The organism is Desulfosporosinus nitroreducens (assembly GCF_023897015.1).
Lineage (GTDB): Bacteria > Bacillota > Desulfitobacteriia > Desulfitobacteriales > Desulfitobacteriaceae > Desulfosporosinus > Desulfosporosinus nitroreducens.
In genome coordinates, this window is sequence record NZ_JAMHFY010000005.1 from 1 (window position 1) to 57,671 (window position 57,671).

The following is a 57,671-nucleotide window of genomic DNA, read 5'->3' on the forward strand; positions in this document are numbered from 1 at the left end:
GTGGTCATGAACGCTTTCTTAGCAGCCTCGCGTGCCGACACTTTAAAGAACCAAAAACCAATCAGCAAGTAGGAACAGAGTCCCACTAATTCCCAGAAAATAAAGAGCTGTAAGAGGTTCGTAGCGAGTACCATACCGAGCATGGACGAGGCAAATAAGGATTGGTACGCATAATAACGCGAAAAGCCCTCGTCTCCGTGCATATATCCTAACGAATAGATCTGTACCATCGAAGCTACTAACGTAACAACAAACAACATCATGGCACTTAAGGGATCAACAATCGTCCCAAAATTGATCTTTAACCCCACAATATTAAGCCAATTCACATTTACGATCGCAGGATGTTCCACAATTTCCGCACCCGCCTGAATAACGCCTAGGCCTATAGCTATAGCCAAGCTTAATGAGGTGAGAATAGCGAGAATTGACACTGTGGAAGACAGTCTTTTGGATCGTTTCGTGACAAAGGCGATGATTAGGAACGACAAGAAGGGCAAAGCAGGAATTAACCACGCCCACTGAAAGAGATCATGCATTTCCTTGAACACCTACCTTCTCCATAGTCTCTCTTACCACTTCAACCAAGTTAATTCGTCGACATTGGTGGATTGACGATTACGATAAATTGTAATAATCAAGGCCAAACCGACAGCCACTTCGGCCGCCGCGACGACAATGACGAAAAGCGCTGCTACATGCCCTGTAAGCACATAGTGAATGTCGATCTTTTCGTTCCAAATAAACCGGTTGAACGCCACAAAATTAATATTTACCGCATTAAGCATCAGCTCAATGGACATTAGAACAGCGATAATATTTCTCTTGGCAAAAACTCCGTATAGTCCAATACAAAAGAGCATTGCTCCCACCAAGAGATACGTCGAAAGCCCCACACTAAAATTTGCTAAACTCATTTGCTCTCGTTCACTCCCTTCGCCAAGATCACGGCACCCACTAAGGCTACGGTGAGCAATACTGCAGCTGCTTCAAAGGGAATCATAAAGCGAGAGAGCAAGAGCAGGGAAAGATCCTCCGCTGATCCGCCGCTCGTCCACGGTTCGGCCAAAACCCGCCAGTCCGGATTCGTGAGAATCACTAGCGCTATGATGACAAAGACCGATCCCGAAACAAGGGCTCCCGCTAACCAACTTCGGTTTTCAGTATTGCTCTCACAGATATCTCCACGCAAGGTCAGCATCACCGCAAAGACGACCATGAGGGATACTGCTGCAGTGTAGATCAATAACTGAACCGCTGCCAAAAAATCTGCATTCATGAGAATATACAGCACAGCAACTCCAGAGAAAGACAGAGCCAGATAGAGCGCACTGTGCACAATGTTCTTAGAGGTCACAACACTCCAAGCTGCTGCAATCGACAGAATCGCAAAAATAAAGAAAACGATTGTGCTCACGCTCACTCCACCTTCCCTTTTCGCTCGGCGCGTTTAATCATATCCCATTGCATGTCTTCCGGCTCATAAATCGCGTTTTCAAATTCTTGAGTAACTTTCAAAGCCTTTGTAGGACAAACCTCAGCACACATACCACAGAACAGACAGCGACCTACATCCATATGATACGTTTTTAGAACTTTTTTATTGGCTTCATTCTTTTCACTGGTCAATTTGATAACTGAGTTAGGGCAGGCCATAGCGCACATATTGCATGATATGCACTTATCCCGTTCGAGCCCCATGGAACTACGCACCCTAGTCGGAAGGTTAGGTTTTTCCTCAGGGTAAAACTCAGTGATATTCGGACCGACCATGCGTTTGAATGTGATGCCTAAACCTTGTAGTAGACCTTTACCAAACACTGTGTCACCCTCCCATCACGAATCGGTAAATGTAAATTCCCAGACCCGTTAACAAAATGTTCACTATTGAAAGCGGTAACAAGACCTTCCACGCCAAGTGCATTAAATGGTCAATTCGAATCCTTGGGAAGGTCCACCGAACCCACATCATCATGAAAATCATAACCCCAACTTTCATGAAGAACCAAACATAACCCGGCAGGAAAGCAGGACCCTGCCAACCGCCTAAAAATACCGTAGCAGCAAGTGCAGACATTGCCGTCATGTTTCCGTACTCTCCAAGGAAAAATAATCCCCAGCGAAGTCCAGTATACTCTGTAAACGGCCCTGCAACCACTTCCTGATCCGCTTCAACCAGGTCGAACGGTGCTCGGTTAAGTTCTGCCAAGCCCGCAATCATAAAAATTACAAACGCCAGAGGTTGAAGAACAATAAAAGGAATAGTGCCTTGAGCTTCTACGATAACCCCTAAGTTAAACGACTGAGTGATCATAACGACCCCGAGTAAGGAGAAGAGCAAGGGGATTTCGTAACTGATCATTTGAGCTACTGCCCTCATCCCCCCAAGTAAGGAGTATTTATTATTGGATCCCCATCCAGCCATTAAGAAACACAGGGTTGAAATTGAGGAGATAGCTACAAAGTATAAGATACCTAAATCAATATTTATCGGTGCCATATCCTTCCCATAAGGTATGACAGCCAAGGTCATCATTGGGAGACAGAAGATAATCATTGGTGCAATTTTAAAAATAAGCTTATCTGCACCGGCCGGGGTAACATCTTCTTTACCCATGAGTTTTAATGCATCAGCTATAGTCTGAAACCATCCGCGCGGACCGAGACGATTGGGCCCTGGCCTTTGTGAAGTCCAACCTGCTACTTTGCGTTCAAGTAAGATCAAAATCAAAGCAGCCAGGACAACAATGATAACCACGATGATAAAATTAATGACATTCATGGTTAAATTAGCCCAAACTGATTGGGGATCCGCAAAAAGACCACGGATGGCATCCGCAATAATCAAAAACAGATTATTTAGAGTCTCCAACAGGTAATTTAGAGTCTCCATCTTATTCTCCCCTCATCGCAATTTACTACTTATCAACTTCACCCAATACAGCATCTAAGGTGGCGAAAATAGCTACAACATCTTGAATTTTCCAGCCTTTGGCTACTATCGGGAGCATTTGTAAGTTTATGAATGTAGCTGGTCTGATACGGAGCCGTGTCGGCTTAGTTGTTCCGTCACTGACAATATAAAATCCTAGTTCCCCTTTGGGGTTCTCAACACGGTGATATACTTCCCCCACAGGAGGCTTAATAACTTTAGGCACCTTAGCCATAATCGGACCGCCAGGAATATCACGTACTGCTTGCTTGATGATTTTGATACTTTCCACGATCTCATCCATCCGAATTATAGTACGATCATAGCTATCGCAACCCGTTCGAACAGGCACATCAAAATCAAATCGGTCGTAGATACTGTAAGGTTCCGCTTTACGCACGTCATAATCGACACCGGACGCTCGTAAGACGGGTCCCGTGATCGACAGGTTTTCCGCCATTTCCTTGGTTAAGATACCCACGTTCTTTAACCGACCCATAGCAATTTCATTTCCAAAAAAGATGCCATAATATTCTTCAAGCATCTCTGGTGTGTCGTCAAGGAACGATTGTAAGGCAGGCCAGAATTCTTCCGGTGGCTCTGCACTCATTCCTCCTATTCTCATAATGTTAACTGTCAAGCGACTTCCTGCGGTCATCTCATACATATCGCAAATCCGTTCACGATCACGGAAAGCATAAGACCAGGCTGACCAGCCCGCCATATCAAGTGCTGTACTGGCAATACAGACCTGATGGCTGGCAATCCGGGCAAGTTCCCCGAAGATAACCCGCAGATACTCAGCGCGTTCTGGAATTTCAACCCCCATGAGCTTCTCAACAGTTTGTACGTAGGCCCAGTTATTATGCGGAGACGCCAAGTAGTCCAACCGATCCGTATAAGGAATGAACTGTGAATAGGTTCGACTTTCGGCTAGTTTTTCCATACCCCGATGTAAATATCCGATTTTAGGCTCAATATTCGTAACTGTTTCTCCTGCTAAATGGACCACCATGCGGAACAAACCGTGCATACTCGGGTGCTGGGGGCCCATGTTTAAGATCAGTTCTTCTGTTTTTTCAATAGACATGACGTTTCCCCCTATTCCCCTTCTATTCGTGTACGCACGACATTTCGAACCTCTATGGGTTCAGTCACATAATCTTTGCGCAACGGATATCCTTCAAAATCATCCCACATGTAAATACGTTTTAAATTGGGATGTCCCTTAAATTTGATGCCAAACATATCATACGCTTCACGCTCAAGATAGTTTGCGCCCTCCCAAATGCGAGTTACGGAGTCAATCACCGGGTTTTCACGGTCCATAGTTGCCTTCACTCTCATGAGCTGCGGTCCATGGAGGCTTGATAATTGATAGACGACTTCAATATGGTCCCCACTGTCTACTCCACATAAATCGTGCAGAAAATCACATGGGACATCGGGAAAGCTTTTGGCTCCCGTTAACGCTTCAATGATGTAGGTCGCTTGAACTTTCAACACGAGTACCCCAAAACTTTCTTCGACTACACCGTTAACACGGGAGGCAAGTTCGTTTACATAGCGGCTCAATACTTTATTTTCCATGTCTCATTAACCTCACCTTAGCGGGATTTGAAACTTTATATTGAAGTTGCAAAAGCCCATAAATTAAGGATTCTGGCCTTGGAGGGCAACCTGGGATGTAAACGTCTACTGGTAAGATTTTATCGACGCCCGCAAGCATGGAGTAGGAATCGACAAAGGGACCTCCTGCATTCGCACAACTACCCATGGCGATCACCCATTTTGGCTCAGGCATTTGGTCATAAATTCTTCTTAACAGGGGAGCCATCTTACGAGTACAAGTCCCCGCAACGATCATGACATCGGCTTGACGAGGTGAGGCACGGAAAACCTCATATCCAAAGCGGGAAATGTCATAACGAGGTCCGCCAGTAGCCATCATTTCAATCGCACAGCAAGCTAAGCCCAAAGTAACCGGCCAAAAGGAATGCCCTCTTGCCCAGTTCAAGGCCTTATCAATCGTAGTAACTAAAACATTTTTTTCTATCAACGTTTCTTCTTCACGAAGACGTTTTTCTGAAGCTACATCCACTCTAGAGCACCTTCTTTCCAAGCATACCAGAAACCAACTAAGAGAATGACAATAAAGATAAACATCTCCACAAAGGCAAATGTCCCCAGTTTTTGGAATGTTAAGGCCCAAGGATACAAGAAAACTGTTTCAACACTAAAAGCTGCAAAAACTAAAGCATACATAAAATAATTGCTCTTGAATCCAAGCCATGTTCTTCCGATGGTCTCGTTACCACATTCATAAGTTGTCAACTTCTCTTTATGCGGTTTGTTGGGCGCTAGCAATTTTGGCATAATCATCATAATGATGGATACTGCCATTGCTCCAACAAGAAACACACCTACACCAGCAAAATTATTATCATACATTCGGATTACCTCCCTTCATAAAAATTTCTGATATCATGCTTCTATTAGCTACTCATATTTTGCCACAACCATAGATTTCGGTCAATTTAATAGTGTTTTCCGTAATTTCTTGCTTTAGCTAATAGATGTCTCTTGCCTCACCGGTGCAAAACTTTTGCGGTGAAGCGGACATGGCCCTAAGCGCTTTAGAACCTGCATGTGTTCACTTGTGCCATACCCTTTGTTCTTAGAAAACGTATATTCCGGATAGAGAGAATGAAGTTGAACCATTAGTCGATCACGGGTCACCTTCGCTAAAATCGAGGCCGCCGCGATTGACGCACTTAAGTGGTCACCCCCTATGAGAGGAAGCTGTGGAAGTTGTACATCTGGAAGATTTAAGGCGTCTATTAGTAAATAATGAGGGCGAATTGTCAAGCCTTCTATGGAGCGCTTCATAGCTAATTTCGTTGCCTGCAAAATATTTAGGGCATCAATCTCTGCCGGTTCAGCACTTCCGATAGCATAATCAATCGCCTGCTTTTGAATTTGTATAAAGAGCTTTTCCCGTTTACTTTCTGTCAGCATCTTGGAATCATTTAGCCCAGGAAGATCAAATTTTGCCGGCAGAATACAGGCTCCAGCGACAACCGGCCCCGCCAGCGGTCCGCGACCTGCTTCATCAACTCCTGCTAACAATAAATAACCTTGCTTCCAAAGCTTGTTTTCTTCAACGAGCAGTTGTTGTATACGAGCTTGTTCCAGCGCTTGTGCCTGCTGGTACTTGACAAGTTGAACTGCTAGTCTGCGAACTCCCTGACGCGAGTCGTTCTGACAAGCACATATCATACGAGGGGAAGGATCTCTATAGAGTGCTTCTTGAACTTCCCGAATATTCATTTGGGATAACGGTTCCACACTTTTCTCCTCTTCTCTCCCTAAAATTCATTTCGACATGCAGAGGCAATTACCTCTTATCTAGCTATCAATCTTCAATATACACGCAATAGTTTCAATATTTAGAAATTTACTAATGTTTTTTTATTTACATAATATTTTTATTTATCAAGATGATCCATAGTTATTGGTCCAAGTTGTCCCATTCGAAGATCCCTAAGAAATATTTGAGCTGCTTTAAGCGTATCGACACGTCCACCATGAATTAAGCATCCCCGTTTACGACCTAAGCTCTCCAGTGTAACCTCAGATTCTTCGATCTTATAGCGGGACAGAGAATTTGGGGAATGTAGATTTAACCAGTCGATAATCCAATTCGACAGTTCCTCAATATCAAAAACATCATCTTTTATGGCCCCAAGTGCTGCTAGTTTTTTTCCGACTTCAACATCATCAAACTTCGGCCATAACATTCCCGGCGTATCTAACAGCTCAACTCGTTCATGAATCCGCACCCATTGATTTCCTCGAGTAACGCCTGGTTTGTTACCCACTTTTGCTTGAGCTCCACCTGTCAATTGGTTAATCAAGGAGGACTTTCCGATATTTGGAATACCTACAATCATTACTTTTATCATTTGTGGGCGAATACCCTTTTCAGCTTGTTTTGCTTGTTTAGCAAGGACCATGCGTTCAAGTTCCGGTACGATCTGTTTAACACCTACCCCTGTAGTTGCACTAACAGCGTAAACAGGACTCAATTCTTTTAAGTGCTTAAGCCACTTCGACGTCCAATTAGAATCCGCTAAATCAGCTTTGTTAAGCAACAGCAACCTCGCCTTATTGCCAAGCAAATTATTCAGCATTGGATTACGACTGCTGACCGGTATCCTCGCATCTGCAAGTTCTAACACAACATCCACCCATTTTAGTTGTTCTAACAGAAGCCGTCTCGTTTTAGCCATATGTCCCGGAAACCATTGAATACTCATGAAAACCTCTCTTCATCCTTCTCAAACTTTTCTTTAGCTCATATATTTAACTTGCTCTCGAAATAAATCTAAACCTCTGAAAAGGGTAATATACTAACCATGCTTTTCCTAACAGATAGTTCTTGGGAAGAAGCCCCCATTCTCTCGAGTCTTCACTCTCACGGCGATTATCTCCTAAGACAAAGACCTTTCCCTCCGGCACCCTTTCCGGACCATAGGGGGGGTAATCACCGGGTTTAACGTAAGGTTCAGGAATAGCATCCCCATTTACAAAAACTTTATTATCACGCAATTCTACAGTTTCGCCTTCAGCCGCAATAACCCGTTTTACAAAGGTTCGCTTTAAATCCTTGGGAAAGGCAAACACTACAACATCTCCTCGAGTTGGAGCCCAGAAGCGGTACGAAAGACGATTAACGAGAATGTGGTCTCCCGGAGCCATGCCAGGTTCCATGGAGGGAGTTGGAATCAAATACGGTTGAAATACTACCCAACGCAATATTCCGCCAGCCAGTATAACTACGCCAATAATACCCAAAAGCCATTTTGTCTTTGTTCTCTTATTTTCCATCGTAACGCTCCCCTCTTGAACTACTCTTTAGTATGAACAAGATTCCTCGGAGCATACGCTAAAGAAGCATAAAAATCTATTATTAATCATTTGGTTGCTCTATTACTGCAAAGTCTGCGATTTTTGACGGTATAAAGAAGCCATGTCTCTGTAAACCCGTGTGTCCGCAGGATATGTAAAGTGTCCCTCTATCCGCATGACTTGAGCAAGAATGTTCGATATAGCGACCACGGATGGCCAGTCGGATTATGCTTCTGACAAGTAAAAAAAAAGAGCCAGATTGCTCCAGCTCAATTATTTCCTAGCCGATACGACGGTCGCGAATCCGTGCCGCCTTACCTGATAGTCCACGTAAATAGTAAAGCTTAGCCCGGCGAACAATACCCCGACGAGCCACCTCAATTTTTTCCAAGCGTGGTGAATGCAAAGGGAAAGTTCGTTCTACCCCGACTCCAGCGAAGACACGTCGAACTGTAAAAGTCTCTCGAATGCCGCCACCTTTCATTGCGATGACAAGCCCTTCAAAAACCTGAATACGTTCACGAGTTCCCTCAACAATGCGCACATGTACACGAACCGTATCACCTGGGCGGAAGTTAGGAAGATCCTTCTTCATTTGTTCTTCTTCAATCATGCGAATATAATCCATTAAAAATCCCCCCTTCCTTGCCTAGATGTTCATACACTGATTCACAGCGAGCGGACCATCTATATCAGACCAATTTATATTATCACAACCTGTTTAGTTATGCAACAAATTTCAAGAGCATCTTCCTTTACCTGTAGATAATCCGTGCTCAATGTCCGCGTAGGCGATCTAAGATTATTGAGACTGCTGAACGTACAGATAAGTGATTATAATCAGTCGGTCCATAGATCGGCTCTAAAATCAGATCCATCTTCTCAACATCTTCTTTGAGCAGTCCCCATCCCGTACCAAACAGTAAAAGAATTGGAGTTTCTATAGTTCTTATATCCTTACGAAGCTGTGCATAAGTAACTGTATTGGCATATTTACGTGCATCTGTCGCCACTTTAATAGGGGCAACTCCGTGTTCAGCTTCAATCTCAGCATAGACTTCCTCCAAATTATTTGCAATTTTAACTCGTGCGAATGCTTCTTGACGATCCGGATTGTATTCAGCCCCGAAACCCTCTTGCCAAAAGCCCATAATACGTTTCGCTAACTGACGTTGGGCTTCCGCGGGATGAACTACAAAATATCGTTTTACCCCATAGGTGGTTGAACACCTAGCAATATCATGCAGATCTAAGTTGGTAATTGAAGTAGCGACTGTCTCCATATTTTTATTGTATACAGGGGAATGGACTAGAGCTAAGTAGATATCTGACATGGAGAAATTCCTCCCAACGCAGTTCCTGAAACCAGAGGCCACCTCTGATTCTATATTTCAGATAATTTTTTCGAAGATCGCCGCCGTCGTTTTGGTGGAGGACAAAGATGTTGCCATTTCCCACGCCATGAGGCAATTTCCTCGTGCTCAAGAATAAGTTCTTCTAAAATGAGATAGTCTTCCGCTCCAAAAGTAATCTCACTGATCAAATCTGGACGTCTTAAAAAAGTCCGTCTTAGAGACTCTTTTCTTCGCCAACGCTTTATCTGTGCGTGATGTCCGGATAACAAAACTTCCGGCACCTTCCGCCCTTCAAATTCAGCTGGACGAGTATACTGAGGGTATTCCAAGAGACCGCCAATACTGTGTGAATCCTCCTCGGCTGAAACCTCTTCTCCGAGAACTCCAGGAATGAGCCTGGCCACGGCATCAATCATAACCATTGCAGCAAGCTCCCCGCCAGTCAAAACGTAGTCTCCTAGGGAGACTTCTTCATCGGCCAACTCTCGAACTCGCTCATCAAATCCTTCATAATGCCCGCATATAAAGACGAGTTCTTTATGAGCAGACCATTGTTTAGCTTTTTCCTGATGAAAAACCTGGCCTTGTGGTGACATGAGAATAAGCCTCCGTTGGTTGCAGGTCTGGGGTAAATCCCTTATTGCTGCAAAAATCGGTTCAGGCTTTAAGAGCATTCCTGCTCCCCCTCCATAGGGAACGTCATCCACATTTTTATGTTTACTAGCAGCATAATCACGGAAATCTACCAAGTTAATCTCCATTAAACCCGCTTCTTGCGCTCGTTTTAAAATACTTTCATGCAAAGGTACGAACATCTCAGGGAATAATGTTAACACCGTAATCTTTATCATATGTAGATCAATCCTCCAACCTAATCGTGGTTCGATATTCGTCGATCGTGGTTCGAACGGCTAATCTCGAAGCCCGGCTGGAAGTATAACATCCATGCGTCGACCAGGGACATCAACGTTTTGAACAACACTTTTAAGGGCCGGAATACATAGTTCCCCATTAGCGCCTTTAACTACATAGACGTCATTCGCCCCAGTTTCCAAAACCTGAGACAGGGTTCCTAATAAGAGATCTCCCTCGTAGACTTGCATCCCTTCTAGCTCGAAATAATACCATCCCTCTTTAAGCGGGAGTACATCCGAACGATCAATTCGCACTTCCCACCCTCGGTATTTTTCTGCCTGATCCGCAGAATCTATCCCCTCAACTTCGAGTAAAACAAATTCCATTTGTAAACGGGCTTTGATAACTTTAAAGTGTTGATTGGTCTCCCCGCGTCGCAAAATGACTTCCTGCAGTTTCAAAAAGCGTTCAGGGTCGTTCGTCAACGGATAAACCCTCAACTCACCGCTAAGTCCATGCGGACGCAACACCTCTCCAATCAGTACTTCATCCATAATCCTTGCCCCTTTCCAAAAGATTAAGTTTAAAACGTTGAGAAGGGCACTTGGCCCTTCTCAACGTTATTGATCAATGTCCATATGAACTCGGCGCCCATCTTTGACGGCAGCCGCTTTAACCAGCGTACGAATAGCGTTCGCGATCTTCCCCTGTTTCCCAATCACTTTCCCCATGTCTTCAGGAGCGACTGTTAACTGCAAATGCACGCTCTTTTCTGTCTCAGACTGGACAACAAGAACTTGGTCAGTTCGATCTACCAACGCTTTCGCGAGGATTTCTACAAGTTCCTTCACAGGAACCACCCCCCAAACTCTACAGTTAGTTCTTGGACTCGTGGAATTTGGTCATGATACCAGCTTGACTCAGCAAAGACTTTGCAGTATTTGAAGGCTGAGCTCCAGTTGATAACCATTTCATAGCCTTTTCCTCATCAATGTTAAGAACTACAGGGCTTTTAGTCGGATCATAATATCCAATTTGCTCAATGAAACGACCATCACGAGGAGCTCTAGCGTCAGCAATTACCATACGATAGAAAGGATTCTTTTTCGCGCCCATGCGGCACAGACGAATTTTGGTAGCCATGTTTTCACCTCCTCCAATTCGAGGTTCGAAGTTCGAAGTTCGAGGCTCGAATGTCATCCATTCAATATCTCACATCGCACATTTTGCCCCTATTTTAGTTCAACTAAACTTTAAGACAGAGTAAAACTCAATTAAAGTAAGTTTATTATATAAACAACGCTATATATTACAGCGTGTGTCCATCAAAATTATTCAGCACATTTCTCTTGGTCTAAGTCCCAAGCGTGTGTCTCGCCAGCGTGGCCCAAACAGCAACCGGCCTAATGAGACTCAAGAACCGTTCCCAACTTGCACTGGAAGGCGCACATGAAATGTGCCTTCTCCCGCAACTTGTAAGACTTGCATCTAATTTCATCAGACGATGCACATTGATGTGCCGTCTCCCAAGCAACGTCCCTCGTCCCCAAGACCCGGGACGCAGTGTCACACAGCGTGACGTCTTTACGTAAGCAGCTAAGCAAACTTCCGTTCAAGCGACCCAAGACCGGGGCAGTGTACAAGGATGTACACTGCCGCCAGTGAGCCGCGGATGGCTCATCTGGCGGGAACCCCGCGCCCCAAAGAAAGGAGCTTGAACGGTTAGTTTGCTCTGCGTCGTAAGCACCGAACGCTGGGTGACACAAGTCCCCCTATACCGTCGGAAAAGGGAACTTAGGTCTCTTACCCTTCTTACCTTTTTTCCCGCCTCCGAGCATTCCCATGCCACCACCCGAGAATTGCTTCATCATTTTTTGCATTTGTTCAAACTGCTTTAGTAAACGCCCTACGTCTTGAACAGAGGTGCCACTGCCTTTAGCAATCCTCTTTTTACGAGAATCTTTTATTAATACTGGCTTCCGACGTTCTTCTGTCGTCATCGACCGGATAATTGCTTCAATATGTGCGGTGTCCTTCTCATCTATCTGTACATCTTTTAACTGTTTCCCTACTCCGGGAATCATTTCCAAAATCGAGGAAAGCGGACCCATTTTTTTCATCTGCTGCATCTGATCTAAGAAATCATCGAATGTAAATTCCTGTTTCCGCAGCTTTTGTTCCATTTCCTTGGCTTTTTTCTCATCAAAAGACTCTTGTGCCTTTTCAATCAGGGTAAGGACATCGCCCATTCCTAAGATTCGTGAAGCCATTCGATCAGGGTGGAAAGATTCAATGGCATCCATTTTTTCCCCGATCCCAACAAACTTTATAGTACACCCAGTCACCGCTTTAATAGAAAGCGCAGCACCCCCGCGCGTATCTCCATCGAGCTTTGTGAGAATGACGCCGTCAAGTCCTAAATCACTGTGAAATGACTCTGCTACATTGACTGCATCCTGCCCTGTCATAGCATCTACAACTAACAAAATTTCATGAGGTTTGACAGAGCTTTTAATATCTCGAAGCTCACCCATTAATTCTTCGTTAATATGCAAACGTCCAGCCGTATCAATAATGACTACATCTTGCCCGTTTTGATTAGCATGCACGATGCTTGCTTTAGCAATATCCCTTGGGTTATCCTGTCCCATAGAAAAGACTGGAACTTTCAGTTGGTCTCCTAAAACCTGTAATTGTTTAATCGCTGCAGGACGGTAAATATCACACGCCACAAGCAAAGGATGTTTCCCCTGTTTTTTTAACATGTTAGCCAATTTGGCCGCATGAGTTGTTTTTCCTGCCCCTTGAAGACCAATTAACATAATCACGGTAGGCGGTTTTGATGCAATTAGGATTTTACCTGTTGCACCACCCATGAGTTCAATCATTTCTTCATGAACAATCTTAATAACATGTTGTGCCGGTGAAAGGGATTCAAGGACCTCCTGTCCGATCGAACGTTCCTTAACTTTGGCCACGAAGTCCTTGACTACCTTAAAGTTAACATCCGCCTCCAGTAAAGCAACACGAACTTCTCGCATGGCCTCACTGACATCTGCTTCCTTTAATTTACCTTTTCCTTTAAGCCGCTTAAATGTTTCTTGGAGTTTTTCGCTTAGTCCTTGAAACATGCCTGTCCCCGCTTTCGATTTGATCCACTTCCCAAAGTCCCACCTCGATAAATGAGAGTTCCGTACTCTTTTGCATTACTGTAAGTAACCACAATAGGGCAAATTCAAACACAGATGCCAAAGTCTGTCTTAGGCTGTAATTACCCACGTATTCTGACCTCTGGCATCTGACTTCCGACCTCTGATTACTGACCTCAGTAAGCCGCGATGTTGGCAAAAACATCTTCAATCATAGTACGTATCTTTTGGTGCCGTTCATAGGCTGCCAGACTAGAAAAATCCAGTTTAGTTAACCCTTGTAATAAAGTCTGAACCTCTATCAACTTCTCACGTTCCGTCCAAAACCTCTGCACAAGTCCTAATTTATCCTCATATTCATCGAGGATCCTTTCTGTGCGTTTGAGCAAATCGTGAATAGCCTGACGGCTGATATGCTCCACTTCAGCGATTTCAGTTAACGAAAGATCTTGTTGATAATGAAGATCCCAAACGTTTCTTTGCTTTTCAGTTAGAAGCGGGCCATAAAAATCAACTAAGAGAGCCCTTTTGGCGAGTTTCTCCATTACAACCCCCTGTAAAGCGTTTTTACTTTACAACGGAATATTAGACTAAATTTTATTGTTTGTCAAGTGTTATTACTTAACATTCAAATCCATTGCAATTCGCTTTGCTCGAGTTTCAGTTTCTTGGCAAACTTTACCTACATCCATTGTCAATAGTCTTCGGTCTTCCATAAGAAACTTACCGTCTACCATCACCGTACGGACGTCTCCAGCATGGGCAGCATAAACCAAATGTGCTGGGATTGAAAAACGAGGATAAAAATGCGGTTGATCCATATCGATCGTGATCAAATCCGCTTTAAACCCTGGAGCCAACACTCCGACATCTTCAAGTCCTAACGTTTGTGCCCCGCCCACTGTTGCCATTTCCAGTACTTCATAGGCGGGAAGTACGGTTGAATTAACTCTAAGTTTTTGTTGGAAGGCTGCTGAGCGCATTTCCCCAAACAGATCAAGATTGTTATTACTTGAGGCACCGTCCGTTCCGAGTCCTACAACAACCCCTTTGGCACGCAACTCAGTAATTGGGGCTGTTCCACTGCTCAGCTTCATATTGCTTTCAGCATTATGTGCGACACAAACGTTCTGACGAGCTAAAATTTCTATATCCTCTGCAGTTAAGTGCACACAGTGAGCCGCCACAACATGCCCACTAAAAAGCCCCAGCTCATCCAACCATTGGACAGGGGTCTTTCCGTACTGTTCTCTCACAATGTTAATCTCATCTTGAGTCTCCGCCACATGAATATGAACTCCTACCTTCAAGCGGTCAGCCTCAACTTTAACCTTTTTAAGATAGTCTGCTGAGCAAGTATAAGGGGCGTGAGGACCAAACATAATACTCAACCGCCCATCACCCGTTCCATGATACCGGCGTACTAATTCAATGTTTTCTTGTAAAGCACGTTCCCCGTTAGGCCCATTCCCAATCAGCCCTCGAGAAAGCACAGCTCGGGTCCCAGCAAGGAGTACCGCACTTGCAACTTGATCCATCGAAGCATACATGTCGAGCATCGTAGTAGTTCCAGAACGGATCATTTCGCAAAGTGCTATGGAGGTTCCCCAATAAATATCCTCATCTGTCAATTTATCTTCGAAAGGCCATATTTTTTCATTAAGCCACGGCATTAGCGGCAGATCATCTGCATAACCCCTGAGAAGCGTCATGGCCGCATGAGTGTGAGTATTAATTAAGCCAGGCATAACCACATCATTAGGTAATTCCAAAATTCGTTCAGGCTCAAAACCGGCCGGCGCAGAGCCCAGCACTCCTACTGAAACAATTTTGTCATCCTCAATACAAATTTCCCCCTGAGGAAAAAACGCATCTGCTCCAGTCATGGGTAAAACCATAGCATGAATTAAAATCTTAGTCATAGTCTTTTGTCTCCTTACAGCCGTCATCAAGATTAAGATTCACGGCTTAGACTAAGGGATTACTCCCTCTAAATCAAGATCGAACCATCAATTTAAGGAGATTAACTGAATAAGGCGCGGACACTATCCCTTTTTCAGTTATTATTCCGGTAATATATTTAGCTGGAGTAACGTCAAACGCCGGGTTAAATACATTAACCTCTTCTGGTGCAATTGCTACCCCAAAGCATTCTCTGATTTCCTTAGCAGGCCGTTCTTCGATCGGAATTTCTTGGCCGCTCGCTACTTTTAAATCAATAGTAGACGTTGGCGCCGCTACATAAAACGGAATGCCGTGAGCGTGCGCCAAGACAGCTACAGAATAAGTTCCGATCTTGTTAGCTGTATCCCCGTTAGCTGCGATTCGGTCCGCTCCTACAATCACAAGGTCGACCTTTCCTTGTTGCATTAAATACCCGGCCATATTGTCCGTTATAAGGGTCACTGGAATCTTGTCTCGCTGAAGTTCCAACGCAGTTAGACGTGCCCCCTGTAATAGTGGACGCGTTTCATCTGCATAGACATGAATCATTTTACCAGCCGTATGAGCAGTTCGAATAACCCCTAGGGCAGTTCCATATTCCACAGTAGCTAAGGCCCCTGCATTACAATGAGTTAGAATATTAGCTTTGTCCGGGACAATCTCATTTCCATGTTCCCCAATAAGACGGTTCATGCGGCGATCATCTTCGGCAATCCGACCCGCTTCTTCAGTCAAGACCCGGCGTACATCCTCTAAATCATCCATATCCCAACATTCACGCAATCGATCTTCCATTCTTCGCAGGGCCCAAAACAAATTGACTGCCGTGGGACGAGTCTCTGCGAGCCTGGCTTGGACCCGTTCCATAAAGTTGGGTAAGCCGTCTCTATCTCCTTCGTACTCTAACGCTCCTAGCACAAATCCATAAGCAACGGCAGCTCCAATAGCCGGTGCACCACGCACTTCCATATTTTCAATAGCTTCTGCTACACCCTCATAAGACACTGCATCCCGATAGACAATCTCTACTGGAAGCTTGCTCTGATCTAATATACGCAAGGCATTCCCTAGCCATTCAATCGATTTCAACGTCCCACCACCTCTCTTAAAATTTACCGACTTCGGCATTTGCCAAGGCACATAGACATTTCTGACTAGGAGTCAATAACTCAAAGGTCGTTTGAATGAGTTGTGCAACGTTTATCTCCAATTCCTTAATGCTCTTCATAACTTCCGCATGGCTTAACGGATGATCAGCAATCCCCGCTGCTTCATTCGTAACCATCCCGATGGAGGCGTAACACATCCCCAGTTCCCGAGCCAACACGACTTCAGGAACACTTGTCATTCCGACAAGGTCAGCCCCAAGGTGCTGAAACATCCGAATCTCTGCAGGAGTTTCAAAACGAGGACCTTCAGTACAAACATAACATGCCCCGTTCTTAACCACAAGTCCCAGATGCTTTGAGGCATCTACAATCAATTGTCGCATTTCGGAACAATAGGGCTCAGTCATGTCCACATGGAGTACCCCTTGTTGCCCACCCTCATAGAATGTCTGTGGACGACTCTTAGTAAAATCCAGAAACTGATCAAGCAACACCAACTCGCCTAAGTGGTAATTCGGGGATAGAGAGCCTACAGCCGCTGTAGCAACGACCTTTCGCACCCCCAGCTCGCGCAACGCCCAAATATTTCCTCGGTAATTGACAAGATGAGGAGGAGTCGCATGGTCTCGACCATGTCGGCTCATAAAAACCAGATCATGCTTACCTAATTTGCTAATAACAGGTTCAACTGTTCCGTAAGGAGTTTCCACAGAGATAACGCGCTGTTCAGTCAGCTCAAAATATTCAAGCCCTGTTCCCCCGATAAGTGCAAAGTTTGTCAGAGCCTACTCCCCCTCATCAAGTTTTTAAGAAAACTTGGCTGGCGCCCGAAGACAATGTCTTCGCACGTGTTAGCTTTCTTGCAGCCACAGGCGCAGGCGGCAGCCTTAGTTGCACTGATGCGCTGGCCATGGATGGCCAAGTGTCCCTGTAGCCATAGATGGCGAGAAGGGACCTTCCAGAAAGTATACAACGAAAGTTATACTTTCTGACTAGTACCAAAGAGTGCAGACGCAAAATCCTCAGGAACGAACGGACGCAGGTCTTCCATTCCTTCACCTATTCCAATCCATTTCACCGGAATATGGGTTTCCCCTTGAATTCCCAGGACAACCCCCCCTTTCGCTGTTCCATCCAACTTCGTCAAAACAATCCCTGTAACTCCCGCAACTTCCTGAAACAACTTTGCTTGTTGCAAAGCATTTTGTCCAGTCGTCGCATCAAGCACCAGCAAAACCTCATGTGGTGCCCCAGGGATTTCTCGATCCATCACCCGTTTAACCTTCCGCAATTCTTCCATTAGATTCACTTTATTATGGAGTCGACCAGCAGTATCCACAATCACAACATCAACATTGCGCGACTTAGCAGCTTGCACCGCATCATAGGCAACCGCTGCCGGGTCAGCCCCTTCTCGTTGCTTGATCACCTCTACACCGGATCGCTCTCCCCAAACTTCCAGTTGGTCTATGGCAGCAGCCCGAAAAGTATCCCCTGCCGCCATTATAACCCTTTTTCCATCCCTTTTTAACCAATTGGCAAGCTTTCCAATCGTCGTAGTTTTACCAACCCCGTTGACCCCAACCACGAGAATAATAGTTGGACCCTGCTTGGCAAAAGTAAGACTTGATTCTTCCCCCAACAACTCTGCAATCAATTCTTGAAGAACCGCTGTAAGCTCATTCGGATCTGAAAGTTTACGCTGTTTAACTTCCTTACGCAACCGTTCAACCAATTCGAAAGAAGTGTTCACACCTACATCTGACCGAATTAACACCTCTTCCAATTCTTCATATAACTCTTCATCAATTTTCTTCCGCCCCGTGAAAACTTCTTCTACTTTTTCAACAAAATTCTGTCGGGTTTTGGTAAGACCTTCTTTAAGCTTTGAAAAAAAACCTGCCATGGTTTAACATCCTCCCTAATCGTGGTTCGTGGTTCGTGGTTCGTGGTTCGTAGTTCGTGGATCGATAAACATGCAACTGATTGCCCTTCGTCTTTTTCGATGCACGAGAACCGATCCCACTCAACAGTCCCCATCTCATCCTGAGGAAGGCGCACATGAAATGTGCCTTCTCCCTAGCAACGTCCCTCTCGTCCCAAGTCCCAGGACGCAGTGTCACACAATCGCGACGTCTTTACATAAGCAGAATAGCAAACTTCCGTTCAAGCGACCCCAGATACGGGGCAGTGTACAGGGTCCCTTCTCGCCGTCCATGGCTACAAGGACACTAGTCCATCCATGGCCGTCGGATGTACACTGCCGTCAGTGAGCCAAGGACGGCTCATCTGACGGGAACCCCGCTCCCCAAAGCCAAGAGCTTGAACGGTTAGTTTGCTCTGCGTCGTATGACCGAGGGCTGCGGCTTAGGCACGACATCTAAGCAATCCCAACCGTCTCCTGCCGCCCATCCAGCTTAACAGAAAGCAACTTGGAAACCCCAGATTCCTCCATGGTTATTCCATATAAAACATCGGCTGATTCCATCGTTCCTTTACGGTGAGACACCACAATAAACTGAGTCGAACCTGATAATCGGTGAATATATTGGGCAAATCGCTGAACATTTGCATCGTCCAGTGAAGCTTCAATCTCATCCAAGATACAAAAAGGACTTGGTTTAACTCTCAAGAGAGCAAACAAAATGGCAATTGCAGTTAAGGCCCGTTCTCCTCCCGATAGAAGGGACAGGAGCTGTGGTCTTTTACCTGGAGGCTGAGCTATAATCTCAACGCCCGTTTCCAGGATAAGTTCTGGGTCGACTAATTGAAGCTCGGCGTGTCCGCCATCAAAAAGTTCTTTAAATACTTCTTGAAAAGCCTTATTCACAGCATTAAAACTTTCAATAAATCGTTCACTCATCGTCTTATCAAGTTCGGATATCAATTGACGCAAAGTCTGGTTAGCTTCCACCAAATCATTTTGCTGGGCTAACATAAATTCTCGTCGTTTAAGGATTTTAGGATATTCTTCAATAGCAGCTTGGTTGATAGGACCTAATTCCTCAATTTGCCGTTTGATATCTTGAACTCTTTTCCACAGAACGGCCCTTTCTTCTTCGGTCTGATAAAGCATCCCCTCTTCCCAGGTCAGGGAGAATTCTTCAGCTAACCGATTTAACCCAGCATCACATTCCGTTTCCCAACGAACAACACGTATTTCATGAGCATGTAGACGCTGTTCAAGTGTATGCGCCCCCTGGCGCAAGGTATTAATCTCCTGCTCGAATTCAACGACGCGGCCAGATAGCCCTTCTCGGGACTGTCTGGATTGCATCAGGTCATACTGCTGCCCTTCTTGGACTTTGGCATGGTCCACAAGCTGTTGGCTCAACGACTCTAATTCCTCTTCAACGTTCCGACGGGTCTGCTCAATACTAACCTTCTTCTGCCTCTTCTCTGTAAGATTTAATTCGCTTTCACGAATTCCTTTACGCTCTTGCACCAGTTGGTCCATGCATTGAGTTAATTCTTGCTCCCACTTAGCAAGCTGGATCTTATCCTGGGTTAGTTTTTCTACGTAAATTTCGATCTCTTCAGCCACAGTTTTAGCTTCAGACTCTCTAAGATTAAACTCCTCACGCAAATGAACCGAGGTCTTTTCCGCGGCTTCCATACGTTCCGTTAAACTAGCTAAACGGATAAGCAGTTCGTTCTTTTGCTCTGCAGTTTCCCCATGCCGCAAACTTAAACCCAACAAATCTCCTGCCAACCTTCGAATCTGACTCAGCACGTTTTCGTGCAACGCTCTAAGCTTAACCTGTAGGTCTCGCTCATTGCGCAGTTTCAAGCCTGTTATCTCAATATTTTCTTGAAGTTCTCTTTGTCGTTTATCATTTGCTAAGCATTCCTGTTCTTTTTGGGCTAAGTCTTTTTCCAATTGTACTAAGCCGACACGAAGAGTCTCGATTTCACGAGACCTTGCGAGTAGATTTCCACCTTTACGCTGAATACTTCCACCACTAATAGAGCCACCCGGATAAACCTGGTCTCCCTCCAAAGTCACAATCCGCAACTTATATCCAGATGCTCTCGCAATCCGAGTTGCTGCCTCCATATCGGTAACAACCACAATACGGCCCAAAAGGAACTCCATCGCGGGTCGATATGACTTAGTATAAGTAACCAGGTCGACGGCAAGTCCGATATATCCGCCGTCCTTCTCTACCGCTTGGTTCACAGACATTCGGTATCCTTGAATAACATCGAGAGGAAGGAAAGTTACTCGTCCTAATTGATGTGTCTTCAAATAAGCAATAGCTTTTTTTGCCGACTGTTCATCCTCGGCGATCACATTTTGCATCCCTGCTCCTAAGGCGGTTTCCACAGCGAGCTCATATTTTTCTTCCACCGTGATCAAATCAACAACCGTTCCACAGAGGCCCAGACAATCTTTAACTCCTTTTTTCTTGGCTAGCATTACCTCGCGAACCCCACGTTGATAGCCTTCTAAGGAATCTTCTAAAGATTGCAACGCATGCAAACGGGCTCTGGAGTGATCTGTGAGAGTTTTTTGTTTCTGGAATGCCAAGCCTTTTTCTTGACGCAGGGCTTTCAGCTTATCTAACTCCAACTTTAGCCCCGACTCTTCTTTTTCAGTAACTTGAGCTTGTCCCACTAGCTGAAGCAGTTCTTTTTCCTGATTACTGCCAGTTTCAACCAAGGACTTATGTTCTTTATCTTTTATCTCTTGCTCTTGTTCTATGTGAGAAACTTGCTGTTCAAGAGAGGCAAGAGTATGACGCGTACCTGTCAATTCATTCGACCAATTGGCTTGCTCTGTCAGTGCTTGGAAAAGGTCGGTTTTTAGCCGCTCAATATCCTTCGCTAATGTATTTTCTCTTATCTCAGACAGTCTCTGTTCTTGGGCATTTACTTTCAGCTGAGATTCTTCAACAGTATGCTTTAAAACCGCTTGTTTTGCGACAAGAGTTTTGATCCGCTCCTGTAAATGGTTGATTCTCCCCTCATCCCCGAGGATCTCTTGGGTTAAACTTGCCGTTTGCTCGTCAAAATAATTAAAGCGTTCTTGACGAAGATTTTGGTCATGTTTCAAGGAATTTAAAGCCTGTTCGGCTTGGAAAACCCTTTCTTGTTTCTGCTGTATCTCATCATCTATTTGTTGCAGTTCATCCTTTAGCTTTAGATTCTGAGTTTCCTTAAGTCCTAAGCTAGCTTGAGTTTCCATGACACTGGCTTGCAAGATTTCTAAATCCTGCGCAGCTTTTGATAACTTTTGCTTAACCTCAGAGATGTCAAGCACAACCGCCTGAATTTCTATGCGTTTTTGCTCATTCGAAAGAGCAAGGCTCTGTTCGGCCACTTGGGCTTGGGCAGCCAGAGGAGTCAGTTGCCCCTCAATTTCTTGTACAATATCGTCAATGCGTTGGAGATTCAGTGTCGTAGCATCCAGACGCTTTAAAGCTTCGCGCTTTCTGGAGCGATACTTAGTAATCCCCGCCGCCTCTTCGATTAGTGATCGGCGTTCTTCTGATTTCAGGGTTAAAATTTCCTCAACCCGCCCCTGCCCAATGATCGAAAATCCTTCTTTTCCAGCTCCCGTATCCATAAATAGTTCTTGAATGTCTTTTAGTCGGCAAGCCGCTTTATTGATGAGATATTGCCCATCCCCATCACGATAGACTCTTCGGGTAATCGTGACTTCCCGAAAGTCCAACGGAAATATTCCAGTCGTATTATCAAAAATCAGGGAAACTTCAGCCATTCCAACAGGACGACGCTGTGTACTTCCTGAAAAAATAATGTCCTCCATTTTGGACCCTCGCAAGCTTTTGGCGCTTTGTTCTCCCAAAACCCAACGAACCGCATCAGCGACATTACTTTTTCCGCTCCCATTTGGGCCTACAATGACGCTTAATCCCTGACCTAGCTCTAACTTAACAGAATCAGCGAACGACTTAAATCCCTGAATATGAATCCCCTTCAAGAAAATCGGGAAATCCTCAGGTTTAGTCATCGTTCTCACTCCCCCAACGGTCTAGGACTTGCTTAGCAGCATGTTGCTCCGCTTCTTTTTTCGTCCTGCCCATTCCTTTCCCCTTCAGGTCCCCTTCGATAAAGACTCCAGCAGTAAAGCATTTATTGTGATCAGGACCTTCTTCCAAAAGGATCTGATAGCTTACCTCTTTTTCTTCCCGTTGTGCTTTTTCCTGTAACACCGTTTTGTAATCCCCGTAATTTCCTTTGGCCACTTCATCAATCGAAGGCTTAAGCAACTCTAAAATTACTCTTCTGGCTTCTTGAAATCCATATTGCAGATAAATCGCTCCGATAACCGCTTCCCACGCATCTGCCAAAATTGAGGGCCTCTCACGACCGCCTGAGACCAGCTCACCCTTACCTAATAACAATTCTTGACCTAACTCAATCTCATGGGCCTTACGAGCTAATGTTGTTTCATTGACAACAGCCGCGCGCATCTTCGTAAGTTCTCCTTCTGGTCGGTCTGGGTAACTTAAATAGAGATATTCTGCAACGACAAAATCTAAAATCGCATCTCCCAAAAACTCTAGGCGTTGATTATTTTCTTTGCCAAACTGTGGATTTTCAAACACATATGAGGGATGGGTTAACGCTGTTGTAAACAGCCGATTTGGCGGAATCCCCAATTCCAATCGTTTAGCCAGCTTAACTCCTGGTTCAAGTTTTAGAGAAGTCAGGGCGTACTTTTTTCGCCCTGACCTCCCTCCTGTTTTCTTGGAGTTCTCAGTAATGTTAGACTTTTTGTCGACCATAGCTTAGATCTCCTTGTCTTTAGGCAATTTCTTCAAGACAATGGTGGCATTATGTCCGCCGAAACCTAACGAATTGGACATCGCTACATTTACTTCTTGCTTGCGAGAGGTATTTGGCACATAGTCCAGATCGCATTCTAAGTCTGGCTCTCCATAGTTGGTTGTGGGCGGAATGACTCCCCGTTCTATGGCCAGCGCGCAAATAACCGCCTCGATCGCTCCGGCAGCTCCCATTAAGTGACCAGTCATAGATTTGGTCGAACTGACAGCTAACTTTGGTGCGTAATCTCCAAAGAGACTTTTAATGGCAACGGTTTCTGTCACATCATTAGGCCCAGTGCCTGTTCCATGCGCATTGATATAATTAACCTCTTCAGTACTTGCCCCTGCATCCTTTAAGGCAAGACGCATCGAACGAATAGCTCCTGCACCCCCAGGGACAGGAGTTGTAATATGGTAAGCATCCGAAGTGCTGCCATAGCCGGCTAATTCGGCGTAGATGTGTGCACCGCGGGCCTTGGCATGTTCCAAGGACTCCAGCACCAATACCCCTGCACCTTCTCCCATGACAAAACCGCTCCGACGTTTGTCGAAAGGACGGCAGGCTTGCTCAAACAGTTCATTTTCGGTTGACATTGCCTTCATTGAGCAAAAACCGGCAAACGCCAGCTTAGTGATTGGGGCCTCTGTCCCTCCACAGAGTACGACATCAGCTTCTCCGCGTTGAATCAATCTTAGCGCTTCACCAATGGCATTAGTTGCTGAAGCACAGGCTGTAACAATCGTCATACTTGAACCTTGCAAGCCAAACTCAATGGATATATGCCCTGCTGCCATGTTACTAATCAGCATCGGAACAAAAAATGGGCTAACCCGACTGCTCCCTTTACTCATCAGCACCTCTTTTTGGTCCTCAAACGATGTCACACCGCCAATTCCACAACCCATAACAGTTCCAATTCGTTCTTTATCTTCGTTTTCTAAATCCAGCTTAGCATCTTGAACCGCCATCTTAGCTGCTGCTATGGCAAATTGGGCAAAGCGATCCATGTGGCGACTCTCTTTTTTGCTAACCCAATCCGTTGGTTCGAAGTCTTTGACCTCTGCAGCAACCTTCGTAGGCAAATCAGTCGTATCAAAACGTGTCAACTGCCCGATTCCAGATTTTCCTTCCATTAGACTATTCCAAAATTCATCTAGGCCGTTTCCCAAGGGAGAGATTACACCCATCCCCGTAATAACTGCACGATGCACACCTATTCCTCCTTAACGCTGAGTATTTCTTTTTTTATATCTTCAAAAATCTCATGCACAGACAAGACCTCATTAATCTTATGAACTTTAGCCCCTGAAAAGATAAGGCCTTCCCGAACATTCCCCGTTTGCGCCTTAACTAAGCGACTCATAATACAGAAGTTTCCCTCACACTGTTTTAGGCAACCCATGCATTCCGTTGGCGTGACGTCTACTTTTTCATCGAGCAATTGGGTGAAGGGGCTCTTTATCCCTCGCGCCAACATTCCAACAGGACTATGAATAAAAATGACATCCTCTTCTTTAGCCTTTAACATTTCCGCTTTCCAAGCGAGAGCTGCACTGCTCTCTTCACTGAGTGCAAACCGAGTTCCCATTTGTACTCCATCTACGCCCAGCTTCAACATCTTAGCTACACCTTGTCCGTCGATAACTCCACCCGCGCCAATAACAGGAATGCTAACCGCAGCCACGACCTCCGGAAGAATATCGTAGATGGAACGATCCGTCCCTAAATGCCCTCCAGCCTCTGCCCCTTCTACAACTACGGCAGCCGCACCCAGCTTTTGGGATAATTTTGCAAGTTTTGCGGAGGACACAATTGGCACAACCGGAATATCTTTTTCCTTGCCCCAAGTAAACATGTCCCGTGAAAAACCTGCCCCCGATACCAAAAGATCAATTTTTTCTTCAAAGGCAGCATGGACTAATTGGGCAAATTCTCGGACAGCAAACATAATGTTCACTCCGATAATCCCTTTGGTACGTTTCCTTGCTTCGCGAATTTCCGCTTTAAGCTCCTCTACAGACAGACCACTGCCTGCGATAATTCCGATTCCGCCCTCTTCCGCTACCGCTGCAGCGAGAGGAGCCATAGATATTCTTACGGCCATTCCTCCTTGAATAACAGGAATCCTAGCCACTAAATTGCCAATACGAAGGTCGGGTATTTTCACAATCTTTCCCCCTGTTCAGAGTTCTGCCCCTTTTCAATTCTTACGAGTAACAAAGTTTGTACGCATCTATTTGAACACCCTTTATCTTTATCGTGGTTCGATATTCGTGGTTTGTGGTTCGAATTTCAGATATCACCCTACGAATATCAATAATAAAATCAACCCTCAAGCTACTTAGATCAGATCACTTAAAACTTAACCTAATGGTTAGAAGTCTTATCTAAAGTCAGCTTTTTTGGCTTAATTTCTTGGATAAAGGAGAAATAAAAACTCTTAAAAGAAAGTCCCGCATTGAATACGGGACCTTTTTGTGTTTATTTGTTTTCCGTGATGTAGTTCACTGCATCTCCGACCGTTCGGATTTTTTCGGCTTCCTCATCCGGAATATCCAAGTCGAATGCCTCTTCTAGAGCCATAATCAATTCTACAATGTCCAAAGAATCTGCATTTAGCTCTTCAAAGGAGGTCTCCGGGGTAATAGTGGCTTCATCTACCCCAAGTTGCTCGACGACGATGGCTTTCACTTTATCGAAAACTCCCATGCTGCTTCTTCACCTCCTCTCAAAAATTAATCATAAGAACCTTTACATTTCCATACCCCCATCAACACTCAAGGTCTGTCCTGTCATATAGGAGGCCTCTGGGGACACAAGGAACCGCACTACGCAGGCGACATCTTCAGGACGCCCTATACGGCCGAGCGGAATTCCTCGTAAAATGTCAGTTTGCATCCCCTCTGGTAATGTCCCCGTCATATCCGTTAAAATATACCCCGGTGCAACCGCATTAACTCGAATTCCACGAGAGGCAAATTCCTTAGCAACAGACTTCGTAAAACCGATAATCCCGGCTTTAGCCGCCGCATAATTGGCTTGCCCTGCATTTCCTGAAAGACCTACCACCGAAGAAATATTAACAATAACCCCTGACCGTTGCTTAAGCATTCCTTTGCTTACCGCCTTGGTACAGAGAAAAACTCCTTTTAGATTGGTTGCCATGACTGCATCCCAATCTGCTTCTTTCATGCGAAGGAGGAGTGTATCACGTGTAATCCCAGCATTGTTAACAAGAATATCAATCTTGCCGAATTGCTCTAAGGTTGTTCGTATCAAGCGATCTACATCAGCCTGTTGGCTCACATCCGCCTGTACAGCCACAGCTTCTCCGCCGGCAGCACGGATCAACTCGACAGTTTCCTCGGCTTTATCAGAACGACCGGCATAATTGACAACTACTTTTACACCCGCAGTTGCCAGTTCCAAGGCTATGGCCCGCCCAATTCCTCGTCCGCTCCCAGTAACAATGGCTACGCTGTCTTTCAGCATCATTTTAACGACTCTCCTTCAAATATGCAAGTGACATTTCCAGGGACGCCTTATCTTCTACGCGGAGAAGATGGGTTTCAGGGGCAATCTTCTTAACTAAACCGGTTAAGACTTTCCCTGGCCCGCACTCTATGAAGGTATCGACACCCAGTTCAAGAAGATTGCGGACGGATTGTTCCCATAAAACAGCACCACTGACCTGCTCGACCAGTGTTTTAACAGTTCGTTCCGGGGAGATAACCTCTTGCCCATCAACATTTGCAATGACAGGACAACGCGGGGTTTGCCAAGCTGTTCCCTCTAAAACCAGGCGCAGTTCTTCTCCCATTTTCTCCATCAAACGAGAGTGAAACGGCCCACTCACGTTTAGAGGTATAGCACGTTTGGCCCCTAAATTTTTCGCCGCCTCTATAGCATAAGCTACTGCAACTTTTTCTCCAGAAACAACCACTTGTCCTGGACAGTTATAGTTGGCCGGGGCTACTATCCCCTGCTCTGATGCCAAGCGACAGGCTTCCTCAACTTTATCAGTTGACAGTCCCAGGATGGCAGCCATCCCTCCCTCACCGTCCGGAACCGCTCCTTGCATAAGCTCACCCCGTGATCTTACCACGCGTAAAGCCTCTGCAAAATCCAGACTGCCTGCAGCGACATGCGCTGAGTACTCACCCAGGCTGTGCCCAGCAACATAGTCCGCTTCAATTCCTGCATCGCGAAGTTGCTGCCAAGCCACCACGCTTACGAGCAATATTGCCGGTTGGGTATTTACCGTCTTTTGAAGTTCCTCTTCCGGACCCGCTTCTATCATCGAGATGAATTTACTTCCTAAAATTTTACGTGCTGTCTCCAGAGCCTTCTCTCCACTTGGAGTCTGAAAGAGCTCTCTACCCATTCCAACGTATTGAGATCCTTGTCCCGGAAAAACAAAGGCAAGTTTACTCAAATTAGGCCCTCCTATCTCCGAACCGTGACACGAGACGCTCATATTCCTGTTCCGCAGATTGCATAATGTCCTGAATAATCTGCGCTGCAGGTTCGATGCATCTTACTGCTCCAGCAACTTGACCAGCCATAATTGAACCATTTTCTATGTCTCCATCCACCATAGCTAAGCGCAATTTCCCAATACCCAGTTTCTCAAGCTCGGCAGCCAACATTCCTTCCCGTTCATGTTGATCCATTTCACGTGTAAAGCGATTATCTAAACAACGAACAGGATGACCCGTTGAACGTCCGGTAATAACAGTAGAGCGATCTTTGGCTTTAAGAATTCTGTCTTTAATAAGTTGAGAAATCGTACACTCTTCTGCGCACATAAAGCGCGTTCCCATTTGTACCCCTTCTGCTCCAAGGGCTAAAGCTGCCACCAAACCTCGGCCATCCACGATCCCTCCGGCAGCTATAACTGGAATTTTTACAGCATCGACTACTTGAGGAACCAGCGGCAGGGTTCCAATCTCACCGATATGTCCGCCCGACTCCATTCCTTCTGCAATGAGTGCGTCAACCCCAGCCTTTTCCAGACGCCTTGCCAAAGCGACCGAAGCCACCACCGGAATCACCTTTGTCCCGACTTCTTTAAGTTTTGGCACATATTTCCCAGGGTTCCCAGCTCCTGTAGTGATCACAGGCACACGCTCTTCCAAAATAACCTGCATTACTTCATCCACAAATGGGGACATAAGCATGACGTTAACTCCATATGGTTTATTCGTAATCGCTTTCACTTTGCGGATTTCTTCACGCAACCAGTCTGCAGGCGCCTGTCCCGAACCAATAATGCCTAAACCACCACTCTCCGAGACCGCTGCAACCAATTCTCCCGTCGAAACCCAAGCCATTCCCCCTTGGAAGATAGGGTAATCGATTCCGATTAGTTCACATATTCGTGTTTTTATCATACTTCTAAGCCTACTTTCGTCCATTTCAAAACACACGCGCCCCAAGTTAGTCCCGTGCCGAAACCTGCCATCACGATAATATCCCCCTCTGCAATACGTCCCGATTTGAACGTTTCATCTAAAGCGACTGGAATAGACGCGGCTGACATATTGCCATACTTATCTAAATTTACAACCACTTTATCCGGAGAAATACCAAGTCGTCTAACAGCCGCATCTACAATTCTAATATTGGCTTGGTGCGGTATAAGAAGATCCACATCCTCGATTTTTAAATTAGCATTCTTCAGAACTTTAACTGAAACTTCGCCCATAACTCGGACGGCGAATTTATAGACTTCCTTGCCCTCCATCTGAAGAGTGTGCAGATTTTTCTCGACAGTTTCAAGACTTGCAGGATACATAGAGCCCCCAGCCGGTTGACTTAGTAAAGCACCACCCGAACCATCAGAGCCTAATTCGAAACCTAAAAAGCCAAAACCCTCTTTTACAGGTTGCAAAACCGCGGCTCCTGCACCATCTCCAAAAAGGATACAAGTCGAACGATCTTTCCAGTTGAGCACCTTGCTTAAGGTTTCCCCGCCAATGACGAGCACTGTTTTATACATCCCTGTAGCAATAAACTGGCTGCCTGTCACCACTCCATAGATAAATCCACTGCATCCCGCTTCCAGATCAAAGCCTGCCGCATTTCTGGCTCCTAAACGGTCTGCTACAAGGCAAGCAGTGGCTGGAAATGCATAATCCGGGGTTATCGTAGCTACGATAATCAGATCGACCTCCTCAGGGGCGATTTGGGCATCTTCTAAGGCCTTCAACCCTGCTTGATAACACAATTCAGAAACAGGCATGTCCTTCGGGGCAATATGGCGTTGCTTGATCCCTGTACGCGAAATAATCCATTCGTCATTGGTGTCCAAAAACTGTTCAAAATCTTTATTAGTTACAATGTTTTCAGGAACATATGATCCTATCCCCACAATTCCCACACTACGCATCAATCGCAGTCCTCTTTTCTCATTCACTAGTCAGCTCAAACCTACTTAGGGAGATCTTCTCGAATTTGTTCAATCAAGTTCACTTGCACACACTCTCGAGCTACCCGAATAGCATTAAATATTGCCTTGGCTTTTGAACTCCCGTGGCAAATAATGCTGATTCCATTAACCCCAAGCAGTGGCGCTCCACCATACTCCGAATAGTCCATCATCTGGGCAATCTCTTTTAACCCCGGCTTCACAGCCAGTGCACCTAGTTTACGAACCATGTTTGAAGTAATCTTCTCCTTAATCTGCTCAAACAATACCCCAGCTAGCCCTTCTGCTGTTTTTAATAGGATATTTCCTGCAAACCCTTCACAAACAACTACATCCGCTCGTCCATAGGGAACATCCCGCCCCTCTACGTTGCCGATAAAATTTAATGGGCTGGCTTTTAACAGCGGATAAGCCTTTTGGGTCAGCTCATTTCCCTTTCCTTCTTCGCTTCCTACATTAAGCAGACCGACGCGGGGATTCTGAATTCCTAAGATTTTCGTCGCATAAACACTGCCCATCAGCCCGTATTGGCAAAGTTGTTCAGGCGTTGCATCCATGTTTGCCCCTACATCGAGAATAAGTTTCCCACCTTCTGGAGTCGGCAGAATAGTAACAATGGCCGGACGTTCAATCCCCTTGATACGTCCCAAGCCTAAAAGTGCAGCAGCCATTTGAGCTCCAGTGCTTCCGGCACTGACTACTGCATCAGCTTCACCTTGTTTAACCAAGCGGGTAGCAACGACAATAGAGGAATCTTTTTTCTTACGCACCGCATTAGCCGGATGCTCATCCATCTCTATAACCTCTGAGGCTTCATAAAGAGATACATTTCCAGGCAAAGTGCCTCCTGACAGAAAAGTTTGAATCCGCTCCTTTTGCCCTACTAGTATAAGCTGAACATCCGGGCTTGATTTTGCGGACATCATCGTCCCTTTAATGATCTCTTCCGGAGCATAGTCCCCGCCCATTGCATCCACAGCAATTCTCATTTATTCCACCTCCTTTTCCCACGAATCTGCGGAATCCTCTATCGCAAAAAGAATCCAATTACCCTTAAGCACTTCCTCCGAACCAACACTGACTAATATTTGAACCCAGTATTTATTCTGTTTACGTTTAAGCACCATTCCTTTTGCGATAACAACTTCGCCCAACTGAACAGGCCTTATAAATTTTAATTCGACACTTCCAGTCAAAGCCACTTTAGCATCGACTAGAGCAATGGCGAGGGAATTTGCTTGAGCAAATAAATAATGACCGCGAGCTACTCTTGCTTTTGTCAAAACCATACTCTCATCAATCATCAGCTTTGAACAAGCTCTCTCTCCAATTACAAGTTCGAGTAATTCTCCGATTAGCTCCTGATCATCTAATGACTTTAAGGTTGAATACGCCTCTTGAGCCACAGCACGGGTTCGTTCTCGGAGTTCTGGTATCCCCAATTCTCCGCGATCTAAACGAATAGTTGAGACACTCACCTTAAACCGCTCAGAAAGCTCCTCGTCCGTAGAAAATGGGTTTTTCAAGAGCGCTTCACCTAAGAGTTTGCGGCGTTCTTCTTTACTGTATCGAGCCATCTAAATCACCATTTCTCATCTTGCATATTTCTAAGTATAGAGTGCAATGCGCAAACCATTATAATTAACCTACTACAGTGAGTTTCGAAGCCACAGGTTCGTACTTCGTTCATCGTACTTGGAACCTCGATTTAGTACCTGGTCACAATTATAAACTATCTTATCACGCTTATCAAGAAATAACCCTGTCGAATTACTTCCTGCCCTTCGACATAACTAAATAAACAAAAAACAAAGAGCCCCTCAATATGAAGAGCTCTTTGTTCTTTTCCGTGCCAAACCTTAAGATTCAATAGCAATAACTGCCTTGGAATTATAAAACCCACAGCTAGGGCAAATATAATGCGGCATTTTTGGTTTATGGCATTGGGGGCATTCGATGTGGTTTGGTGCAGTTAGTTTCCACATAGCCCGACGTTTACGAACCCTTGACTTTGACTGTCGATGTTGCGGAACACCCATAATTACACCCCCTTTATTTTTTCTGAACTTAATCAGTCATTGGATTGCCACTTGGCCAGTGCTGCTAACCGGGGGTCAACTGTACCTTCCCCGCAATTACACGGGGTTAGATTTCTATTTACACCACAGTTTGGGCATAGCCCATGACACTCTGCTGAACAAACAAACTTCATCGGTAAAGCTAACACAATTTGCTCAAAAATACGATCCTTTATATCGATCTCATCTTTGTCCAAAAGGAGCGCTGTCTCAAGGAGATCTTCAGTAGCTAAAGTTCGAAACGCCCACTCATCTTCGTAATAAAGATCTAAGGGATAAACGAACGACTCTAAACAGCGTCCACACGTTGCTTTGAGTTCTGTGTGAATAGTTCCTTTTACCAGCATAGCTCTACTGGTGTTGTTCACCTGAAGTTGCACATGTACCGGCGCTTGAAATGAGAGGGCTTCTATTCCCAAATCGAAGGTAGAAAAATCCTCCATTAAATCATAATGGACACTTTCTCCACCGCTGTGACGAACCTGGGCTACATTCACTTTCATAATACCACCCCAATACACATTCATTATTATAGTTGGCACAATTTTCTTTGTCAAGGAAAACTCTTTACACTAGTGTAATTGCTTTGGATTTATTGTATTAAGTCATGAGTCTCCAGAGCAATCATCAGTTCCTCGTTAGTCGGAATTACCAAGACACGGCAACGGGCGTTGGGTTTGGAAACATCTACTTCTTCACTTCTGACCTTATTTTTCTCCGAATCAAGGTCTACTCCTATATAATCCAGGTTCTTACAGATAGCTTCTCGCATGGCCGAAGAGTTTTCTCCGACTCCTGCCGTAAATATAATCCCATCAACCCCACCTAATACGGCGGCATAAGAACCAATGAATTGACGGACATCGTGTTCAAAAATATCTAAGGCAAGCCGTGCGCGTACATTACCTTGTCCCGCTGCCACTTCAATATCTCTGAAATCACTGCTTATTCCTGAGACCCCTAATGCACCGCATTTTGTATTCAGAAAGTCATTCATTTGATCTACGGTAAAATTCTCTCTGCACATGATATAGGTAACAATCGCCGGATCCAAAGCACCTGAGCGCGTTCCCATCATAAGCCCGTCCAAAGGAGTAAAGCCCATAGACGTTTCAATCGATTTCCCGCCGCGTATGGCACATATGGAGGCGCCATTACCTAAATGACAGCTGATCAGCTTCAGCTCGCTGAGCGGTTTCCGCAGAAGGACGGCTGCACGTTGACTGACATACTTATGAGATGTCCCGTGGAAGCCATATTTTCGAATCCCATACTTTTTATAATACTCATAAGGCAATCCGTATATATAACTTTTAGGCAACATGGTTTGATGAAAAGCAGTGTCAAAGACTGCCACTTGAGGAACTCCAGGCATCATCTTTTGACAAGCCATAATCCCGGCTATATTGGGAGGATTGTGAAGGGGTGCAAGCTCAACACATTCTTTAAGGGCTTTCATAACATCATCATCAATAAGCACGGATTTGGAAAATTTTTCACCCCCGTGAACTACGCGATGCCCTACCCCGCAGATGTCCTTTAAGTCTTTTAAAGCACCATATTGTGGAGAGACTAATGCCTCCAACACGAGTTTAATAGCTACGGTATGATTTCCAATCTCAGCTTGAATTACCTCTTTTTCTCCAGATCCTGTTCGATGGGTAAGTACTGACCCAGGAAGACCTATCCGTTCGACCAAACCTTTCCCTATAGCATTCTTCGTGGCCATGTCAATTACCTGATATTTTAGCGAAGAGCTTCCACAATTAATTACTAGAATCTTCATTTTTTATACCCCTTTGTAATTTTCCGAGCTCAAGAAGTTTTACAAGTATTAGTAAACTATAGTCTTCCCCGAAAAACGTATTTTCCACTTACTTAATGGCTCCATTTCTTTCCACAAAAGTTGTTTCATTGTTTCATAAAAGAGTGTAGCACAAAATCTAAGCTTTTTTAACCCCTTACGCCATTATTCTCTTAATCTCAGAACATTTCGTCAACGCTATGTTCCGTCCAAGCCGAATCCCTTCTTCAGCCCGGTCAAACTGAAAACTCCCAATATGACCGATATCTGGTTGCAACAATAAATCTGCACCATGACATTGCGTACGAAATACTTCGTCTTCCAAAATCTCGATGGATTGCAACAAGATGTCCATTGCGGTGCTCAGTTTATTTGCCAATCCCTTTTTCACATCCACTGCTAAAACCTTATCGGCTCCCATTTCCCGAGCAACATGTACTGGTAAACGATTTTTAACTGCACCGTCAACTAGAAGACGACCTTGATAACGATAGGGCTTAAAAAATCCTGGAATTGAAATGCTTGCCCGAACAGCCTGGGCTACACTCCCCTCGCGAAATACGACAAGTTCCCCTGTTTCAAGATCTGTCGCTACGATGGCCAAGGGAATTTTGAGATCCGCAAATGACATATCTTTAGTCAAGAGGCGAATTACTTCAAGAATCCTATCCCCTTTTATCAGTCCTTCTTTAGAGACAGCCGGGTCTAATATCTTCTTGGCAAACCCTGGATAGGTCAACAGGCGTTCGATGCGATAAAGATCCATTCCAGCGCACCACAAAGCACCGAATATAGCTCCTGCACTACACCCGACCACCAAGTCCATGCTTATCATTTCTTCATCAAGAACTTGCAGAAACCCTAAATGAGCAAACCCCCGCGCACCTCCGGCACCCAAAACAAGTCCTTTTATTGGATTCATTTGATTTTCCCTCCCTGTGACTTCTAGGGCCCGGCATTCTTCCATATAAATTATGAAGGAAGGTGTGTTTTCATGTCCAATGTTATCCGTGTCCTTGCCTTAAGTTTACTCGCCCTCGGTATGTTTATCTATCCGCAAGAAGTACTTAGTTCTGCCGGCGGAGGATTGACCCTATGGTGGCGATTCGTCCTCCCTGCCTTGCTCCCTTTTTTTATACTTTCTGAACTCCTGATGGCTTCGGGATTTGTTCATTTTCTGGGCGTTCTTCTGGAATCGTTTATGCGTCCAGTCTTTCGCCTTCCTGGTAAAGCAGCCTTTGTTGTGGCCATGGGCTATACTTCGGGATTTCCTATGGGAGCAGTGCTCACCGCCAGACTTCGCAATGACGGAGAAATAACTCGCGAGGAAGGGGAACGTCTCTTAGCCTTCACGAATAACCCCAGCCCTGGATTTATGTTTGGTGCTGTAGCCTCCGGCATGCTTGGGAAGCCAACACTGGGAATACTATTAGCTGGCTCTGTCTATCTAGCTAACTTAATTGTTGGGTTTTTGTTTCGATTTTATCGGGTAACTCCTGGACCCCAACACACTGCCTCATTCCCTTCAATTAAACGGGCATGGCAGGAAATGAAAAATGCCCAGACCCGAGATAAGCGCACGTTTGGGCAAGTCCTAGGAGATGCCATTAGGCAGAGTACAAACACAGTTCTTATGGTAGCTGGATTTATGGCTATTTTTTCGGTAATCCTTCGACTTTTAAACCTCTGGCACATTACCTTAATATTAGCAAGTTTAAGCCATAGTATTATTCGAATCATTGAAATTCCTGTTCTTCAAGCCTTTTTTAATGGTCTTTTTGAAATGACGCTAGGCTGTCAGGAAGCAATACAAGCCCTTTCCATGCTCGATCAGCAAGTAGCCCTCCTCGCTCTCCTCATGGGCTGGGGTGGACTTTCCGTCTTCGCTCAAGTCGCTGGATTAATTAGCGGTACAGATTTGCGTTTCTCCTCATTCCTGATAGCAAGAGTTCTTCATGCACTTATTGCACTCGGACTGAGCCGACTCTTCCTCCAAGTTGCTGAGGTACCCGCCTGGACCATGCCTGTCCGAATTGCTGACCCCTCCGTGTTTTTCTGGAATACTTGGCACATAAGTTCTCTTGTGTTTATGGGGTGCATGTCTGTTCTTGCCATCCTTGCTTTTGTTGGAGTTCGCAGATCAAGAACCTAATACAAGGAAAAAAGAGTGAGATTTACTCACTCTCCTCAATTTCAGACTTTCCCATTCGCTCTTCTTTGGCTAATCCCTTTAATTCTTCTCGATTTTTACGTAAGGATTGAAGAGTTTCATACAAGCTCTGCTCTACATGTTTTAGCATTTCATCAGCGTATTGAACCGCCCCAGTTTTTACTTCACGCGCAAAAGTTTGTGCTTGTCTAACTATATCTTCACCATAGTCTTGAGCCTGCTTTACCACTTCATTTTCCAAGGCCATCTTATCAACATATGTTTTCCCTTGATCCAGAAGTTTCTGTGCTTCTGCCTGAGCTTCATCTAAAATACGTTGACGTTCTTTTAAAACCCATTTAGCATTTGTAATTTCTTCAGGTAAGGCCGCACGCACACGATCCAGTAATTCAAAAATTACTGCATCATCCACTAAAACCTTTCCCGTCATCGGAATCTTAGTTCCATGATCAACAATTTCTTCCACTTCATTAATTAAACTCTGAATATCACTTTCCACTTATATCCTCTCCCTCGTCATACATCCATTCTCTGTAGGTACCATATTTTTGTGTCACCGTATTCCGCTGTTTTACGAATTTCAAACGGATAAAGGTCATCCGTTAACTTTTCGTCTTTAGCCGTCTCAGCGATGATAACTCCATCAGCCGATAAATAAGAGTATTCCTTCAAGGATTGGAGAACCTTTGGAATAAGTTCCTGTCGATAAGGAGGGTCTAGAAAAATAAGATTAAAAACTTCATCTGGATATCTATGTATGAACTTGAAAGCATCCATTAAAAGAAGTTTGGACTTCTGGCTAACCCCTACTTGTTCGAGATTTTTCCGTATAACTTGATACGCATCATAGTTTTTTTCCACCAGCACTGCCTCACTCGAGCCACGGGAAAGGGCTTCAATCGCCAAGTTTCCTGTTCCGGCGAAAAGGTCTAACACACGAGAATTCAATACCTTGTCTCCTAAAACGCTAAAAATAGCACCCTTCACTTTATCTGAGGTCGGGCGCGTATGTAATCCTTCTACCGCCTTAAGTTGTCGTCCACGCATTTCTCCTGCAATAATCCGCATAAAGCCCTCCAAGCTACATTATAGCAGTTATAAATTTTAACTGCTACAAAGACTTGCAATATAATTTGATTTTCGTATATCTGGCGTTTTTTCTCCAAAAAACATGAATCCCTTATATCAGTTTTATTTTCCAGTGACTAAGTTCGGTAAGACTCATCGGATAATCAAACCCTTTATGGCCTAAATCGCATATAAGAAATCATTATTTTAATGCTCTGTAATCTATAGTATACCACAAGAAAAGCCTAAATTCCCCGTATATCGTTGCATATCGTTTTACTTTTTGTCACATACTAAACTTGGCAAATGATGCTTCTTGAAAATCATTATTATGCCCTTCCCCCATCCAACTCTTCCTTCGTTTTCCTCTGTTCACTGGGTGCTAATTCTAGCCCCAGTGACTTTTTTAAAATCCATTATTATTGACACTGCTTATCTACAAATGCGTTTAAAGGAGTAAACAAACCATGAAGAAATCGGAACTTTATCAACATCTCAATGTACAACTAGATCTGGCGGTTGAAGCACATCAGCTCCTGCGAGGAGAAAGCGGGGAAGAAATCCCTGGTGTATTAATGAATGAACAAGAACTCGAACATGCCAAAGTCACTATTATCACAGTTGAAAGCGACGAAGGAGTCGAGGCAATAGGAAAACCGAAAGGACACTACATCACCATTGATGCTCCTGAAATTCGTACTAATAATTATGTTGTTCATGAGGATATTACTCATGTCCTGGCAGACAGATTAATCGAACTAATGAACCTTAAGGAAGACGCCAGCATTTTGATCGTCGGATTAGGTAACTGGAATGCCACCCCCGATGCTCTGGGACCTCAAGTCATTGACAAAACAATGGTGACTCGCCACCTCTACCAACTCTCACCTGACGAATTAAAAGGGCACCTGCGAAAAATCAGTGCCATTGCACCAGGGGTATTGGGACTTACCGGAATTGAAACCGCTGAGATCATACGTGGTCTTGTAGAACACGTCAAGCCGGATTTGGTAATTGCTATTGATGCTTTGGCAGCTAGCTCTTTAGAACGTATTGGAACAAGCATTCAACTTGCTGATACTGGCATTCATCCGGGCTCAGGCGTTGGAAACCGAAGAGCTGGGATTACTGAAGAAACAATAGGGTGTAAAGTTATTGCCATTGGGCTTCCGACAGTTGTCAACGCTGGTGTCATTGCCCACGATGTTGTTGAAGGTGTGTTTAAGGAATTTGTCACCAGCCCTAAACTATATCAACTTTATAAGGGCATAAAACCCGAAGTATTTAATCAAATCATTGATGATGTGCTTTCTCCGTTCCAAGGAAATTTGATGGTTACACCTAAAGAAATTGACTCTTTAATAAAAACCGTCGCAAAAATAATTGCAGGTGCTTTGGCTATCAGCCTGCATCCGGGAATTGATCGGGAAGACTATGAGAGGTATTTACAGTAGATTGGGGGAATGGAATGGGTTGCGACGAGGGCAAGGGATGGGTGAATGCAAATGGAATTGCTCGTTTACCAAGGCTTCAAGATGTGTTTCTTTGGGGTTGGCCTGATGGTTCTCTTTGCAATTTCATTTCATTCTTAGGATGGGTTGCGACGAGGGACGGAACGGGAACGAGATATGTTAAGTAAGGTTGGAAAAGGGCCAGGTTTTTTAACCTGACCCTTTTCCTTATGGATTATTGTTGTGGGGAATTAGGAAAACTTTTGTGTTTCCGATTTGCAATCCCAATCTCTTGAGCAACCTCATACTTGAACTTCTCTAATTCGGGTGTCAGTTGAACCATAGGTTTAGTTGACTTAGCCAAAGCTTAACCCCTCCTTAGATTTCATTTTTAAAGACAGCGGACCTGCTTCGCCGCTGTCTCGCCTAGTAAGTTTCCTTCTTTCAGTCTGATCTTATTATTCGACTATTTGATAAAGATCATACTCGGAAATTCTTCCCAAATATAATACTTTATTCCATGAGAATGTCTAGCATTTTCTGGGTATTGTTAATAAAGGCACGCATTATTTGATAATGTTCAGTGCCTTCATACTCAACAATTTTAAATCCCTCTTGAATCTCATATATTCGTGCCTGAGGGTAAGCCATAATGATTGGAGAATGCGTAGCAATAATAAATTGGGAACCTTGTTGAACCAATTCATGTATTCTCACAATCATCGACATTTGTCTTGAAGGGGATAAAGCGGCTTCTGGTTCATCCAGAATATATAGCCCTTTCCCTCTGAATTTATTTTGGAAAACTGCAAAGAAGGACTCTCCATGTGATTGTTCATGAAGAGATTGCCCCCCATAGGAGTCGATCAAAGGTGGTCCAAATGAGGGTTCAGAATCCAATTTATCGATATTTGTCGCTAAATTATAAAAGCTTTCAGCTCGTAAGAAAAAGCCATCTTCTGGTTTTTTTAATCCTTTGATTAGCTTAATATATCTATTCAAGTCGGAATGAGTAGCTCTCGATGAAAAATTGAAGTTCTTAGTTCCCCCTTCAGCATTAAAGCCATAGGCAACTGCAATTGATTCCAATACAGTTGACTTCCCTGAACCATTTTCGCCAACAATAAATGTTACTTGGGGATGAAATGACAGTGATTCTAAATTCTTGATAGCCGCTAAATTAAAAGGGTATTTGGCAAATGAGGGAACGGTATCTCTATTTAATTCAACAGATCTTATGAATTGATCTGATCTTTTTGCTCCCATCTCCAAGACCTCCTAATGCACCCCTATATCCTCCGGTGGAAATCTTTTCAGTACTTCTTTGAAAAGCAGTTCAAATCTTTCAGGATTTTGCAAGGCCTTTTGGGCCATCTCATAAGCCTTTTCCACTAGATGTCCGTCTCGCGAAAGATCAGCAAGGCGTAATTCGGCTATGCCATGCTGTCTAGTCCCTAATAACTCCCCTGTTCCACGCAGGCGCATATCTTCTTCCGCTATTTTAAATCCATCTTCGGTTTGGCATAAAATATCCAAACGGCGACTGTCTTTGTTTCCCGCCAACAAAAAGCAATAAGATTGCTCACTCCCCCGTCCAACACGTCCTCTCAGTTGATGTAACTGGGCAAGGCCGAATCGTTCTGCAGATTCTATTACCATAACTGAGGCATTTGGAACATTCACTCCAACTTCCACCACAGTTGTGGCAACCAAAATATCAATATCTCCTGAATTAAAGGTCTTCATAATTTCTTCTTTTTCAGCGCCCTTCATTTTACCATGCAAAAGGGCGATGCGATGGTCCGGAAATCTCACTTGTAAATCTGTTGTTCTCTGTGTCGCGGAAATGAGATCGAGGGTTTCTGATTCGTCTACCAATGGACAGACTACATAAATTTGCCTTCCTAGATTGATTTGCTCGTCTAGGAATTTCTCCATTTTTGGACGGGAACGTTCTGATAATTTACGGGTAATGATCGACTTTCTGCCCACTGGCATCTCATCAAGCACCGAGAGCTGCAAATCTCCATAAAGCGTTAAGGCCAAGGTTCTTGGTATGGGTGTGGCAGTAAGAACTAAAACGTGAGGACTCTCACCTTTGCTCTGAAGCATTGTACGTTGTCGTACGCCAAAGCGATGTTGTTCATCTGTTACCGCAAGACCCAGGGCCTTAAACACGACCGTTTCTTGGATAAGGGCATGAGTTCCTACCACGACTTGCGCCTGACCATTTTCAATCATTGCAAGTGTACTCTCTCTTGACCCTTTATTCTGACTGCCAAGCAAACAAACTACGCTGATCCCCAAAGGAGTGAACACTTTCTCAAGCGATTGAAAATGCTGTAATGCTAGTATTTCCGTTGGGGCCATCATAGCCCCTTGATACCCTGAACCTACCGCGCGTAACAGAGCCGCCATGGCAACCGCCGTCTTACCAGACCCAACATCCCCTTGGACCAAGCGAGCCATCCCTTGCGGTTTAGCTAAATCTTGGAATATTTCTCGAATAACACGTTGCTGAGCTGTAGTCAGTTGAAAAGGCAAAGCTTTATAAAATCTCGTGATCAACTCTTCTCCGTCTAACAAAGGAGGGCTTCCCTGCCTTACCATTCCTTGGCGAAGTCGAGCCACTGCTAATTGCAAAAAGAGAACCTCTTCCCATACCAATCGATCCCTTGCTTGGGAGAGACTGGCATAATTCTTCGGGAAATGAATCTCCCGATGGGCTAAAGGCCGCTCCATCCACTGTCTTAAGACTTCTTGAGGCAAGATTTCCGGAAATTCTTCCTCCACCCGCTCTAAAACACCTTGAATCAAGTTGCGTATTACTTTGGAGGATAAGCGTGCCGTTTCTGAATAAACTGGCAAAATCGTTTGGGCATCTAAGTCAGAGACATCCGTAGGACTATTTACACCGGCCTTTTCAATATCCGTCACTAAAATTTCAGGTGTTTGTTGCTGCCAACGGACCTTTCCCGTAATTACTACTTGTGTTCCTACCGGATATTGTTTGAGGATAAATGGTTGGTTAAACCAAGTTGCGTGAATGAAGCTTCCCGCTTGCTCGATACTTAACTTAACAACTTTCATCTTTCCGCTCGTCACATGCCCGGCTGCTACTTTTCCCTCTACTGTGGCCAACTCACCATCTTTTAGCTCTGCTATCATGCGCTTGCGGCGATCTTCATACCGACGAGGATAATACTTTAGCAAGTCTATTATATTATGTATCCCAAGCAGTTCAAGCTGCCTGGCTCTTTCAGGACCAACCCCTTTAAGGAATTGTAAGGGCCTCGTTCGCAAAGACGTGCTTTTGCTTTTTGAACCTTTTGAGCCCTCAGGGGAAGGTTTAGGACTTTCTCTTTTTTCTTCAACACTCTGTTTTATTTGAAATTCAAATGTGTTTGTCTGTTCAGGGGGTATTTGAAGGTTGCCTTTCACGTCTGCTTTTCTATCGAATATTTCTTGTTTCTTAGGTATTCGCTCTTCTAGCGGTGATTGACTTTGCCCCAAAGCATCCTGAGCTTCAATCGTTATTTCTTGCAGGAAGCGTCGAAGTTCGGAAAAAGCCTCTCTACGACGGAGCGGATTCAGAGTTGGATAGTTCTGAGCCAACTTTCTCAACAAATCCATATCCTTTTGGGGAAACAGCTTCTCAAGTCTGGGGAGAATCCCCCGCAAAAAAGAATTAAATCCACCCAATACCCCTGCATTTGTAAAGCCCTGTCTTTCTTCTGCCAGAAGCGCCCTTTGGAAATTGTTTAAAACTAATTGAACCTCTGAAAGCTTCATAGGAAATCAGCCTGAATCCGGCGGCCCGTTGGGGTAACTGCAAGGCCCCCTTGTGCTGTTTCCTTTAATGCACAGGGCATTTGTTTTCCAATCTGGCCCATTGTATCGATAACCTCATCAATCGGAATCGCACTCTTCACCCCAGAAAGCGCCATTTCAGCCGCTGCTAGTGCTATCGCAGCTCCCGTAGCATTTCGTTTGACACAGGGAATTTCAACAAGTCCACCTACAGGGTCACAGACCAAACCTAGCATTGATTTCATAGCAATCGCCGCAGCATCGGCCGCCTGTCTCGGAGATCCTCCGGCCAATTCCACTGCCGCCGCTGCAGCCATAGCCGCTGCAGATCCGATTTCGGCCTGACATCCGCCCTCAGCTCCAGAAACACTGGCTCGTTCAGTAAGGATCATTCCCAATCCCGCAGCCGTGAAGAGAGCAAGTATGAGGTCATGCTCTGAAACTTTACAGGTCTCCTCAACCGTGAATAAAACCGCTGGAAGCACTCCACAAGAACCTGCAGTCGGTGCAGCTACGATTTTACCCATACAAGCATTGACCTCAGCCACCGCAAGTGCCTTAGCAATGGCACCGCTTATTTGGTCACCGACCAGACTGGTGCCCTTTTTCCTGCGATCTTCGACTTTAGCCGCGTCGCCGCCTACCAACCCAGATAATGAACGTCGTTTCCCGATTAGCCCTGCTTCAACGGACTCCCTCATCACCATTAAGTTAGCGCTCATACGTTGGAATAGCCCTTGCTCCGTTTGTTCCAGTTCTTGGATCTGGTCTTGGAGTATAACTTCACTTAGTTTTATTCCTTTAGTTTCAGCCTCAATAACCCAATCTTCATAGGCTCGCATTGAATTTCCTCCTAAATTATAAAGGCTCAATAGCCATTACTTGCTCAATTTTGGGCAATTTTCTCATTAGATCAAGAACGGCATCGTTAATCGCTTGATCTGTCTCTAGAATCATCAGGGCTTGGGCCCCCCTCTTTTCACGTGAAACCCGCATGCTGGCAATATTAATTTGGGCCGTCGCCAGGAGGAGAGTCACTTGAGCGACTAATCCGGGGAGATCCTGGTGCAAAATTACCAATGTGGGATAGTCCCCCCGAATTTCCACTTGAAAGTCATTGATCTTATGAATAACTATAGTCCCTCCTCCAACAGACGAACCGACCACTTGAACCTGGCCACCTGATCTTCCAACTAAATCAAACTTCACAGTGTTGGGATGAACCTCTCCGAGATCTGCAATTTCATACTTAACGCTTAGACCTCTTTCTTTTGCCAGCTTACGAGCATCTGGTATCCTTTCGTCATCAGGAAGCAAGCCTAGAAGTCCTGCGAGTAACGCCAAATCTGTCCCATGCCCTTTCCCCGTTTTTGCAAAAGAACCATGCAGAAAAATCGTCCCTTCAACAGGTTCATCTCCCAAGATTTTTCTAGCCATTCCTCCCAAGCGAACTGCACCAGCTGTGTGTGAACTAGACGGACCAACCATGATAGGTCCAAGAAGATCAAATACATTACTCTTTCCCACAACTTCCCCCCCAATATTAATGGAAAACTTGGCCACACCTAGCCATATAAGAAAAAACCTCCGGAAAAATTCCGGAGGTTAACCTATTCCACACCAAAGATATAATAGTAGAGCGGTTGCCTACCGGGATGAACCTCAACTTCGATGCTTGGATTCTCTTCTCGGAGCCAATCCTGGAGACGTTCAACCTCTTCAAGTTTTGTATCTTCTCCATAAAATATTGTAACCAAGTCATGGGTTTTCCATTCCATTTTATCCAATGTTGATTGCGCCACTTCATATAACGATTTTCCCGTAGAAACTATTACATCTTCAATCAATCCTAATATATCACCGTCTGAAATAGTTAAATCCCCATATTGAGAGTCCCTGACAGCATAAGTTACTTCCCCGGAGCGAACACTGCTTAGCCCTCGTTCCATATTCTTAATATTTGTCTCTGCTTCTCCATCACTGTTAAAACTCAGTAACGCCGAAATCCCTTGGGGTATCGATTTACTTGAAATCACATGCACTTCTCGTTCCTGCACAACATCTTTTACTTGACGAGCGGCCATGATGATATTCCCATTGTTCGGCAAGATAAAAACCTGTCGAGCAGGAACCTTCCGGACTGCCTCAGCAAGATCTTCAGTACTTGGGTTCATAGTCTGCCCACCGAACACCACCTCGTCGGCACCCAGACTTATAAAGACATCCGCAATTCCCTGACCCATTGCAACAGCTACCACACCAAACTCCTTGAGCGGTTGGCCTTGATGTTCAATTCTCGTGTCAGTCTGCAAATCCTCTGTTGTCTCATTTTCTTTCATGGCATGGGCCATGCTCTCATTTTGCTCTAACATATTATGGATTTGAACTTGGTGAAGTGAACCCCATTGTATGGCGTAATCCAAGATCTTACCTGGATTTTTGACATGCACATGAATTTTTACCACTTCAGACGTCCCTACAACGAGCAGGCAGTCCCCACGGTCTAATAAATCTTGTTTTACCTGTTCAACACGCAAATCAGTTCCCTTTACCAAGAATTCTGTGCAATAAGGGTAGTCCAGGTTTTCGATTTGCATAAATTCTTGTCTTGTTGCAGTAGATCCTTCTACATTTGACTTTAGCGAACTTTCCGTTTCGCTCATGGTATCTGAAATAGACGTTTCTCCAGTTAATACTGCAATCCACCCACCTAAGATTACGAGGAACCCTTGCCCGCCAGCATCAACTACCCCAGCTTGTTTAAGCACGGGCAACATTTCCGGTGTTTTGGCTAGGCTTTTTAATCCCTTTTGCTCTGCTTCTTTAAGAGTCTCCAGCAGAGATCCACCACTCTTGGCCATGGCTAAAGCTGCTCGCGCTGTCTCCTTCGAAACCGTTAGGATCGTGCCCTCAACAGGTTTCATGACGGCTTTATAGGCCGTATCTACCCCTGCTTGCAACGCTTGGGCGACTTGAAGAGCATTGGCCGTATTCAACCCTTCCAAACCCTTGGCAATACCTCGCAGGAGCTGAGAAAGGATAACCCCTGAATTTCCGCGAGCACCCATTAAAGACCCCATCGAAGCGGCTGCGGCAACTTCTCCGATGGATTTGCCAGTTATCTTTTCCGCGTCCCTCGCCGCAGACTGAATCGTTAAGTACATATTCGTTCCAGTATCCCCATCTGGTACAGGAAAGACATTCAGAGCATCAACTTCATGCTTTTTTAATTCTAGGGCCTTCGCCCCCGATGCCATCATCTGTCTCCATAGTTGTCCGTCTAGAACACTTGTTACCTTTGCAGCTGCTGGTCTCAAAACCATATCCCCCTAATCTTTTACCTACTCTAAAACGCGAACACCTTTTACGTTCACATTCACTTGGGATACGTTTAATCCCGTAAGCTTCTCAGTGGTATAACGAACGCGCTCCATAACACTAGCGGCAACTTCAGAAATCTTAACGCCGTATCCAACGATGATATAAAGATCAATAACAACTTCATTGTTATTAATGGTAACCACCACACCACGGGCCAAATTCTCCCGTCGCAACAAATCGGCTACTCCATCCGTAATTTTACGTGAAGCCATACCGACTAAGCCGTAACACTCAACCGCCGTAGCACCTGCAATCGTGGAAATGACTTCTTCAGAGATTTCAATTTTACCTAAATGATTAATGATTTCTTTTCCCATATAAGGACCCTCCCCTTCCGGTATCGTCCACGTTGAACTTATTCTACCAAGGAAATGAAAAATGTTCAAAGAAAAAGTGAAAAAAATTCAATAGAACTCTTAGTATTTCTTCATTTGATGAAATAAATTCCAAATTCCAGGCGAATTGGCCCTAACTCAATCCCCCTAAATAGGAACTCCAAGGATATTTAAGAAAAATCCGCAAAGGAACCTTGCCAACCAGCAAGAGTTTTGATAAAATGAACAAGTGTCATTTCGGCTGCAAAGGAGGTTTAGCGCATGGCTAATGTTTGTGCTGTATGCGCCAAAGGAGTAGTCACTGGATTTCAAGTCAGCCACTCTCATATAAGAACAAAGAGAACTTGGAAACCAAACTTGCAAAACGTTCGTGCAATAGTGAACGGCACTCCTGCCCGGATCAAAGTTTGCACCAGATGCTTACGTTCCGGTAAAGTACAACGCGCTGTCTAATGAATCAAAAGCCCGACATTTGTTCGGGCTTTTTTCATACTCAAAATCCACCTCTTTTTCCCAGCCCAGAGGGTGTGATTTTGCGGAGTGAACCCTTTAGGCAGAGTCGCGTCAATCGCGCTTGGATTTCGAAGTGCCGGCGTGGCAGAGGTTCACATGCAGAACCACCCAGAGGTTGCCAACGCTCGCTTCGAAATCCAGCGCGATAGCGACGGCGCCTAGGGTGAGCGGAGCAACATCACACCTTCGCGCGCAACAACATCACGCCCTCTCCCAAATTTCCCGTAACTCTTCAACATTAAACTGAAAATGTTCATTGCAAAAATGGCATACCATCTCGGCTTTTTCATCCGAGATCAGGTCTGCTATTTCTTTTTTACCCAGGGACACCAAGGTGCCACTCAAACGTTCTTTTGAACACGTACATGTAAATCCAACCGAACGTCGCTCTAAGACATGATAAGAGAGTTTCCCCATCAGAAGACCCAATAACTCGTCCATGTTTTCACTCTGGGCTGCCATCTCACTAATACCCGCCCCTAACAGCCCAAGCTGACTTTCAATCGCTTGGATATCTTCTTCGGTTGCCCCAGGCAACGGCTGAATCAGAAATCCGCCTGCTCCAGCAACATGATAATCTTTTTCAACCAAAACCCCGAGCAACATGGCTGAAGGAATTTGTTCAGAAGATAACAAGTAATGCACTAAATCCTCGGCAATCTCCCCGCTAACCATAGGAACCGTTCCAGTATAAACCTCACCATTTTGCAAACTTCTGCTAACTGTTAACTCACCGCAACCAACCGCTGCGCCAACGTCAAGCTTACCAGAAGCCTTAAGCGGCAGGTCCACCAAAGGTTCCCGAACATAACCCCTTACCTCACCCTGCGCATTTCCAACAGCAACAACCCCCTCCAGAGGCCCGTCACCTAATAAGCGCAAAGTAACACTCTCTTCACCTTTGAGGGAACTGGCCAGGATAAGAGCTCCAGTCATCAACCTCCCTAACGCTGCCGTTGCCACCGGAGACATACCATGACGTCTGCGCGCTTCCTCCACCGTATCCGTTGACTTCACCAAAACCCAACGAGCATTCCCCTCAAGCATAGTACCAATCCAAAGTTCATCATGTTGCATAATCGTCTTCCTTATCTGTAATCTTATTTTTCTAACACTGAAATATGATGTAACGGAACACCCAGAACAACATACACACCTAGTCTATCCCTAGCAAGCGCTCATTACACTCCCATTCAAGCCCAAACGCCGCAAGATCAAACGATTCAACCATCCCACCCGACCCTTCCAGCGCCCCTAGACCCTCCCCTAAAGGGCGTGATGCCACGGGGTGAACCCTTTAAGCAGAGTCGCTTTAATCCCGCCTAGATTTCGAATCACCAGCGTGGCACGGATATCCGTGGATGGACTGATGTCGCGATGCGATGGCGCCTTGTGAGCGGATCAACATCAAACTCTCCCGTTCCCTGCCCCCGTCGACCCCAAGCCCAGAGGGCGTGATGTTGCGGAGCGAACCCATTAGGCAGAGTCGTGTCAACCATGCTTCGATTTCTCGGTGCCAGAACGGCACGGGTTAACATGCAGAACAGCCCAGAGGTTTGCCGTTCTCGCCGAGAAATCAAGCATGGTAGCGACGGCGCCTTGGGTGAGCGGAGCAACATCACGCCCTCGCGCACCTGGGCATAACCACCATAACCCAGCCCTCATGAACCTCAACCACTGCCTTCTCTCCCAAAAAAACATTACTCACACCCCGCGGACGGTCCTGACGAAGAACGCCCTTCTGAAGCGGATAATACAGCCCCTCTGTCGTGACAACCGACTCCTCTGACATCGAAATCAACGAGAGTTCCTGCCCGGATGCCCCCCAGATCTCTTCCCGCCCCTGAACAATCCACAATTCATGCTCAGGGTCAATTACGCGTATCCGATACCCTTTCTTGGCATAGGCGAGCATAAGCCCTACATTACCGAAGAAATGATCAATTCGTTTTCCAGTCGCCCCATACAGCCAAATATCCTTTTCGCCAAGCAAACGAGCCTTTTCCTCAGCCCGCAAAAGTGCCAATTCAAGATCCGTTTCATCTTTTTCACAGGGATAACGTTCAATAACACATCCCACATCTTTAAATCGATCTAAGTTTTCAGGTAAAATCGAATCCAAGTCTCCGATTATCAGATCAGGCATACGCAAAGACAGGGCAGCATAGTTTGCTCCCCCATCCGCACAAATCAAAAAATCAACCTCTTTAAGAACTTGCTTTCCCCATTCCAAATCCCAAACGCCATTTGCTAAGACAGCAATCTTGATATCAATCACCGACCTTACTTCACGCTCGCAGCTTGACGAATATTTTTAACCGCTTGTTGCGGATCAGGTTGAGCAAATACAGCGGCACCGGCCACTAAAATATGAGCCCCCGCTTTGGCAACGACAGAAGCCGTTTCTAGATTAATTCCGCCATCAACTTCAATTAGACAAGAGGATTTGGTTTGAAGAAGATGATGATGAAGAACTTGGATTTTCGGGATAACGTTGGGTATAAATTTTTGCCCGCCAAACCCAGGATTTACCGTCATCAAAAGAACCATGTCCAAATCTTCCAAAATATACTTTAACCCATCAAGCGGAGTCGCTGGATTGAGTGCAATTCCAGCCGTCATTCCATGTTCTTTGATCTGTTGAATTACACGGTGAACATGAGGAGTCGTCTCTAAATGAAAGGTTATATGATCGGCACCAGCCGCAGCAAAATCTGCAATGAACTTCTCCGGCTCATCAACCATCAGGTGCACATCAAAACGCATACGCGAGTGATCTCTTATGGATTTAACCAAGGCCGGCCCAAAGGTAAGGTTGGGAACAAAGTGCCCATCCATGATATCGATATGTAAAACCTCTGCACCAGCCTCCTCAACCAGTTTTACCTGATCTCCCAGGCGGGAGAAATCTGCGGATAATATAGAAGGGGCCATCTGTATCACATTAATACTTCCTCTCTGCTTCAATTACTTCTTTTAAAAATATAAGGTAGTGCTCGTAACGTTCAGGAGAAATCTCCCCTGTTTCCAGAGCAGCTTTAATCGCACAATTAGGTTCTTTATCGTGCAGGCAACTGTTAAAACGGCATAGACGTCGACGATTAGCAAATTCAGGGAAACAATCCGTTAATTCTGCGCGCTTCATTTCCGGTAAGAAGAGGGATGAAAAGCCTGGTGTGTCTGCTACCAGCCCCCCGGCACACACCATTAATTCTACATGGCGTGTGGTATGGCGGCCACGCTTTGACTTAAGACTTATTTGCCCTGTTTTCAGCTTCTTACCAGGAGATAAGGCATTAAAAAGACTAGACTTCCCAGCTCCGGAAGGTCCTGCAAGCACACTTATCTTATTCGTCAGACGAACAGCGATTTGATCAATCCCCTGACCCGTCTCACTGGAAACCTCAAACACGTCATATCCGATTTTTCGATAGACATCCGTAATAGCATGACCCTCTGAGCCGTCGTTTAATGCGTCTTCTTTATACTTGTCTAATTTGGTAAAAACTAAGATAGGCTCAATGCCCGCATCCGTCACTTGAATTAACAAACGATCCAAGAGATTGAGATCGGGCTTAGGAGAAGTCATGGCGAAAACCAGAATTGCTTGATCCACATTAGCAATAGCAGGCCGTGTTAATACATTTCGCCGCGGCTCTACAGATTCAATAGTCGCCTTATTCTCCTCTTCTTCCTCTTCCGGCAGAATGTTCACCCGATCACCCGGTAAAAACTCTTGATCTTTAACGCGAAAGCGACCGCGCAGGGAACATTCCCATACTCGGTCCTCCGCATAGACATAATAAAATCCTCCATATCCTTTGAGTAAGAATCCATTGATCATTTTTATTCCTCACTAATCATCGTTTGGGAATTATTACATAGAATTATTGTTCTTTGAGTCTGCCCTTTTGCACGCCAGCCAAAAACTGAGCTATCATCACATTATTACTGCTGGCCTGTGCCTCTAATCCTTGGGCAAAAGGACCGGGTCCCCGCGAAACAACCATCGTCACCTCTGAGCCCTGCTGAACACTTTCTCCAGGGCTAGGGATTGTGCTTATCACCACATCTTCTGGAGAGGTATAAGAAACCTCGGTCTCAATCTTCAGAACCAGCTTATTTTGATCAACGAGGATCGTCTTCGCCTCAGAAGATAACTTCCCTATCACACTTGGCATATTGATCGTCGACCATTGTGGTCCAGTACTTACTGTTAAAGTAATATTTCCATCTTTAGGCCAAGAAGATTTTGGCATTGGATCTTGACCAATAACAGCATCTTTAGCTGCATCATCAGGCATAGGCACCAAGGTTATCTCTCCGGTAAATCCAGCATTCTTGATTAGATTTATGGCATTTTCCTTCGACATCTGTCCAATTATAACATTTGGAAATTCTACCAACTCGATCCCTTTGCTTACTACAACTTTAACTGTTCGCCCGACTTTCACCGAGTTATCTGCTTTAGGGTCCTGTCTGATAATAAGATCCTTATTAACTTCGTCACTAAACTCTTGAGTTACCTCTGGATCAAGACTTAGTTCAGCATCCTTTAAAAAATCCTCTGCTACAGGCACCGTTTTACCCGTTAAATCCGGGACCTTTGTTGATCCTACCGACATATAGTTCCAAATTCCTCCCACCAGTAAGGTGAGGAGAAGTACAAGCCCTCCAACAATCAAGAGGCTGCGCCTCTTATTTACAGACTTAATCGGGACAGAGTCTATGACTTCAATCGGGTTCAGAGCCTTACCCATTCCTTTGTGAGTCTGAGTTGCCTCCGGATCAATTGCTTGCGGAAGGCCAAACCACGCAATTGGTTCCCCAGCTTGAATATGGTTCAAATCCTCAAGCAACTCTTTAGCAGACACATATCTTTGTTCGGGCGACTTTGCGATCGCTCGCATAATGACCCCTTCTAATTCTTTGGCAATCCGAGGATTAAGCTTACTCGGCGGAACAGGCTCTTGCTGTAAATGTTTAAGGGCAATAGCAATCGGAGTTTCACCATCATACGGAACTTTACCCGTGAGTAATTCATACAGAACGATCCCCAAGGAATAGATGTCTGATTGCTCATTACTTTGTATCCCCTTGGCTTGCTCGGGGGATAAATAATGAACTGAACCGACAATGTCTCCAGTATGAGTCACGGTCGCTGAAGATACAGCCCGCGCAATACCGAAATCTGTAACTTTAGCGTGCCCGTCTGCAGTAACTAATATGTTGTGAGGTTTAATATCCCTATGAATAATATGGTTCTCGTGGGCATTTCGGATAGCTCCTGTGATTTGTCGGGCAAGATTAATGGACTGTTCTGTGGAAAGTGGGGCGTACTCACGAATAATTTCCTTGAGATTGCGACCTTCCACATATTCCATAACGATGTATTCTGTATCTCCATCTTTACCTACATCATAAATTGAAACGATGTTGGGGTGAGACAAGCTAGCTGCGGACTGAGCTTCCCTCCGAAAACGACGAATAAAGTCTTCATCTGTGACAAACTGCTCCCGGAGCACCTTTATGGTCACGACACGGTTAAGTAAAAGATCCTTAGCCTTGTATACAATCGCCATACCTCCAGCACCAATTCTGTCCAGAACCTCATATCGTCCCCCGAAGATTTTACTCACTTTTTGTCACCTACTTTCTGGTTCAGTGCTTCTTGAATAATCTGTCGTGCAATCGGGGCAGCATTCCCGCCTCCGGTTCCACCATTTTCTACGATTACGGCAACTGCAATCTGCGGTTCTTCTGCAGGTGCAAAGGCAATATACCAAGCATGCGTCGGAACATTTCCTCCAGGCTCTGCAGAACCCGTTTTACCCGCGACCTGAACATTGGGCAAAGCCCCTGGCGCAGCCGTCCCTTCAGTTACTGCGGTGACCATGGCGCTGGTAATCTTATCTGCTTCCTCTTTGGAAAGTGCGGTTAGCCAAGGCTGAGGCTTCTGTTGAAACAGGATATCTTGAGAAGGGTCAAGAACTCTTTCTACCAAATGAGGAGTCATAATAACTCCATGGTTTGCAATTCCGGCTGTCATTAATGCCATATGAAAAGGGGATACTAGAACCTCCCCTTGTCCAAATGTACTGGCAGCCAGCAGGTTTGTATTCAACGACGAAGGATTTTTAGCCTCCTGCGTAATTGAACTCCTCGGTAAACTAAGTTCAAAAGGAATTTTTTGCCCAAATCCAAAGCCTTTAACAACCGAAAGAAAAGTCTGATCTCCCGCCTGAACCCCAAACGTCGCAAAATACGTATTGCAGGATTCGGCCAAAGCCATATTATAATTAACCCAGCCATGCGCTTTATCGTTTTGTTCTCGAATGACTTGTCCGTTAATAATGGTTGATCCCTGACACTGATACAAATCCGTCGTATTTATTCCACTTCGAAATAAGGCTGCCGAGGTCACTACTTTCATAGTAGATCCTGGCGGAAAGAGGGAAAAATAACGGTGCTCCAGCGGCCTTTGCTTCTCAGCCAAAGGCCTTTTTTCTTCCTGACTAATGATCTCATTCCAATGTTGATCGAGGTTTGTGGGATTAAAACTGGGTTGGCTAACCATGGCCAGTACTTCCCCTGTTCGAGGATCCAGAGCCACTGCTGCCCCCATTTTCCCTTTAAGCGCATCATAAGCTATACTCTGTAAACGTGAATCCAAGGTAAGCACCACATCGTCTCCTTGACGCGGCAGTGCAAAGAGTTGCTGAACTGCTTGGGTGGGGGTAGCATTCTTGATTCCTAACAACCAATCTGCCAAGTTTGCTTCCAGACCGGAAGCCCCCAGTTTCACAGAAGAATAACCCAAGGCAGGTTCAAACATTTCCCCTTTGGGATAAACTCGAACCTTTTTCCCGTTGAGAATTTGAGTTTGAGCTATTATTTCGCCGTTACGATCAAAAATTCCTCCCCGAGTCACTCGGCTTTCCATCAGAATCAACCTGCGATTTGCGGGATTTTGGAGCAACGTATCCGCCCGAACAACCTGCCAATATACCAAACCAAGACTTAGAATAAAAAAACTAAAGGCCATGCCTAATGCTACTTGACGTACCCCTCGCATTATGTTGCATACTCCCTTCCCCGATTCTTGGTGGTGTGGGAACTTACCGCGGTGGCGTTAGAAATATTCAATAAAACCCCCAGTAGGATAAAATGAACAATAAGGGAACTGCCGCCATAACTCACCCAAGGAAGAGGAATTCCTGTCAAGGGCAACAGCTTTGTGACCCCAGCGAGAATAATCAAAGTTTCGGTACCAAGGAGAATGCCAATCCCTGCGGCCAAGATTTGCCCAAAGCGATCCTTAGCCCTGATACTTATCGCAAAAGCTCTCATAACAACAATCAAGAAGAGTACCAATACAGCCATAGCGCCAGCAAATCCCAATTCTTCAGCAATAACAGAAAAGATAAAATCACTTATGGCCACTGGCACGGTCGATGCCCCAATGCCATTGCCTAACCCCGTGCCCAGAATTTTCCCACCCCCAATTGCAAAAAGCGATTGGGCAATTTGATATCCCATCCCGGTAGGATCTTGCCAAGGATTCAACCACACAGACACTCTAACCCGAACATGTCTAAAGAGCATATATCCGACAGTTCCGGTTAACAAAAAAACCGGCATCGATATCCCTAAATATAAAGTCCGCTCTGTAACAACATAAAGCATAAGTACAAAAAGCATATAAAACACCAAGGCCGTTCCTAAGCTTTTCTGTGCGGCCAAAATGCCCAGTACAAAAGCCACCATAATCATAAACGGTCTCAATGTCCGCCAATCGGGCAAGGAGAATCTTCCCCATTGTACCGTCCCAACTCGCAACAACTCTTCATTTTCTTCCAAATAAGTTGCCATAAATAAGAGCAAGGCCAACTTAACAAACTCCTCAGGTTGGAGTCCGATTCCCCCGATCCTAAATGAGCTTGTTGCTCCGCCTTCCTCAGAACCAAACAGAAGAGTAACCAGCAACAACCCTACCGCTAAGAGTCCCCATATGTATCTAAACCTGCCAAAATAACGATAATCTCTGATCGACCATAAAACCGCATAGAACAACAACTGCCCAATATTCGCCCACCAAAACTGGTGCAAGGCCACATCGGGATTAATTCTCACCACAAATACAAGTCCTAACGCCATAATGGCCTGAACTACAGGCAGAATGTAGGGGTCTCCTTGATAATTGAAGAGATGTTCCATTAAGCTTCCCATAAGGACAATGACTGTAAAAATTAATGCTTGCCAAAGAAGCCTGCTCATTTCCGTGTCCAATTTCAGCAGGCCAAGTCCTATCCACATCATCCCTAAAATTAAAATACGCAAGGTTAAACGCCGAATCATAGGCTTACTCCCAAATACAGCACAAGGCTGTGAAATTATCCGGGGCTCCCCGTTCCAGGGTAAGCTGTCTTAATTTCTCCAACCGTTCTTCCCAAGGGCTTGGTTCGAGGAATTCTTCTGTAAGTTCCTGATCGCTAATCATATTGGAGAAACCATCGGTACATAAGAGGAAAACATCCTCAGCTTGCAAAACAATGCTCCTGCAATCCACTTCAATTGCAGAGTCTGCTCCAATTGCGCGCATCAAAACATTCCTTTGAGGGTGTTTTTTCGCATCGTCCAACGAGATCTGTCCCAATCTCACAAGTTCACCGACTAGAGAATGGTCCATAGTCAAAGGTGTTAACGTCTCATTGCGCCAAAGATAAGCTCGACTGTCTCCAACATGAGCGATAACGACTTTATCGTTGCGAATCAGCAGCACCGTTAATGTTGTCCCCATACCCGCATTTTCCGGGTCTGTTGTTGAGGATTCATGCACAACTTTATTGGCTTGAACAAAGGCTTCTGTTAACCCGTTTTCCAAGGCCTGGTCTTCAAGCCCGGCAAGACGGGGAACCCATATCTCTAATTCGTGCAAAGCCACGGAAGACGCCACTTCACCAGCTCGGTGTCCGCCCATCCCATCGGCCACGGCATAAAGGCCTTCATCTGATAACACTAAAAAAGAATCCTCATTGTTTTTACGAATACACCCTTTTTCACTAAAGCTTAGAACTCTCATTTTGCCACCTCGAGTATTGGAAGGTAATGCTTCCAATTTTCACATAATCTCCAGCTACCATTTGAACTGGAGAATGGATTTGCTCTCCATTAACCCATGTTCCATTCGTACTTCCTAAGTCTTCCAAAACAGTTTGTCCTTTTTGCAACCGAAAAACAGCATGATCAATGGATGCAAAATGATCGGGCAAAACAATATCATTGTGCTTGCCGCGTCCCAAACGCAACCCTTTCCCATCCACTTTAAAAACACGTCCTCTGGAGAGCGTTTCTCCTCCAGTGAGAACCTCTAAACGTCCGTATTCATTCATCGAACGTTGAAAAACTCCCTTCAGTTGGAGATCGGCTAAAAGGGCTGTAAAAATACGGAATATAAAAAGATAGATAAGGGCGACAAAAGCAAGTCGTCCTATGACTAACACAAATTGCATACAATCCTCCCAATCGAATAGAGGTTGAACCCTACAAATACTCCAATATCATCACGGCAGAGGGGATCTTTGTATGACCAGTACACTTTGTCCAATAGATATTCGATCTCCTGGGGCAGTTGTATGATGAGTAATTCTTTGTCCGTTAACATAGGTTCCATTTGTGCTTCCTAAATCATCAAGCCACCAGCCGTTCTCTCCCCCCGGAGCAATTTTTAGATGTCTTCGGGAAACTTCAGGGTCAAGCAGTACTAAGTTGCACTGTCCATGACGCCCAATGATCACTTCTTCATCCCTCAAGGAAAACGTCCGGCCGATATCCGGTCCTTCTATGATTTCGAGAAAGTAATCCAAATTCCTTCCGATCACACCCTCGACTGGTAAGTTTGTCTTGACACCTTCTCTAAAGATAGTTGTACTTTCCCGCCAATTCGATTGATTAGGTCGAACTTCGTTGGCAAGCTCAATATCTTTTTCTTCATCTCCCCAGTCTACGACAATAGAATCGTCAAAATCCACTTCGATAATCATTTGCCGAGGATTAACAGTCTCATCTGAATGCAATTCTATCGCTGGTTTGGTCAAAAATGTATACCCATTCCGCTCGGCTTCTGCAAATAGATATTTAGATAACTCAATGAGAAAAGCATCTCCAAAACTCGCTATTGGCCCCCAATCACTGGAATGGAGATAAACCCGATAAATATTAGGCACGTATACTTGAGAGATGCTAACCTGCTTATTTCTAAGCATAGACTTCACAAGTTCTTTGGCTATTTCCACCGGTTGAAGGCGGGATGCACTTTTCTTAAAAGCTTCTGTAAAAAGAAATTCGGCCATCCCTTCAAATCGGGCCAATAGGCTCATTTTAACTCACCCTCCCACTGTCGGCGAAGTTGCCCGCAAGCTGCATCGATATCTGTTCCCCGTTCTTCACGTGAAGAAACAGAAATTCCAGCATCCTCTAAGACCTGGGCAAACTTCTTCATTTTCTCCTGATCGGGACGCTCCATCCCTGTTCCGGCCACCGGATTGACTGGAATCAGATTGACATGTCCCAACTGTCCCTTTAACAATCGGGCAAGGGCTTCAGCCTCTTCCCGCCTCGCATTCTCAGCGGTCAAGGCAACCTCAAAGGTGATCCGCCGATGCGTAATCTGAGTATACTCCTGGCACGCTCTCATCAGCTGGTCAAGAGGATATCGGCGATTCATAGGAATTAAACTGTTTCTTATCTCATCCCTTGCTGCATGAAGGGATACCGCTAGGCCCACTTGGGGATTATCCTCAGCCAACTGGATAATTTTAGGCACGACTCCTGACGTTGAAATGGTCATCCTCCTCATACCAATATTTAACCCCTGAGCGTCATTTAAAAGTTGGATCGATTTAAGAACCGAATCATAATTAAGTAAGGGCTCCCCCATACCCATAAAAACTATGTTGGTCACTTGAAAATCCGGATCTTCCTGCCGGACATAATAAGTAATATCTAATACTTGGCCTACAATTTCAGCAACGCTTAAGTTTCTCCGGAATCCTTCTAACCCCGTGGCACAAAACGCGCACCCCACTGGGCATCCAACTTGAGTAGAGACACAAACAGTATGCCTATCGCGCGATTTCGTCCGCGCATAATCCATCAGCACACACTCGATCGTCTCTCCATCTTCAAGACAAAACAAGTACTTCCGAGTGCCATCGTTTGAGCGTTGCTCACGCACCTTCTTTAAGGCATAGAGATGCAAGCGGGTGCTTAAGGTTTGTCGGTCACTTTTACCGATGTTTTTCATATCATCCCAGGACCGCACTGCTTTCTGTTGCACCCATTGGAACAATTGGATCGCCCGAAATCGTTTTAAACCTATCGTCTGACAGATCTCGATCAATTCGTCTTCAGAACAACCGCGCAACTCAACATTTTCCATAATAGTTATTATTCACCCAATTCATTCCAGTTAAACTTCCCTGTAAAGAAAACTTGGCTAAAGATAGGCTATACTCTCTGCGCAGAACGCCGAAATTTTGCTAAAAAGAATCCGTCCATCCCATGCCGATGTGGCAAA

66 protein-coding genes (1 of these 66 running past the window's edge) are annotated in these 57,671 nt (G+C 45.0%); 4 read left to right on the top strand and 62 right to left on the bottom strand.

What is annotated here, in order from left to right; translation table 11 throughout:
- The 39 genes from M8E35_RS07010 to M8E35_RS07200 form a co-directional block, all read right to left on the bottom strand.
- The coding region (locus M8E35_RS07010) for a proton-conducting transporter transmembrane domain-containing protein (protein WP_309446450.1) at positions 1–551 on the bottom strand (551 nt) is incomplete at its 3' end.
- A gap of 21 nt (positions 552–572) precedes the next feature.
- Positions 573–917 (bottom strand): NADH-quinone oxidoreductase subunit NuoK, encoded by a 345-nt coding sequence (nuoK, locus tag M8E35_RS07015; RefSeq protein WP_034143437.1) that lies wholly within the window; start codon positions 915–917, stop codon positions 573–575.
- The gene (locus tag M8E35_RS07020; RefSeq protein ID WP_252468143.1) at positions 914–1,417 is read right to left on the bottom strand and encodes an NADH-quinone oxidoreductase subunit J family protein; all 504 of its coding nucleotides are present in this window, start codon (positions 1,415–1,417) and stop codon (positions 914–916) included. Before M8E35_RS07020 ends, nuoK begins: the two co-directional genes overlap by 4 nt.
- A 2-nt stretch (positions 1,418–1,419) precedes the next feature.
- On the bottom strand, positions 1,420–1,821 hold the full coding sequence (locus M8E35_RS07025) for a NuoI/complex I 23 kDa subunit family protein (protein WP_073028222.1): 402 nt from the start codon (positions 1,819–1,821) through the stop codon (positions 1,420–1,422).
- A gap of 4 nt (positions 1,822–1,825) precedes the next feature.
- Positions 1,826–2,893: an NADH-quinone oxidoreductase subunit NuoH gene (nuoH, locus tag M8E35_RS07030; protein WP_229245250.1), complete on the bottom strand. Its 1,068-nt coding sequence runs from the start codon at positions 2,891–2,893 to the stop codon at positions 1,826–1,828.
- A 25-nt stretch (positions 2,894–2,918) separates the two neighbouring features.
- On the bottom strand, positions 2,919–4,022 hold the full coding sequence (locus tag M8E35_RS07035; RefSeq protein WP_252468144.1) for an NADH-quinone oxidoreductase subunit D: 1,104 nt from the start codon (positions 4,020–4,022) through the stop codon (positions 2,919–2,921).
- An 11-nt stretch (positions 4,023–4,033) separates the two neighbouring features.
- Positions 4,034–4,522: an NADH-quinone oxidoreductase subunit C gene (locus tag M8E35_RS07040; protein WP_252468145.1), complete on the bottom strand. Its 489-nt coding sequence runs from the start codon at positions 4,520–4,522 to the stop codon at positions 4,034–4,036.
- Positions 4,512–5,033 carry an NADH-quinone oxidoreductase subunit B gene (locus tag M8E35_RS07045; protein ID WP_229245253.1) on the bottom strand — a complete coding sequence of 174 codons (522 nt, stop codon included), beginning with the start codon at positions 5,031–5,033 and terminating at the stop codon, positions 4,512–4,514. The genes M8E35_RS07040 and M8E35_RS07045 overlap by 11 nt, the downstream gene beginning before the upstream one ends.
- The gene (locus M8E35_RS07050; RefSeq protein ID WP_073028229.1) at positions 5,024–5,383 is read right to left on the bottom strand and encodes an NADH-quinone oxidoreductase subunit A; all 360 of its coding nucleotides are present in this window, start codon (positions 5,381–5,383) and stop codon (positions 5,024–5,026) included. The genes M8E35_RS07045 and M8E35_RS07050 overlap by 10 nt, the downstream gene beginning before the upstream one ends.
- 114 nt (positions 5,384–5,497) lie before the next feature.
- Positions 5,498–6,280: a ribonuclease HII gene (gene rnhB / locus M8E35_RS07055; protein WP_252468146.1), complete on the bottom strand. Its 783-nt coding sequence runs from the start codon at positions 6,278–6,280 to the stop codon at positions 5,498–5,500.
- A 140-nt stretch (positions 6,281–6,420) separates the two neighbouring features.
- Positions 6,421–7,251: a ribosome biogenesis GTPase YlqF gene (gene ylqF / locus M8E35_RS07060; protein WP_252468147.1), complete on the bottom strand. Its 831-nt coding sequence runs from the start codon at positions 7,249–7,251 to the stop codon at positions 6,421–6,423.
- Between the two features lie 46 nt (positions 7,252–7,297).
- Complete coding sequence (gene lepB / locus M8E35_RS07065) at positions 7,298–7,822, bottom strand: signal peptidase I (protein ID WP_229245257.1); 525 nt, start codon at positions 7,820–7,822, stop codon at positions 7,298–7,300.
- A gap of 301 nt (positions 7,823–8,123) precedes the next feature.
- Complete coding sequence (rplS, locus tag M8E35_RS07070; RefSeq protein ID WP_007786333.1) at positions 8,124–8,471, bottom strand: 50S ribosomal protein L19; 348 nt, start codon at positions 8,469–8,471, stop codon at positions 8,124–8,126.
- A 148-nt stretch (positions 8,472–8,619) separates the two neighbouring features.
- On the bottom strand, positions 8,620–9,177 hold the full coding sequence (locus M8E35_RS07075) for an RNA methyltransferase (protein WP_252468148.1): 558 nt from the start codon (positions 9,175–9,177) through the stop codon (positions 8,620–8,622).
- A 50-nt stretch (positions 9,178–9,227) separates the two neighbouring features.
- Positions 9,228–10,049: a tRNA (guanosine(37)-N1)-methyltransferase TrmD gene (trmD, locus tag M8E35_RS07080; RefSeq protein ID WP_252468149.1), complete on the bottom strand. Its 822-nt coding sequence runs from the start codon at positions 10,047–10,049 to the stop codon at positions 9,228–9,230.
- A 60-nt stretch (positions 10,050–10,109) separates the two neighbouring features.
- Positions 10,110–10,607 (bottom strand): ribosome maturation factor RimM, encoded by a 498-nt coding sequence (gene rimM / locus M8E35_RS07085; RefSeq protein ID WP_252468150.1) that lies wholly within the window; start codon positions 10,605–10,607, stop codon positions 10,110–10,112.
- A gap of 66 nt (positions 10,608–10,673) precedes the next feature.
- A complete protein-coding gene (locus tag M8E35_RS07090; protein ID WP_073028235.1) occupies positions 10,674–10,904 on the bottom strand; it encodes a KH domain-containing protein in 231 nt (76 codons plus the stop codon).
- A 25-nt stretch (positions 10,905–10,929) separates the two neighbouring features.
- On the bottom strand, positions 10,930–11,196 hold the full coding sequence (gene rpsP / locus M8E35_RS07095; RefSeq protein WP_073028236.1) for a 30S ribosomal protein S16: 267 nt from the start codon (positions 11,194–11,196) through the stop codon (positions 10,930–10,932).
- A 629-nt stretch (positions 11,197–11,825) separates the two neighbouring features.
- On the bottom strand, positions 11,826–13,184 hold the full coding sequence (ffh, locus tag M8E35_RS07100) for a signal recognition particle protein (RefSeq protein WP_252468151.1): 1,359 nt from the start codon (positions 13,182–13,184) through the stop codon (positions 11,826–11,828).
- A 194-nt stretch (positions 13,185–13,378) separates the two neighbouring features.
- Positions 13,379–13,747 carry a putative DNA-binding protein gene (locus M8E35_RS07105; RefSeq protein WP_252468152.1) on the bottom strand — a complete coding sequence of 123 codons (369 nt, stop codon included), beginning with the start codon at positions 13,745–13,747 and terminating at the stop codon, positions 13,379–13,381.
- Between the two features lie 72 nt (positions 13,748–13,819).
- Positions 13,820–15,124, bottom strand: a complete 1,305-nt coding sequence (locus M8E35_RS07110) for an amidohydrolase (protein ID WP_252468153.1) — start codon at positions 15,122–15,124, stop codon at positions 13,820–13,822.
- A 73-nt stretch (positions 15,125–15,197) separates the two neighbouring features.
- Positions 15,198–16,235 (bottom strand): S-methyl-5-thioribose-1-phosphate isomerase, encoded by a 1,038-nt coding sequence (gene mtnA / locus M8E35_RS07115; protein ID WP_252468154.1) that lies wholly within the window; start codon positions 16,233–16,235, stop codon positions 15,198–15,200.
- A 16-nt stretch (positions 16,236–16,251) separates the two neighbouring features.
- Positions 16,252–17,037 (bottom strand): S-methyl-5'-thioadenosine phosphorylase, encoded by a 786-nt coding sequence (gene mtnP / locus M8E35_RS07120; RefSeq protein ID WP_289710727.1) that lies wholly within the window; start codon positions 17,035–17,037, stop codon positions 16,252–16,254.
- A 197-nt stretch (positions 17,038–17,234) separates the two neighbouring features.
- Positions 17,235–18,161, bottom strand: coding sequence for a signal recognition particle-docking protein FtsY (ftsY, locus tag M8E35_RS07125; RefSeq protein ID WP_073028242.1), 927 nt, complete (start codon positions 18,159–18,161; stop codon positions 17,235–17,237).
- A gap of 474 nt (positions 18,162–18,635) precedes the next feature.
- Entirely contained in the window at positions 18,636–22,232 is a 3,597-nt protein-coding gene (gene smc, locus M8E35_RS07130) for a chromosome segregation protein SMC (protein ID WP_252468155.1), read from the bottom strand.
- On the bottom strand, positions 22,225–23,010 hold the full coding sequence (gene rnc / locus M8E35_RS07135) for a ribonuclease III (RefSeq protein WP_252468156.1): 786 nt from the start codon (positions 23,008–23,010) through the stop codon (positions 22,225–22,227). The genes smc and rnc overlap by 8 nt, the downstream gene beginning before the upstream one ends.
- A 3-nt stretch (positions 23,011–23,013) precedes the next feature.
- Positions 23,014–24,264: a beta-ketoacyl-ACP synthase II gene (fabF, locus tag M8E35_RS07140; protein ID WP_373887426.1), complete on the bottom strand. Its 1,251-nt coding sequence runs from the start codon at positions 24,262–24,264 to the stop codon at positions 23,014–23,016.
- Positions 24,265–24,266: 2 nt separating this feature from the next.
- The gene (locus M8E35_RS07145; protein ID WP_252468157.1) at positions 24,267–25,220 is read right to left on the bottom strand and encodes an NAD(P)H-dependent flavin oxidoreductase; all 954 of its coding nucleotides are present in this window, start codon (positions 25,218–25,220) and stop codon (positions 24,267–24,269) included.
- Positions 25,221–25,534: 314 nt separating this feature from the next.
- Positions 25,535–25,762 carry an acyl carrier protein gene (gene acpP / locus M8E35_RS07150; protein ID WP_252468158.1) on the bottom strand — a complete coding sequence of 76 codons (228 nt, stop codon included), beginning with the start codon at positions 25,760–25,762 and terminating at the stop codon, positions 25,535–25,537.
- A 42-nt stretch (positions 25,763–25,804) separates the two neighbouring features.
- Positions 25,805–26,548, bottom strand: coding sequence for a 3-oxoacyl-[acyl-carrier-protein] reductase (gene fabG, locus M8E35_RS07155; RefSeq protein ID WP_252468159.1), 744 nt, complete (start codon positions 26,546–26,548; stop codon positions 25,805–25,807).
- Position 26,549: 1 nt separating this feature from the next.
- A complete protein-coding gene (gene fabD, locus M8E35_RS07160) occupies positions 26,550–27,488 on the bottom strand; it encodes an ACP S-malonyltransferase (protein WP_252468160.1) in 939 nt (312 codons plus the stop codon).
- Between the two features lies 1 nt (position 27,489).
- Positions 27,490–28,446, bottom strand: a complete 957-nt coding sequence (gene fabK / locus M8E35_RS07165) for an enoyl-[acyl-carrier-protein] reductase FabK (RefSeq protein ID WP_252468161.1) — start codon at positions 28,444–28,446, stop codon at positions 27,490–27,492.
- Positions 28,443–29,444 carry a beta-ketoacyl-ACP synthase III gene (locus tag M8E35_RS07170; RefSeq protein WP_252468162.1) on the bottom strand — a complete coding sequence of 334 codons (1,002 nt, stop codon included), beginning with the start codon at positions 29,442–29,444 and terminating at the stop codon, positions 28,443–28,445. The genes fabK and M8E35_RS07170 overlap by 4 nt, the downstream gene beginning before the upstream one ends.
- Positions 29,445–29,485: 41 nt before the next feature.
- Entirely contained in the window at positions 29,486–30,472 is a 987-nt protein-coding gene (plsX, locus tag M8E35_RS07175; RefSeq protein WP_252468163.1) for a phosphate acyltransferase PlsX, read from the bottom strand.
- Positions 30,473–31,060 carry a transcription factor FapR gene (fapR, locus tag M8E35_RS07180; protein WP_252468164.1) on the bottom strand — a complete coding sequence of 196 codons (588 nt, stop codon included), beginning with the start codon at positions 31,058–31,060 and terminating at the stop codon, positions 30,473–30,475. It lies immediately after the preceding gene.
- Between the two features lie 282 nt (positions 31,061–31,342).
- Positions 31,343–31,522, bottom strand: coding sequence for a 50S ribosomal protein L32 (rpmF, locus tag M8E35_RS07185; RefSeq protein WP_007786364.1), 180 nt, complete (start codon positions 31,520–31,522; stop codon positions 31,343–31,345).
- Between the two features lie 32 nt (positions 31,523–31,554).
- Positions 31,555–32,064 carry a YceD family protein gene (locus tag M8E35_RS07190; protein WP_252468165.1) on the bottom strand — a complete coding sequence of 170 codons (510 nt, stop codon included), beginning with the start codon at positions 32,062–32,064 and terminating at the stop codon, positions 31,555–31,557.
- A gap of 89 nt (positions 32,065–32,153) precedes the next feature.
- Positions 32,154–33,347, bottom strand: coding sequence for an acetate/propionate family kinase (locus M8E35_RS07195; RefSeq protein ID WP_252468166.1), 1,194 nt, complete (start codon positions 33,345–33,347; stop codon positions 32,154–32,156).
- 175 nt (positions 33,348–33,522) lie between these two features.
- Positions 33,523–34,287 carry a patatin-like phospholipase family protein gene (locus tag M8E35_RS07200; protein ID WP_252468167.1) on the bottom strand — a complete coding sequence of 255 codons (765 nt, stop codon included), beginning with the start codon at positions 34,285–34,287 and terminating at the stop codon, positions 33,523–33,525.
- 72 nt (positions 34,288–34,359) lie between these two features.
- Between M8E35_RS07200 and spoVV the strand changes: the two genes are divergently transcribed.
- Complete coding sequence (gene spoVV, locus M8E35_RS07205) at positions 34,360–35,517, top strand: dipicolinic acid transporter SpoVV (RefSeq protein ID WP_252468168.1); 1,158 nt, start codon at positions 34,360–34,362, stop codon at positions 35,515–35,517.
- Positions 35,518–35,539: 22 nt separating this feature from the next.
- On the opposite strand, the gene M8E35_RS07210 is transcribed toward spoVV, so the two are convergent.
- Complete coding sequence (locus M8E35_RS07210) at positions 35,540–36,034, bottom strand: ATPase (RefSeq protein WP_252468169.1); 495 nt, start codon at positions 36,032–36,034, stop codon at positions 35,540–35,542.
- A gap of 17 nt (positions 36,035–36,051) precedes the next feature.
- Positions 36,052–36,603 (bottom strand): 16S rRNA (guanine(966)-N(2))-methyltransferase RsmD, encoded by a 552-nt coding sequence (rsmD, locus tag M8E35_RS07215; protein ID WP_252468170.1) that lies wholly within the window; start codon positions 36,601–36,603, stop codon positions 36,052–36,054.
- A gap of 467 nt (positions 36,604–37,070) precedes the next feature.
- On the opposite strand from rsmD, the gene gpr reads away from it, so the two are divergent.
- On the top strand, positions 37,071–38,057 hold the full coding sequence (gpr, locus tag M8E35_RS07220) for a GPR endopeptidase (RefSeq protein ID WP_252468171.1): 987 nt from the start codon (positions 37,071–37,073) through the stop codon (positions 38,055–38,057).
- Positions 38,058–38,071: 14 nt separating this feature from the next.
- Positions 38,072–38,242 carry a hypothetical protein gene (locus M8E35_RS07225; RefSeq protein WP_252468172.1) on the top strand — a complete coding sequence of 57 codons (171 nt, stop codon included), beginning with the start codon at positions 38,072–38,074 and terminating at the stop codon, positions 38,240–38,242.
- A 47-nt stretch (positions 38,243–38,289) separates the two neighbouring features.
- Here the strand turns inward: M8E35_RS07225 and M8E35_RS07230 are convergent, their stop codons facing one another.
- From M8E35_RS07230 to M8E35_RS07260, 7 genes are all read right to left on the bottom strand, one after another.
- Positions 38,290–38,418 (bottom strand): small, acid-soluble spore protein, alpha/beta type, encoded by a 129-nt coding sequence (locus M8E35_RS07230; protein WP_229245282.1) that lies wholly within the window; start codon positions 38,416–38,418, stop codon positions 38,290–38,292.
- Positions 38,419–38,567: 149 nt separating this feature from the next.
- Positions 38,568–39,320 carry an AAA family ATPase gene (locus tag M8E35_RS07235; RefSeq protein ID WP_252468173.1) on the bottom strand — a complete coding sequence of 251 codons (753 nt, stop codon included), beginning with the start codon at positions 39,318–39,320 and terminating at the stop codon, positions 38,568–38,570.
- A gap of 12 nt (positions 39,321–39,332) precedes the next feature.
- Positions 39,333–41,846, bottom strand: coding sequence for an ATP-dependent DNA helicase RecG (gene recG, locus M8E35_RS07240; protein ID WP_252468174.1), 2,514 nt, complete (start codon positions 41,844–41,846; stop codon positions 39,333–39,335).
- Positions 41,843–42,706: an L-serine ammonia-lyase, iron-sulfur-dependent, subunit alpha gene (gene sdaAA / locus M8E35_RS07245; protein WP_252468176.1), complete on the bottom strand. Its 864-nt coding sequence runs from the start codon at positions 42,704–42,706 to the stop codon at positions 41,843–41,845. The genes recG and sdaAA overlap by 4 nt, the downstream gene beginning before the upstream one ends.
- 16 nt (positions 42,707–42,722) lie before the next feature.
- The gene (gene sdaAB / locus M8E35_RS07250; protein ID WP_252468178.1) at positions 42,723–43,391 is read right to left on the bottom strand and encodes an L-serine ammonia-lyase, iron-sulfur-dependent subunit beta; all 669 of its coding nucleotides are present in this window, start codon (positions 43,389–43,391) and stop codon (positions 42,723–42,725) included.
- A gap of 83 nt (positions 43,392–43,474) precedes the next feature.
- The gene (fakA, locus tag M8E35_RS07255; protein ID WP_508012190.1) at positions 43,475–45,124 is read right to left on the bottom strand and encodes a fatty acid kinase ATP-binding subunit FakA; all 1,650 of its coding nucleotides are present in this window, start codon (positions 45,122–45,124) and stop codon (positions 43,475–43,477) included.
- An 81-nt stretch (positions 45,125–45,205) separates the two neighbouring features.
- Positions 45,206–45,562, bottom strand: a complete 357-nt coding sequence (locus tag M8E35_RS07260; RefSeq protein WP_073028263.1) for an Asp23/Gls24 family envelope stress response protein — start codon at positions 45,560–45,562, stop codon at positions 45,206–45,208.
- Between the two features lie 279 nt (positions 45,563–45,841).
- On the opposite strand from M8E35_RS07260, the gene rpmB reads away from it, so the two are divergent.
- Positions 45,842–46,033, top strand: coding sequence for a 50S ribosomal protein L28 (gene rpmB, locus M8E35_RS07265; protein WP_073028264.1), 192 nt, complete (start codon positions 45,842–45,844; stop codon positions 46,031–46,033).
- Positions 46,034–46,294: 261 nt separating this feature from the next.
- Here the strand turns inward: rpmB and hslO are convergent, their stop codons facing one another.
- From hslO to rsmB, 14 genes are all read right to left on the bottom strand, one after another.
- Positions 46,295–47,170: an Hsp33 family molecular chaperone HslO gene (hslO, locus tag M8E35_RS07270; protein WP_252468181.1), complete on the bottom strand. Its 876-nt coding sequence runs from the start codon at positions 47,168–47,170 to the stop codon at positions 46,295–46,297.
- 79 nt (positions 47,171–47,249) lie between these two features.
- On the bottom strand, positions 47,250–47,378 hold the full coding sequence (locus tag M8E35_RS26455; RefSeq protein ID WP_289710719.1) for a hypothetical protein: 129 nt from the start codon (positions 47,376–47,378) through the stop codon (positions 47,250–47,252).
- Positions 47,379–47,427: 49 nt separating this feature from the next.
- Positions 47,428–47,631, bottom strand: a complete 204-nt coding sequence (locus M8E35_RS07275) for a hypothetical protein (RefSeq protein WP_229245290.1) — start codon at positions 47,629–47,631, stop codon at positions 47,428–47,430.
- Between the two features lie 80 nt (positions 47,632–47,711).
- On the bottom strand, positions 47,712–48,362 hold the full coding sequence (locus tag M8E35_RS07280; RefSeq protein ID WP_252468413.1) for a thiamine diphosphokinase: 651 nt from the start codon (positions 48,360–48,362) through the stop codon (positions 47,712–47,714).
- Between the two features lie 14 nt (positions 48,363–48,376).
- A complete protein-coding gene (gene rpe / locus M8E35_RS07285) occupies positions 48,377–49,036 on the bottom strand; it encodes a ribulose-phosphate 3-epimerase (RefSeq protein WP_252468182.1) in 660 nt (219 codons plus the stop codon).
- A gap of 1 nt (position 49,037) precedes the next feature.
- On the bottom strand, positions 49,038–49,937 hold the full coding sequence (gene rsgA, locus M8E35_RS07290; protein WP_252468183.1) for a ribosome small subunit-dependent GTPase A: 900 nt from the start codon (positions 49,935–49,937) through the stop codon (positions 49,038–49,040).
- A 43-nt stretch (positions 49,938–49,980) separates the two neighbouring features.
- Positions 49,981–51,732 (bottom strand): Stk1 family PASTA domain-containing Ser/Thr kinase, encoded by a 1,752-nt coding sequence (gene pknB / locus M8E35_RS07295; protein ID WP_252468184.1) that lies wholly within the window; start codon positions 51,730–51,732, stop codon positions 49,981–49,983.
- Positions 51,729–53,168: a peptidoglycan D,D-transpeptidase FtsI family protein gene (locus M8E35_RS07300; protein WP_252468185.1), complete on the bottom strand. Its 1,440-nt coding sequence runs from the start codon at positions 53,166–53,168 to the stop codon at positions 51,729–51,731. The genes pknB and M8E35_RS07300 overlap by 4 nt, the downstream gene beginning before the upstream one ends.
- On the bottom strand, positions 53,168–54,451 hold the full coding sequence (locus M8E35_RS07305; protein WP_252468186.1) for an FtsW/RodA/SpoVE family cell cycle protein: 1,284 nt from the start codon (positions 54,449–54,451) through the stop codon (positions 53,168–53,170). The genes M8E35_RS07300 and M8E35_RS07305 overlap by 1 nt, the downstream gene beginning before the upstream one ends.
- A gap of 4 nt (positions 54,452–54,455) precedes the next feature.
- Entirely contained in the window at positions 54,456–55,175 is a 720-nt protein-coding gene (locus tag M8E35_RS07310; protein WP_252468187.1) for a Stp1/IreP family PP2C-type Ser/Thr phosphatase, read from the bottom strand.
- Entirely contained in the window at positions 55,156–55,605 is a 450-nt protein-coding gene (locus M8E35_RS07315) for an FHA domain-containing protein (RefSeq protein ID WP_073028273.1), read from the bottom strand. The genes M8E35_RS07310 and M8E35_RS07315 overlap by 20 nt, the downstream gene beginning before the upstream one ends.
- Positions 55,606–55,656: 51 nt before the next feature.
- On the bottom strand, positions 55,657–56,472 hold the full coding sequence (locus M8E35_RS07320; protein ID WP_252468188.1) for an FHA domain-containing protein: 816 nt from the start codon (positions 56,470–56,472) through the stop codon (positions 55,657–55,659).
- Entirely contained in the window at positions 56,469–57,542 is a 1,074-nt protein-coding gene (gene rlmN / locus M8E35_RS07325) for a dual-specificity RNA methyltransferase RlmN (protein ID WP_252468414.1), read from the bottom strand. The genes M8E35_RS07320 and rlmN overlap by 4 nt, the downstream gene beginning before the upstream one ends.
- A gap of 59 nt (positions 57,543–57,601) precedes the next feature.
- Positions 57,602–57,671, bottom strand: the 3' end of a protein-coding gene (gene rsmB / locus M8E35_RS07330) for a 16S rRNA (cytosine(967)-C(5))-methyltransferase RsmB (RefSeq protein WP_252468189.1). It continues 1,295 nt past the right edge of the window; 70 of the gene's 1,365 nt are visible here — the last part of the coding sequence; the start codon falls outside the window, past its right edge; it ends in the stop codon at positions 57,602–57,604.

Coding starts and splice junctions, on each gene's coding strand:
- fakA (WP_508012190.1), bottom strand. CDS start 45,124: ATGATGGCATCGGGGGCGAAGGCCCTAGAATTAAAAAAGCATGAAGTT.
- recG (WP_252468174.1), bottom strand. CDS start 41,846: ATGAAGCTTTCAGAGGTTCAATTAGTTTTAAACAATTTCCAAAGGGCG.
- nuoH (WP_229245250.1), bottom strand. CDS start 2,893: ATGGAGACTCTAAATTACCTGTTGGAGACTCTAAATAATCTGTTTTTG.
- fabG (WP_252468159.1), bottom strand. CDS start 26,548: ATGATGCTGAAAGACAGCGTAGCCATTGTTACTGGGAGCGGACGAGGA.
- M8E35_RS07300 (WP_252468185.1), bottom strand. CDS start 53,168: ATGCGAGGGGTACGTCAAGTAGCATTAGGCATGGCCTTTAGTTTTTTT.
- acpP (WP_252468158.1), bottom strand. CDS start 25,762: ATGGGAGTTTTCGATAAAGTGAAAGCCATCGTCGTCGAGCAACTTGGG.
- rsmD (WP_252468170.1), bottom strand. CDS start 36,603: ATGCGGATTATTGCAGGAGAAATGCGTGGACGACAACTTAAGGCGGTA.
- M8E35_RS07315 (WP_073028273.1), bottom strand. CDS start 55,605: ATGCAATTTGTGTTAGTCATAGGACGACTTGCTTTTGTCGCCCTTATC.
- M8E35_RS07320 (WP_252468188.1), bottom strand. CDS start 56,472: ATGAGCCTATTGGCCCGATTTGAAGGGATGGCCGAATTTCTTTTTACA.
- rpsP (WP_073028236.1), bottom strand. CDS start 11,196: ATGGCTACCAAAATTCGTCTGTGCCGCATGGGCGCGAAAAAGAATCCT.
- smc (WP_252468155.1), bottom strand. CDS start 22,232: ATGACTAAACCTGAGGATTTCCCGATTTTCTTGAAGGGGATTCATATT.
- lepB (WP_229245257.1), bottom strand. CDS start 7,822: ATGGAAAATAAGAGAACAAAGACAAAATGGCTTTTGGGTATTATTGGC.
- M8E35_RS07305 (WP_252468186.1), bottom strand. CDS start 54,451: ATGATTCGGCGTTTAACCTTGCGTATTTTAATTTTAGGGATGATGTGG.
- trmD (WP_252468149.1), bottom strand. CDS start 10,049: ATGATAAAGATTACGGTGTTAACATTATTCCCTGAGATGTTCGTACCT.
- rplS (WP_007786333.1), bottom strand. CDS start 8,471: ATGGATTATATTCGCATGATTGAAGAAGAACAAATGAAGAAGGATCTT.
- rpmB (WP_073028264.1), top strand. CDS start 45,842: ATGGCTAATGTTTGTGCTGTATGCGCCAAAGGAGTAGTCACTGGATTT.
- plsX (WP_252468163.1), bottom strand. CDS start 30,472: ATGAGAATTGCTGTGGATGCAATGGGCGGGGACTATGCTCCGGAAGAG.
- M8E35_RS07105 (WP_252468152.1), bottom strand. CDS start 13,747: ATGGAGAAACTCGCCAAAAGGGCTCTCTTAGTTGATTTTTATGGCCCG.
- M8E35_RS07235 (WP_252468173.1), bottom strand. CDS start 39,320: ATGGGAGCAAAAAGATCAGATCAATTCATAAGATCTGTTGAATTAAAT.
- hslO (WP_252468181.1), bottom strand. CDS start 47,170: ATGCAACATGATGAACTTTGGATTGGTACTATGCTTGAGGGGAATGCT.
- M8E35_RS07190 (WP_252468165.1), bottom strand. CDS start 32,064: ATGAAAGTGAATGTAGCCCAGGTTCGTCACAGCGGTGGAGAAAGTGTC.
- M8E35_RS07195 (WP_252468166.1), bottom strand. CDS start 33,347: ATGAAGATTCTAGTAATTAATTGTGGAAGCTCTTCGCTAAAATATCAG.
- M8E35_RS07035 (WP_252468144.1), bottom strand. CDS start 4,022: ATGTCTATTGAAAAAACAGAAGAACTGATCTTAAACATGGGCCCCCAG.
- M8E35_RS07110 (WP_252468153.1), bottom strand. CDS start 15,124: ATGACTAAGATTTTAATTCATGCTATGGTTTTACCCATGACTGGAGCA.
- M8E35_RS07225 (WP_252468172.1), top strand. CDS start 38,072: ATGGGTTGCGACGAGGGCAAGGGATGGGTGAATGCAAATGGAATTGCT.
- M8E35_RS07260 (WP_073028263.1), bottom strand. CDS start 45,562: ATGGGAAAAGAAATCATTAATCATTTAGGTAAAATTGAAATCTCTGAA.
- rpmF (WP_007786364.1), bottom strand. CDS start 31,522: ATGGGTGTTCCGCAACATCGACAGTCAAAGTCAAGGGTTCGTAAACGT.
- rnc (WP_252468156.1), bottom strand. CDS start 23,010: ATGGTCGACAAAAAGTCTAACATTACTGAGAACTCCAAGAAAACAGGA.
- ffh (WP_252468151.1), bottom strand. CDS start 13,184: ATGTTTCAAGGACTAAGCGAAAAACTCCAAGAAACATTTAAGCGGCTT.
- gpr (WP_252468171.1), top strand. CDS start 37,071: ATGAAGAAATCGGAACTTTATCAACATCTCAATGTACAACTAGATCTG.
- M8E35_RS07075 (WP_252468148.1), bottom strand. CDS start 9,177: ATGTCAGATATCTACTTAGCTCTAGTCCATTCCCCTGTATACAATAAA.
- M8E35_RS07200 (WP_252468167.1), bottom strand. CDS start 34,287: ATGAATCCAATAAAAGGACTTGTTTTGGGTGCCGGAGGTGCGCGGGGG.
- M8E35_RS07275 (WP_229245290.1), bottom strand. CDS start 47,631: ATGTTAACCCGTGCCGTTCTGGCACCGAGAAATCGAAGCATGGTTGAC.
- fapR (WP_252468164.1), bottom strand. CDS start 31,060: ATGGCTCGATACAGTAAAGAAGAACGCCGCAAACTCTTAGGTGAAGCG.
- ylqF (WP_252468147.1), bottom strand. CDS start 7,251: ATGAGTATTCAATGGTTTCCGGGACATATGGCTAAAACGAGACGGCTT.
- rsgA (WP_252468183.1), bottom strand. CDS start 49,937: ATGATCAATGGATTCTTACTCAAAGGATATGGAGGATTTTATTATGTC.
- M8E35_RS07170 (WP_252468162.1), bottom strand. CDS start 29,444: ATGCGTAGTGTGGGAATTGTGGGGATAGGATCATATGTTCCTGAAAAC.
- spoVV (WP_252468168.1), top strand. CDS start 34,360: ATGTCCAATGTTATCCGTGTCCTTGCCTTAAGTTTACTCGCCCTCGGT.
- fabK (WP_252468161.1), bottom strand. CDS start 28,446: ATGATAAAAACACGAATATGTGAACTAATCGGAATCGATTACCCTATC.
- ftsY (WP_073028242.1), bottom strand. CDS start 18,161: ATGGCAGGTTTTTTTTCAAAGCTTAAAGAAGGTCTTACCAAAACCCGA.
- M8E35_RS07050 (WP_073028229.1), bottom strand. CDS start 5,383: ATGTATGATAATAATTTTGCTGGTGTAGGTGTGTTTCTTGTTGGAGCA.
- rimM (WP_252468150.1), bottom strand. CDS start 10,607: ATGGATGAAGTACTGATTGGAGAGGTGTTGCGTCCGCATGGACTTAGC.
- nuoK (WP_034143437.1), bottom strand. CDS start 917: ATGAGTTTAGCAAATTTTAGTGTGGGGCTTTCGACGTATCTCTTGGTG.
- sdaAA (WP_252468176.1), bottom strand. CDS start 42,706: ATGCGAGCCTATGAAGATTGGGTTATTGAGGCTGAAACTAAAGGAATA.
- M8E35_RS07310 (WP_252468187.1), bottom strand. CDS start 55,175: ATGAGAGTTCTAAGCTTTAGTGAAAAAGGGTGTATTCGTAAAAACAAT.
- M8E35_RS07040 (WP_252468145.1), bottom strand. CDS start 4,522: ATGGAAAATAAAGTATTGAGCCGCTATGTAAACGAACTTGCCTCCCGT.